The organism is Aromatoleum evansii, from assembly GCF_045689615.1.
GTDB classification, from domain to species: Bacteria; Pseudomonadota; Gammaproteobacteria; order Burkholderiales; family Rhodocyclaceae; genus Aromatoleum; species Aromatoleum evansii.
Genome location: NZ_CP141259.1, coordinates 1,139,386 through 1,197,056, shown reverse-complemented (window position 1 = coordinate 1,197,056; position 57,671 = coordinate 1,139,386). Strand labels below are relative to the sequence as shown.

Sequence of the window (57,671 nt, the reverse complement as noted above, 5' to 3'; positions counted from 1 at the left end):
ACGGCTGCTCGCCCAGACGCACCAGCAGCACCGGCAGGATCGCCAGCGTCAGCGGCAGGCTGATCACGAAGGTCGTGCCCTTGCCGAGTTGCGACTGGATCTCGATGCTGCCGTTGAGCTTCTGGATGTTGGTGCGCACGACGTCCATGCCGACGCCGCGGCCCGACACGTCCGACACCTGCGCCGCCATCGAAAAGCCGGGCAGGAACACCAGGTTGAAGCTCTGGCGCTCGTCCATCGCATTGGACTCTTCGTCGGTGATGAGCCCCTTCTCGACCGCTTTCGCGCGCAGCCGCTCGGCGTTCATGCCGCGGCCGTCGTCGGCGACGAGGATCACGATGTGATCGCCCTCCTGGCGCGCCTCGAGGCGGACGATGGATTTCTCCGGCTTGCCGCTTGCGATCCGCCCCGCCACATCCTCGACGCCGTGATCGACCGCGTTGCGGATCAGGTGGATGATTGGATCGGCGAGATCCTCGATCATCGTCTTGTCGATCTCGGTTTCCTCGCCCGCGAGCACCAGCTCGACGTCCTTGCCCATGTTGCGCGCGAGATCGCGCGCGATGCGCGGGTACTTCTGGAACAGGCGCCCGATCGGCTGCATGCGCGTCTTCATGACCGCGTTCTGCAGGTCCGATACGAGCAGGTCGAGCTGGCTGACCGCGATATCCAGCGAATGCAGCGTCTCGGTGTCGTTGCGACCGGAGAGGATGTCGCTGCGCAGGGCGTTGAGGCGGTTCTTCGTCAGGCCGATCTCGCCCGAGAGGTTGAGCACCTGGTCGAGGCGCGTCGTATCGACGCGGATCGAGTTGTCGCGCTGTTTCTCGCCCTCGCGACGGCCCGTGCTGATCTGCGAACCGGGTTTGTCGCTTGCGCGGCGGCCCACCGCCGCCTTGATGACTTCCTCGGGCGGAAGCGTCGGGGCGGCAGGAACGACCGCCGCCACCGGCCCGGCTTCACGCACCGGCTGCACCACGCGCGCCACGCCGGTCACGACGCCATGCAGCAGCTCCCAGTCGGGCGCGCCGCCAGCGGCCAACGGGCTGGCCACCGCAGCAGGCGCCGGCGCAGCGGGAGCAGCGGCGAGTTCACCCGCGATCGCCTGCCTGAGGCGCGCGATCAGATCCGGATCGGCCGCGGCCGGCTGCATGCCCTGCTCCAGGCTCGCGAACATGTCACGCACCGTCGCCGTCGCGGCGAGGATCACATCCATGATCTCCGGCGTCACGGCAAGCTCGCCGTTGCGCAGGTTGTCGAACAGGTTCTCGGTCAGGTGGCACAGGGTGACCAGTTCCGTCGCGTTGAGGAAGCCGGCACCGCCCTTGATCGTATGGAAGCCGCGGAAGATCTCGTTGAGCAGGCCGCGGTCGTCGGGCGAGCGCTCGAGATCCACGAGCTTGTTGTCGACCCCGGAGAGCAAGTCTCCCGCCTCGATCAGGAAATCCTGAAGAAGGTCTTCCATTCCGGCGAAGTCACTCATCGCATTCTCGCTATCTTTGTTGCGGGCCGGCGGCCCCTTGCATTGATCGGCCCGGTCATCCGGGCTGTCCTGCCCGGCGGCCCCGGGCACCGACCGTTCAGAAGCCCAGGCTGTCGAGCAGGTCGTCCACCTGCTCCTGCGTCGTCACCACGTCGTCGCGGCCCTCGGTGCTCACGACCGGTCCGTTCATCAGCCCGCTGTGCTTCTCGCCGCGCTTTTCCGCCGGCGTCACCTCGAGCAGCACCTGCAGGAGTTCGGTCTCCAGCTTCTGCGCGAGATCGACAACTTTCTTGATCACCTGCCCGGTCAGGTCCTGGAAATCCTGCGCCATCATGATTTCCATCAGCTGCGCGTTGGTCGCGCGGCTCCCCTCCACCACCTCGCCGAGGAAGCTGCGCGTTTCAGCCGACAGCGCCTTGAACTCCTCGACCGACAGCTGGTTCGCGAACAGCCGGTCCCAACGCGAGTGCAGGTCGGAAGCACCCGACTGGATGCGATTCTGGATCGGCTGGGCAATGTCGGTCGCATTAAGCACGCGGCTCGCCGCCTGCTCGGTCATCTGCGCGATGTAGGTCAGGCGCTGGCGTGCATCCGGAATCGCCTGCACGGCATCCTGCAGGCCGTCGTCGGAGCCCAGCTCGCGCAGGGTGTTGTGCACTTGTCGTGTCATCTGTCCGATCCGCGTGAACACCGCGTCGCAACTGTGTTCGGGCTGCACGCTCGACGCAGCCGCTGCATCGGGCGCGGCAGTCTCTGCCTCGGCGCAACCGGCATCGAAGTCCGCCGCGACGGCATCGAACAGGGCCTGCAGTTCGGCATCATCGCCGCCGGAATCGCCCGCCGCAGAGGGGGCGGGAGCAGGCGCTGGCCGCACTGCCGCCGGCGCCGGCTGCGCCTGAGTGTTCGCGATGCTGTCGAACAGGGCCTGGAGTTCGTCCGAATCCCCGACCTCGTCCTGTTTCAGCTTCTTCGCCATTATCGGCCTCCCTGATCGTTTCTTTTCCCGCCCCTCAGGCGGTGGCCTTCTTGCCCATTTTTTCGAAGATCTTTTCCAGCTTTTCCGACATCGTCGCCGCAGTGAAGGGCTTGACGATGTAGCCGCTGGCGCCGGCCTGAGCCGCAGCGATGATGTTTTCCTTCTTCGCCTCGGCAGTGACCATCAGCACCGGCAGGTGGCGCAGATGCGGAGTCTGGCGGATCGTCTGCAGCAGCGTCAGCCCGTCCATGTTGGGCATGTTCCAGTCGGTCACGACGAAGTCGAACGGCGCGCTGTTGAGCTTCTGCAGCGCGACCGCGCCGTCCTCGGCCTCGTCGACGTTGGTGAAGCCCAGCTCCTTGAGCAGGTTGCGCACGATGCGGCGCATGGTCGAGAAATCGTCGACGACGAGGAATTTCATCTTGGGGTCGGACATTCTTGTATCTCCGTAATCTTGCGCACGACCCGGGTCAGCCTTGATGACCCCGGGTCAGCAGCGGACGCAGGGTGTCTGCGAGCGCATCGGCGTCGAATTTTGCCACGTAGGCGTCCACACCGACCCGCTTTCCCATCGCCCGGTTTGCTTCCGACGACAGCGAGGAGTGCATCACGACCGGGATGCCGTCGAAGCGGCTGTCGGCCTTGATGTTGCGCGTCAACACGTACCCGTCCATCTCCGGCATCTCGGCATCGACGAGGATCAGGTCGAGCTCGTCGCTCACCCGGTGGCCGATCTGCTGCGCATGGCTGGCCATGCCCTGCAGGCGCGTCCAGGCCTCCAGGCCATTGACCGCATGCTTGTGCCTGACCCCCAGCTTGTCGAGCACTTCGGCGATCTTGCGTCGCGCGACGCCCGAGTCGTCGACGTAGAAGACCTCATAGTCCTCGCCGTCCGGGATCGGCGCGATGTTGCCGACCACCGCATCGCCGAAGGTCGTCGCCAGCACCGTCTCTACATCGACGATGGACACCAGCTTGCCGTCGGGCAGCTCGGTGATCGCGGTAATGTAGTTGTGCACGTTGCTCGAGACGTTGTCCGGAGCACGCACCTTGTCCCAGTCGACGCGGATGATGCGGTCGACCCCGGCCACGAGGAAACCGAGGGTGCGCTTGCTGTATTCGGTGACCATCATCGAACCGCCGAGCGGTTCGCCCGGCCGCGCGAGGCCGAGGATCTTAGCCAGCGAGAGCACCGGGATGACGTTGCCGCGCAGCGAGATCAGCCCCTCCACGCCCGCCGGCATGTTTGGCGCGCGCGTGATGAAGGGCGTTGCCGATACCTCGCGCACCTTGAACACGTTGATGCCGAAGGTTTCCGTGGTTCCGAGCGAGAACAGCAGGATCTCCATGCGGTTCGAGCCGGCCAGGCTGGTGCGGCCATCGACGACGTTGAGCACGCCGTTTTCTTCGGTCTGGTAACTGGACATGGCGAGGATTCCTCAGGATGCGCGGACTTGCTGCTCGGTGCAGTTGAGCAGGCGGCGCAGCGTCTCGGCGAGACGCTGAGGTTCAAACTTGGGAACGTATTCATCGACACCGACCGACTTGCCGAGCTGCTGGTTCGACATGCCGGACAGCGACGAGTGCATGATCACGGGGATGCCCGCAAAACGCGGGTCGGACTTGATCGACTTGGTCAGGATGTAGCCGTCCATCTCGGGCATCTCGACGTCGGTGAGCACCAGGCTGACCACGTCACTGACCTTGCGCCCGGTGGATTCGGCGAAGCGTGCCGCCTTCTGCAGCTCTTCCCACGCCATGCGGCCGTTGATCGACCCCACGTAGGGCACACCCAGGACATCGAGCGTGCGTTCGATCTGACGGCGCGCCACCGAGGAGTCGTCGGCGAAATACACCGTGTGCGTACTTCCCTCGATCGGCTCGATCCCCTTGAAGAGATACTGGTCGTCCTGGGTCGTCGTCTCGGCGAGGACCTTCTCGACATCCAGCATCATGACCAACTTGTTGTCCTTGAGCTCGGTGACCGCCGTGACCAGCCCGCCCATGTTGGCCGTGAGCATGTCCGGGGGCACGCGCATCTGCGCCCAGTCGAGGCGCAGGATCGTGTCGACTGCCTCGACCAGGAAGCCCTGCGTGTGGCCGTTGTATTCGGTGACGATCATGATGTCGCGCCGGGCGTCAGCCCCGACGCCGACGTAGCGGCCGAGATCGACGACGGGCACCAGCACGCCGCGCAGGCTGACCATCCCTTCGACCGAGGACGGCATCTCCGGTGCCGCGGTGATGGCTGGCGTACGCATCACCTCGCGCACCTTGAACACGTTGATGCCGAAGGTTTCACGACGTCCCGTGCGCTGATCCACGCCGAGCGTGAACAGCAGTATCTCCAGCTTGTTCGTTCCGGCCAGGCGCGTGCGTGCCTCGATATTCTTGAACAGTTCGGACATTTCACTCTCCGCGTTACGCGGCAATATGATCGGAGCGGCGTCCCTGCGCCGTGATTACAATCAAGATAACGTCAGTGACCTGAAATACTTGAGGCGCGGCATCAGAGATTTTCCGCCGCTTTCCTGCCAGTCGCCCATTCTCGCACTATGGTCGCCGTCCCGGTGGCTCGCGTCCGCCCGCAACCCCGATTCACGCCTAGACATCTCGCACACCCCCGGGCATCGTCTGCCGCAGTGCATGATGCGCGATTTCGTCGAGCGGGACGACCTCGCACGCGGCTCCGATCATCGCCGCCTCGCGCGGCATGCCGTACACGACGCAGGTGCCGGCATCCTGGGCGATGGTCCACGCCCCCGCTCGCCGCATCTCGAGCAGGCCCCGCGCGCCGTCCTTGCCCATTCCCGTGAGCAGGACCCCCACCGCCGCCGCCCCCACCTGCGCGGCCGCCGACGAGAACAGCGCATCGACCGAAGGCCGGTGTCGATTCACGGGATCGGCGCGCGACAGCTCACACTGCAGACCGCCTGTCGGCCCGCGCCGCACCAGCAGGTGCGAATGCCCCGGCGCGATGTAGGCCGTACCCGGCAACACCGACTCACCGTGCTCGGCCTCCTTGACCCTCACCGCGCAGAGTCCGTCGAGGCGTCGCGCAAAGGCGCCGGTGAACATTTCGGGCATGTGCTGCACGATAAGGATCGGCGGCGAATTCTGCGGCACGCCGAGCAGGACCTGCTTGATCGCCTCGGTGCCGCCGGTCGACGCCCCGATGAAGATGACGCGGCCGGAGGGCACATGCCCCGCGGACAGCGGTCTAGTTGCCGTCTGCATCGGTGCGCTGATAGACGGTGCGCCCGGTCGAACGGAACAGGTCCGCCGCATGCATGAAGCTCTCGGAATGGCCGGCGAACAGCGCGCCGTCCTTGCGCAGCAAGGGCACGAAACGCTTGAGAATGCCGTACTGGGTCGTCTTGTCGAAGTAGATCATGACGTTGCGACAGAAGATCGCATCCAGCGGCCCCTGCACCGGCCATACCGGATCGAGGAGGTTGATGCGCCTGAAACTCAACAGTCGCTTCAGCTCCGGGCGCACGCGATGCTCGCCGGCCCCTGTCCCCCGTTCGAAATAGCGCCGCAGCATGTCAGGCGCCATGCGCGCCACGCGGTCGTCGCGATAGACGCCGCGCTCGGCATGCGCGAGGACGCTGGTATCGATGTCGCTGGCGAGGATGTGCACCGGCGGATTGAGCGAATTGAACGCCTCGCACGCCGTGATCGCGAGCGAGTACGGCTCCTCGCCGGTGGACGCCGCATTGCACCAGATGCGAATCGTGCGGCGTTCGGCAATGCGCCGCATGCGCTCGGCGAGGATGTCGAAATGGTGCGACTCGCGGAAGAACGAGGTGAGATTGGTCGTCAGTGAATTGACGAAGGTCTCCCATTCGGTGCGATCGCGCTCGAGGCGGCCGATGTACTGGGCAAAGCTGCGGTCGCCGCATGCGCGCAAGCGGCGCGCGAGCCGGCTGTACACCATGTCCAGCTTCGCCGGGGACAGGACGATGCCCGCATGGTCGTAGATCAGTTTGCGGATGCGTTCGAAATCGGCCTGCGTCAGTTCGAATTCGCGCTCGCCGGCCGCCGACAAAGCCGACGCGGCGGCCGCAGCCGCCAGCGCGGCGAGCCCCGGCGCGGACATCGACGCGGACATCGTCGCAGCACTCGGCCGGACCGGACCGTCCGCCGCCGGGCGACCCGCAATGACGGGCGTTGCCGGCTTGCGGCCGAAGGGAGAGTCACCAGCAGGCATCTTCAGATCACCTCGAGGCCCGCTTCGGGGCGGCAGCGCATTGCATGAACCCTCGCATCAGGGCGACTTGACGGGCGGCAAGGGGAGCGGCAACGCACTGCGCCCCCTCGGCGGCGTCGCGGGCGCCTGGCTCCTGCTCTCGATATTCTCGCGCAACTCCGTGCCGTCGAGCGGCGCGGACGAACCGATGTCGAGCGCGCCGGCCTGGTTGCGCACGGCCTCCTCCGTCCTCTTGTTCATCACGATGATGCTTATGCGACGGTTCATTGGATGGAGCAGGTCGTCCTTGAGCAGCGGCACCATGTCTGCGAGCCCCACGACGCGGATCACCTTGCCCGCCTCGAGGCCCCCGGCGACCAGTTCGCGGCGCGAGGCATTGGCGCGGTTGCTCGACAGCTCCCAGTTCGAGAAGCCGCGCTCGCCGCCGGCGTAGCGCGCCGCATCGGTATGCCCCGAAAGGCTCAGACGGTTGGAAACATCGTTGAGCGCGCGCCCGATCGCGCGCAGCAGCTCGCGCGTGTAAGGCAACAGTTCGTCGCTCGCAGTGTTGAACATCGGGCGGTTCTGCGCATCGACGATCTGGATGCGCAGGCCTTCGGACGTGATGTCGAGCAGGATCTGGTTGCGGAAGGGGCGCAGCTTGGGATCGGCCTCGACGAGCGCCTCGATGCGCCCTTTCAGGTCCTCGAGACGGGCCCGTTCGCGCGTCGCTTCCACGCCCTCGTCGTCGCCTTCGACGCGATACACCTCGCGCCCCTTGGCCGCATCGAGGTTGATCGAGCGCCGCCCCTCGACTTCGCCGCGCTTGCGCTGCCCGAGCGAGCGAGTGAGGTCCTCGCCCCCGCCCTGGATGACACTGGAGCTGTCGCCCGCACCGCTGCCGCCCTGCAGCGAGACCTTGAGCGGGTTCATGAAGTGGTCGGCAATGCCCTCGAGGTCGCCCTGGGCCGTGGAGCCGAGCAGCCACATGAGGAGGAAGAAGGCCATCATCGCCGTGACGAAGTCGGCGTAGGCGATCTTCCACGCACCGCCGTGCGCCGCGGCTGCGACCTTGTTGATGCGCCGGACGACGATGGGCTGCTGGGTATCGTCGCTCATGGGCGCCCCATGCCGCGGCGGCAGTCAGCGTTGAACGTAAGCGGGGCGACGGCGATCATCGCGGGTCTCACCCCTTGCGGGCCTTGATGTCCTGCTCGAGCTCGGCAAAGGTCGGTCGCTCGCTGGAATACAGCGCCTTGCGGCCGAACTCGACGGCGACCTGGGGAGCGTAGCCGTTCATGCTGGCGAGCAGCACCAGCTTGATGCATTCGAACATCTTGCCGCTTTCCTCGACGCGCTGCTCGAGCTGGCTCGCAATCGGCTGCACGAAGCCGTACGAGAGCAGGATGCCGAGGAAGGTGCCGACCAGCGCGCCGCCGATCATCTTGCCCAGCACGGCCGGCGGCTGGCCGACCGAGCCCATGACGTTCACGACGCCCATCACCGCGACGACGATGCCGAAGGCCGGCAACGCGTCGCCGAGCTTGGCCATGACGTGCGGGGCGATGTGCGTTTCCTGGTGGTGCGTCTCGATTTCCTTGTCCATCAGGCCCTCGATCTCGAAGGCGTTGAGGTTGCCGCCGACCATCATGCGCAGGTAGTCGGTGAGGAACTCGACCGCATGATGGTGAGCCATGATGGTGGGGTACTTGGTGAAGATCGGGCTCGACTCGGGATTGTCGACGTCGTTCTCGATCGACATCAGGCCTTCCTTGCGCACCTTCGCCAGCACCTCGTACAGCAGGCCGAGCAGGTCGAGATACATGGCCTTGGTGTAGGGCGAGCCCTTGAACACGCCCGGCAGGGCCTTCAAGGTCGCCCTGAAGGCCTTCGGGCCGTTGCTGCCGACGAAGCCGCCGATCATCAGGCCGACGATGGCGAGATATTCCATCGGCACCCACAGCGCCATGAGGCTGCCATGGACGGAATACGTGCCGACCGACGCTGCGAGGATGAGCAGATAACCAATGATGAGGAACACCGGGAAGCCCCCGTGGATTCGACACGCGCGACGACGCCGCCGCACGCCGGAAAAGTTATTGCGATTTTAACGTCACTCGGCGCGCAAACTTGAACCCGGAAATGAAAAGGCCGCCGGCATGTGCGGCGGCCCCTTGCGCGAACGGACGCCGCCGTTCAGTCGGCGGTGGCGAGCGCCTTGGTCTTGGCGACGCGGCGCGTGGCCGTGGCGCGCTTGGTGCCGGTGGCCCGGGCGGCCTCGGCGGCACGCTTGGTCTTGCCGGCGCGCGAGGGCATGTTGCACAGGCCGCACACGAATTCGTGCGTCGGGTCGTAGGCGTGGGCGACGAAGTGGCCGCCGCAGCTGGTGCACGAGGCCATCTGCAGGAGGTCGGCATCGAAGAAGCGCACCAGCGTCCAGGCGCGGGTGAGGCTCAGCGCCGGCTCGATCACTTCAGCCTCGATGTGGTCGAGGTAGAGGTGATAGGCCTTCAGGATCGCGTCCAGCCCCTTGAGGCCGGTGTTGTCCTGGAAGAAGCGGAAGAAATTCATGAACAGCGAGGCATGCACGTTGGGCTGCCAGGTCATGAACCAGTCGGTGGAAAACGGCAGCATGCCCTTCGGAGGCGACATGCCGCGGATTTCCTTGTAGATCTTGAGCAGACGCTCGCGACTGAGCTTGGTTTCGGCTTCCAGCATCTGCATGCGGGCACCGAGGCGGACCATTTCGGCTGCGCGCTGGATGTCCTCAGCCTCTTCGATGATGCTCTTGTTTTTCATCGTGTTCTCCTTGCCGCCCCACCCGGGGGCGCTCCGCCGCGGATCCTGCAGTGGCAGGCGGCATCCCCTGCCGCCCTTGCGTCCTGCACCTCCCGCAGCGCCGTGTCGGCGCCTATCCCGCCAACCGCTTCACCGGCTTGCCCGCGGCGAGGATCGCCGCATGCAGGCTGGAACTCGTCTCGTCGCGCCCCTTGCCCGCGAGCAGCCCGGCAAGCAGCGCGTCGTCGAAGCGGAACAGCAGCATCTGGCTGCTGGCCATCTTCACCAGCTTCGCACTCGAAAGCCCCTCCACCAGATCGGCGACGTCCTTGTCTATGCCCAGGCGGAACATCGCGGTCTCCCGGTCGCTGCGCAGCATCTGCTGGGCCAGCATCAGGTACGCGAGGTTCAGTTCCTTGATTTCCGCCTGAAAATCAGGACGTTTCATTTCCGCTCCCTTTCAGGGACAAGCGCCATAAAGTTAAAGTGAATTGTGAGCAATTGCAAGAAAATAGCCCTATTGGCATGTTGCAGATAAGCCACAGGTGATATCCACAGTACGCCCAATAGATTGTATTGAAAGGGAAATACGGAAGTAACGCAGCGCCTTCGGAGATCCGGGGTTCAGTCGGCAGCGGCGTCGACGCCGCCCGCATCGCCGGTCTTCTGGACCGTCGCGACACGGTTGCGCCCCTTCTGTTTGGCAAGATAGGCGCCGAGGTCGGCCTGCTTCATCAGCGCATCGACGTCGGGCATCCAGTGTTCGCGCATTGCGACGCCGATGCTGGCGCTGATCGCCACGCGCGTATCGCCGGCCTGCAGCGACAGCTTGTCGAGCGCGTTGCGCAGGCGCTCGGCGCAGCTCAGGGCATGCGGCAGATCGGTTTCCGGGCAGATTGCGAGGAACTCGTCGCCGCCCGTGCGGCAGACGACGTCCTGGCCCCGCAGTGCGCCCCTCAGCGCGTCGGCCGCGCTGCGCAGGACTTCGTCGCCGACGTCGTGGCCGTGGGTGTCGTTGATCTGCTTGAAGTTGTCGAGATCGATGATCATGCACGACAAGGGGCGCCCCCAGCGCTGCGCGGCGGACCATTCCTGCTGGATGCGGTCGATGGCGTAACGGCGGTTGGGGAAGCCCGTCAGTGCATCGGTGAGGGCCGCCTCGTGCAGGCGGCGGTTGGTGACCGCCAGCTGCGACGCGAAATGGCGGATTTCCTCGTGCTCGCGCTCGACTTCCTGCTGCAGGCGCACGACACGCTGGCCGGCCCTGAGGCGCGCGGCGAGCACGCGCGGACGCAAGGGCTTGGCGATGAAGTCGTCGGCCCCGGCCTCGAAGGCGGCGACCAGGTGTTCGTCGTCATCGCTGCGGGTGAGCAGGATCATGTAGATCGCCTGGCCGATGCGTGTCTGGCGCAGCGCCCGGACGAGGTCCGGGCCGTCGAGTTCGGGCAGCTTCCAGTCGAGGATCATGATCTGGGGTTGCAACTCGAGGGCGAGCTCCATGCCCTCGCGGCCATCACCCGCCTCATGCACTTCGTAGTGCACCTGCTCGAGCACGGCGCGCAATCCCGCGCGGGTGCGCGGCTCGTCGTCGACGATCAGCGCGCGTTGGGGATGCGCGCCCCCTTCGCCCGACGCGGCCTCTGCCTGACTGGGCGCCACCGGCAACTGTACCGGATTGCGCGGGCGCACCGCCGGAGCGGCGCGCGCTCCTGCCGCCGCAGCGCTTCCCGGACCGGCCTCGACCTGCTCGAACAGTTCGGCGAAGCGCGGGGCGCGCGGCTGCTGCAGCTGGAGCATGCCGCCCCATTCAACCCACAGGGAGCTGATGCGTTCGCAGTCGGCGACGATGCACTCGCGCTCGATCCCCAGGCGCGGAGCGTCGGCGAAGAGCCTGGCCGCAAGCATGGTCCGCGCAGCCTTGTCGTCGGAAACGCAGATTTCCGCCACGCCCCGCGCCGCGGCGAGAACCTGGAGGATCCTTCGCGCCCGTGATCCCTCGGCCAGATGGGTTCCTTCCGGATCGCGGGCCTGTGCGACGGCATCGATGAAGATCCGCGGCAGGCCCCAGTCCTCGAGCATCGCGCCGGTCAGCTCGCATTGGTCCATCGCGAACCGTTCCTGCTCCATTTCGAGCAGCGATGCGGCGCCGGGCTTGCTTGCCGCCTCGAGCACCGCAGCGTAATCGGCGGGATAGAGCGTCGCGAGCGCAAGCTCGCCGACGCTGCCGAGCAGGCCGACGGCGAAGAGCTCATCGGCCGGGGCGGCGCGGGTGCGTTCGGCAAAGACCTGGGCGGCAAGCGCGCGGGCGAGCGAGCTGCTCCAGAAGCGGTTGTAGTCGAACGCCTGGCAGGCTCCGCGCCGGTAATGCGACAGCAGCGAGAAGCCGAGCACCATGGTGCGCACGGCAGGCAGGCCGAGGACCATGAGCGCCTCGTGCACCGAGGCGACCGGGCGCCGGTTGAAGGCGACGAGGCCGTTGGCCGCCTTGATGAGCCGGCCGACGAAGGCCGGGTCGGCACCGATCACCCGCGCGAGTTCGGCGGTGGACACGTCCTGCTGGCGCGTCAGGCGGATCACCGCGAGCGCGGTTCCCTTCGGCGAGGGGAGATCGCCGGATGCGCGGATCTGTTCGAAGCGGGTCGAATCCAACGGGGGGGACATCGGTGGCGGTATGCGGGAGGCTGGATTGTCGCCGCGGCGCAGCCTCGCTGCGGACGGCGTTCGGGTCGGGCGAACTGTACCGTGCCGGACAGGCGGCTGTCACGAAGGACGATCGGCGAGACATCGCCGGGAGGCTTCGCAGGCGGGTTAGGGGCTAGAATTTGTCCGAACGAACAGGTCGGCGAACACGATGAAATATTGCTCAGATTGCGGCGCAAGCGTCACGCTGCGCATCCCTCCCGGAGACACCCTGCCGCGCCACGTGTGTGCGAGCTGCGGGACGATCCATTACCAGAATCCGAAGATCGTCGTCGGCGCGATTCCCGAGTGGGGCGAGCGCATCCTGCTGTGCCGCCGTGCGATCGAGCCGCGCCATGGCTTCTGGACGCTCCCGGCGGGGTTCATGGAGAACGCCGAGAGCACGGCAGAGGCCGCAGCGCGCGAGACGCTCGAGGAGGCGTGCGCGCGCATCGAGGTCGGCGACTTATTCACGCTGATCAGCGTGCCGCACATCAACCAGGTGCATATCGTGTATCGCGCAACCCTGCTGGACCTCGACTTCGGGCCGGGCGAGGAGTCGCTGGAGGTGGCACTGTTCGAGGAGAAGGACATCCCCTGGGACGACATCGCCTTCCGCACGATCGCGCTGACGCTGCGCCACTATTTCGAGGACCGGCGCCGCGGCAGCTTCGGCACGCACAACGCGAGCATCGCGCTGCCGCCGGCGGCAACTGTTCCCTGAGGAGAGGCCCATGCGAGCGGTCCGCGGCGAGATCCTGCACTTCACCAGCGATCCGGCTGTTGGGGGTACGGAGGCGCTGCGGCATTTCGCGGACGGCTTGCTGATCGTGCGCGAGGGGCTGGTCGCGGAAGCCGGGCCGGCGGATGCGCTGCTCGCGAAGCTGCCCGCAGACGCCCGCGTCGAGGACCGGCGCGGACGGATGATCGTGCCGGGATTCATCGACACGCACATCCACTTCGCCCAGACGGACATCATCGCCAGCCCGGGCGGGCAGCTGCTCGAATGGCTCGAACGCTACACCTGGCCGGTCGAGCAGGCCTTCGCCGACCCCGCCCATGCCGCCACCGTGGCGGAATTCTTTTGCGACGAGCTGCTGCGGAACGGCACGACAAGCGCAGCGGTGTTCCCGACGGTGCACCGCGCCTCCGTCGACGCGCTGTTCGAGGCCGCCCTGCGGCGACGCATGCGCATCATCTCGGGCAAGGTGCTGATGGATCGCAACTGCCCCGAATTCCTGTGTGAAGGCTGCGAGGGCGGCTACGTCGCATCGAAGGAGCTGATCGAGCGCTGGCACGGGCGCGGGCGACTGCTGTATGCGGTCACGCCCCGTTTCGCGGCGACTTCGACGCCGCAGCAGATGCGGCTCGCGGGCCGCCTGTTCGCCGAGCATCCGGGCGTCTATCTGCAGTCGCATCTTGCGGAGAATCGCGCGGAGGTCGCGTGGATCCATGAGCTGTATCCGGAAGCGCGCAGTTATCTGGACGTCTATGAGCGCTTCGGGCAACTCGGGCCGCGCAGCGTGTTCGCGCACTGCGTGTGGCTGGACGATGCGGACCGCGCGCGCATGGCGGCGACCGGGGCGGCGATCAGTTTCTGCCCGACCTCGAACCTGTTCCTGGGGTCGGGGCTGTTCGACCTCGCCAAGGCGGACGCCGCGGGGCTGCGGGTGGGCATCGGCACCGACGTGGGCGCCGGGACGAGCTTCTCGATGCTGCAGACGCTGGGCGAAGCGTACAAGGTGCTGCAGCTGAACGGGCAGTCGCTGTCGCCGGAACGGGCCTTCTATCTGGCGACCTTGGGCGGGGCGCGCAGCCTGTATCTCGACGATCGGATCGGAAGTTTCGCGCCAGGATGCGAGGGGGATTTCGTCGTGCTGGATCCGGCGGCGACGCCCCTGCTCGCGCGGCGCAGCGCGGCGTGCACGACGCTCGCGGAGCGGCTCTTCGTGTTGATGATGCTGGGCGACGACCGGGCTGTGGCCGAGACCTGGGTGATGGGGGAGCCGGCTTGGCGCCGGCCGTGAAGCGCGGCTCCCGGGCAAACGGGGCATATGGTGGAAGCCCTCGCGGGCGATGGGTGGCTCGCGCGGCCGGATGCGCTCCGCATGCCGGCCCCTGCCTGCAGTGGGAGCGGCTTCAGCCGCGAATGGGCGCCGATTCGCGGCTGAAGCCGCTCCCACTCACCAGATCCCACTCACCAGATCCCACTCATCCGCCCCCGCGCTCCGCGGCCGTGGGGCGGCGTACTCGTCAGCCTGCGAGCTCCGGGCGGTTGTCGAACTGGGCGAGCGCTTCCGGGTTCGCCAGCGCCTCGATGTTCTTCACCGCGCGGTGATGCACGACGTTGCGTACCGCGAGCTCGACCAGCTTGCCGCTCTTGGTGCGCGGCACGTCGTTGACCTGGACGATCTTCGCGGGCACGTGGCGCGGCGTGGCGTTGTCGCGGATTGCCTGCTTGATCCGCGCGACGAGTGGGTCATCGAGCACGAGGCCTTCGCGCAGGCGCACGAAGAGCACGACGCGCACGTCGGTCGGGTCCTGCGGCGGCCAGTCCTGGCCGATCACGATGGATTCGAGGATCTCGGGCAGCTTCTCGACCTGGCGGTAGATCTCGGCAGTGCCAATACGCACGCCACCAGGGTTGAGCGTCGCGTCCGAGCGGCCGTGGATGACGAGCCCCCCGTGCGCGGTGACCTCGCAGAAGTCGCCGTGGCACCACACGTTGTCGAAGCGCTCGAAGTAGGCCGCGCGGTACTTCGCGCCGTCCGGGTCGTTCCAGAAGCCGATCGGCATCGACGGGAACGGTTTGGTGCACACGAGCTCGCCCTTCTCGCCGGCCACCGGACGGCCTTCGTCGTCCCATACCTCGACCGCCATGCCGAGGCCGCGACACTGGATCTCGCCGCGCCACACCGGCAGGGTCGGGCTGCCGAGGACGAAGCAGGAGACGATGTCGGTGCCGCCGGAGATCGACGCGAGCTGCACGTCGCGCTTGATCGAATCGTAGACGAAGTCGAAGCCCTGCGGCGCGAGCGGGCTGCCGGTGGACAGCACGACGCGCAGCGCAGAGAGGTCGTACGATTCGGCCGGGCGCAGCGCGCTCTTGCCGAGGGTCTCGATGTACTTCGCGGAGGTGCCGAAGTGGGTGATGCGCTCCTGCTCGGCGTAGTCCCACAGGACCGCGCCCTCGGTTCCGTTAACTGCCACGAAGGGATTGCCGTCGTAGAGCATCAGCGTCGCACCGGCGGCGAGGCCGGACACGAGCCAGTTCCACATCATCCAGCCGCAGGTGGTGAAGTAGAACAGGCGGTCGCCTTCGCGCACATCGGCGTGCAGCTTGTGTTCCTTGAGGTGCTGCAGCAGCGTGCCGCCCGCGCCGTGCACGATGCACTTGGGCACACCGGTGGTGCCGGACGAGTACATCACGTAGAGCGGGTGGTTGAACGGCAGGCGCTCGTATTGCGGTTCGGTTGCCGTCGAGTGCGGTGCGAGGAAGTCGGCGTAGGTCACAGCTCCCGGTACGGACGAGAGCTCAGGCATCACCTCACCTGCGAGGTAGGGCACGACCACCACCCGATGCGCGGACGGCAGCTGGCGCACGATGTCGCCGAGCTTGCCGAGGACGTCGATGGGCTTGCCGTTGTACCAGTAGCCGTCGCAGGCGATCAGCACCTTGGGCTCGGTCTGGCCGAAGCGGTCGAGCACGCCCTGCACCCCGAAGTCGGGCGAAGCGGACGTGAAGGTGGCGCCGAGGCTCGCCGTCGCGAGCATCGCGACCAGCGTTTCGGGCAGATTCGGCATGTAGGCCGCGACGCGGTCATGCGGGCGCACGCCGGCTTCGCGCAGTGCGTCGGCGAAGCGCGCGACTTCGGCGCGGAGCTCCGCACGGGTCATCGTGCGCTTGACCTTGTCTTCGCCCCAGAACACCAGCGCCTTTTCGTTGCTGCTATCGCGCAGCAGGTTCTCGGCGAAGTTCAAACGTGCATCCGGAAACCATTGCGCCCCCGGCATGCGCGAGCCGTCGATCAGCTCACGCGCGCCGCGCTCGCCGATCACGCCGCCGAAATCCCAGATTTCACGCCAGAAATCGGTCGAATGACGCACCGACCAGTCGTGCAAGGCGTCGTAGTCGGCAAGCTGCAGGCCCGAGGCGCTGCGGATGCGTTGGGTGAAGGCGGCCATGCCGGTCGCGGCGATCTGTTCGGGCCGCGGGGTCCACAGGGGGCGAGCGTCGAATTCCTTGTTCGTCATTTCTTGTGTGTCTCCTCGTTCAGAACGGGCCGGTCGCAAAGGCGACCGAGTGCGGCGGCACGCCCTGCTCCACCGCGGCGCGCTGTTGCGCCGCAAGCGCCCGTTGATAACCTTCACGTTGCTGCAGGCGCTGCCAGTAGGCGAGCACCGCCGGCTTGAAGCGTTCCTTGACTCCGATGTCGTCGGCCAGCATCAGCGCGTAGCCGACCGACACGTCGGCGGCCGTGAAACGCCCGGCGCAGATGAAGTCCTGCTTTTCCAGCAGCGCTTCGAGGGTACGCAGGCGCGACAGGAACCAGCGCGCGTAGTCCTCGGCGACCTGGGGCTGGCGCCGCTCGGCCGGCTCGAAGCGCGAATAGCGCAGGACCAGCGTCTGCGGGAAGGTCAGCGTCGCCTCGCCGAAGTGCAGGAAGTTGAGGTAGGCGCCGAAATCGGGCTCATCGGTCTCGACATTGAGCGTGCGGGGCGAGTGCCGGGCGGCAAGGTAGTGGCAGATCGCCGCGGACTCGGTCATGCGCGTCGCGCCGTCGTGGAACGCGGGGATCGTGCCGAGGGGATTGATCTCCAGGTACTGCGGCGCGTCGAGGCGCGGCGGGAACGGCAGCACTTTCAGCGCGTAGGGCAGACCGAGCTCCTCAAGCATCCACAGCGGCCGGAACGAGCGCGCGTTGACGCAGTGGTACAGGGTGATCATGTCCCCTCCCCGCGCTCAGGCGGTCTTCGCTTCGGCCAGCCCCAGTTCACGCTTCATCTGCTCGCGGATCTGGAATTTCTGGATCTTGCCGGTGACGGTCATCGGGAAGCTGTCGACGAAGCGGATGTAGCGCGGCACCTTGTAGTGGGCGATCTGGCCCTGGCAGAAGTCGCGCACCTCGGCTTCGGTGAGCGTCTGGCCTTCGCGCACGATGACCCACGCGCACAGTTCCTCGCCGTATTTCTGGTCGGGCACACCGACGACCTGCACGTCGAGGATCTTCGGGTGGCGGTAGAGGAATTCCTCGATCTCGCGCGGGTAGAGGTTCTCGCCGCCGCGGATGACCATGTCCTTGATACGGCCGACGATATTGCAGAAGCCTTCGTCGTCGATCGTCGCGAGGTCGCCGGTGTGCATCCAGCCGCCGGCGTCGATCGCTTCGCGCGTCTTCGCTTCGTCTTGCCAGTAGCCAAGCATCACGGAGTAGCCGCGCGTGCACAGTTCGCCCGGCGTGCCGCGCGGGACGATGCGGCCTTCGTTGTCGACGATCTTCACTTCGAGATGCGGCTGGACGCGCCCGACGGTGGAGACGCGGCGGTCGAGCGGGTCGTCGGTGCCGCTCTGGAAGCTCACCGGCGAGGTCTCGGTCATGCCGTAGGCGATGGTGACTTCGCGCATGTTCATCTTGTCGATGACGCGCTTCATCACTTCGATCGGGCACGGGCTGCCGGCCATGATGCCGGTGCGCAGGCGCGATAGGTCGAATTCGGCGAAGCGCGGATGGTCGAGCATCGCGATGAACATCGTCGGCACGCCGTAGTTCGCGGTGCAGCGTTCTTCGGCGAGGGTTTCGAGCACGGCGAGCGGTTCGAAGGCTTCGGCCGGGTAGATCATCGTCGCGCCGTGCGTGAGGCAGCCGAGGTTGCCCATCACCATGCCGAAGCAGTGATAGAGCGGCACCGGGATGCACAGGCGGTCGCCTTCGACGAGGCGGATCGCTTCGCCGACGAAGAAGCCGTTGTTGAGGATGTTGTGGTGCGACAGCGTCGCGCCTTTCGGCTGGCCGGTGGTGCCGGAGGTGAACTGGATGTTGATCGGGTCGTCGAACTGGAGCTCGTCGCCGAGGGCGTCGAGCGCGTCGAGTTCATCCACCGTGGGGGCATGCAACAGGTCGTCGAAATTGAGCATGCCGTGGGTCCTGTCGGCGCCCATGCGGATGACGATTTCGAGCGACGGGAGCTTGGCGGATTTCAGTTGGCCGGCCTCGGAGTGCGCGAGTTCGGGTGCGAGATCGCCGAGCATTTCAAGGTAATTGCTGGTCTTGAAGGCCGGCGACAGGACCAGCGCGCGGCAGCCGACCTTGTTCAGCGCGTATTCGAGCTCGGCGCGGCGGTAGGCGGGGTTGATGTTCACCAGCACGAGGCCGGCCTTGGCGGTCGCGAACTGGGTCAGCGCCCATTCGGTGTTGTTCTGCGACCAGATGCCGACGCGCTCGCCGCGTTTCAGGCCGAGGCGCATCAGGCTGCACGCCAGCGCATCGACGCGCTGCTTGAGCGCGGCGTAGGTCAGGCGCACGTTCTGGTGACGCACGACGAGGGCTTCACGCGCGGCGTGGCGGGCGCAGGCCTCGTCGAAGAAGCGGCCGATGGTCTGGCCGATGAGGCGCTTTTCGGACGCGCCGTGGACGTAGCTCAACTGGGTCATGTGTCTCTCTCCAATGTCCCCGGTTTCGGATGTTTTTTTGAGGCGATCTGTAGGGCGGGAGGAGCGAAGCGCATCCCGCCACGCGGCGATCGCGATGGCGCAACGACTGGATTGGCGGGATACGCCTTCGGCTCCTCCCGCCCTACGATGACGCGCACGGGCGGGAAGGCGGGACGCGCATCCCGCCGCTCCTCACTTCTTCGCCGGCTCGAACTCGACGAGTTCAGCGCCGTCGCCCACCTGGTCGCCGACCGCGAACCGGAAGGCCTTGAGCAGGCCCGACGCCGGCGCGGTGATGGTGTGCTCCATCTTCATCGCTTCGAGGATCAGCAGCGGCGCACCCTTCTCGACCGTAGTGCCGGCCTCGGCAAGCAGCGCGATGACCTTGCCCGGCATCGGCGCGAGGAGCCCGCCCTCGGCGCCGCCGCCTTCGCCCGCGTGGTGCAGCGGGTCGACGTTGGCGAGCTGCCAGGTGCGGCCGTCGAGGAAGACGTGGCGCTTCTCGCCGGCTACGATCACGGTCGCGCCCATGCGCCGGCCGTCGAACTCGACGCGCAGGCCGCCGCGATCATCGAGCTTGCCGCGCGCCTCGGTGCTATGCCCGTCGACGGTCAGGGTGTAGAGATCGCGTCCGCGGTACGCGACCGTAACCGCCTTTTGCGATTCACCGAAGCGGAAGATCAGTTCGCGCTTCGCGGTCGCATTGAGGCGCCAGCCGTCGCGCGCATGCCACGGCGAACCGGGGTCGGTGCCACGCTCCGCCTCATCCTCGGCGCGCGCGGCTTCGCGCAGCAGTTCGCCGAGGGCCGCGACGAGGTAAACCTCGGCGGGAGGCTGCTCGCCTTCGGGGAAGAGGTAGGCTTTTTCGCGCTCGATGAGGCCGGTATCGAGATCGGCGTTCGAGAAGGCCGGGCAGTTCGTCAGGCGCGACAGGAACTCGATGTTGTTCGCCACACCCACCACGCGGTAGTCCGCCAGCGCCTGCAGCATGCGGGCGAGCGCCTGGTCGCGGTTCTCGTCCCACACGATCAGCTTCGCGATCATCGGGTCGTAGAAGGGGCTGATCTCATCGCCCTCCTCGACGCCAGTGTCGACGCGCACATGCAGGCCTTCGGCCGGCGGCGCGAGGTGCAGCAGCTTCCCGGTCGAGGGCAGGAAGCCCTTCGCGGGATCTTCGGCGTAGATGCGCGCTTCGAGCGCGTGGCCGCGGATCTGGAGCTGTTCCTGCGCGAGCGGCAGCGGTTCGCCCGAAGCGACGCGCAGTTGCCACTCGACGAGATCCAGCCCGGTGATCATCTCGGTGACCGGATGCTCGACCTGCAGGCGCGTGTTCATCTCCATGAAGTAGAAGGAACCGTCCTGGTTCGCGATGAACTCGACGGTGCCGGCGCCGACATAGCCGACGGCCTTCGCGGCCTCGACCGCGGCCTTGCCCATCGCAGCGCGGCGCTCGGGCGTCATGCCGGGCGCGGGCGCTTCTTCCAGCACCTTCTGGTGGCGGCGCTGCACCGAGCAATCGCGTTCGAAGAGGTACACGCAGTTGCCGTGCGTGTCGCCGAAGACCTGGATCTCGATGTGGCGCGGGCGGGTGATGTATTTCTCGACCAGCACGTGCTCGTCGCCGAAGGACGACGCCGCTTCGCGCTTGCAGGAGGCGAGCGACGCGATGAAGTCGTCGGACTTCTCGACCAGGCGCATGCCCTTGCCGCCGCCGCCGGCCGCGGCCTTGATCAGCACGGGGTAGCCAATCTGATCGGCCTGCTGGTGGAGGTAATCCGGCTCCTGGTTGTCGCCGTGGTAGCCGGGGGTGAGCGGCACGCGGGCCGCTTCCATCAGCTTCTTCGCCTCGGACTTCGAGCCCATCGCACGGATTGCCGACACCGGAGGTCCGATGAAGACGATGCCTTCGCGCTCGCAGGCGTCGCAGAAGTCCTCGTTCTCGGACAGGAAGCCGTAGCCGGGGTGGATCGCCTGCGCCCCGGTCTGCTTGGCGGCGGCGATGATGCGCTCGATGACGAGGTAGCTTTCCTTGACGGCCGCCGGGCCGATCAGCACGGCTTCGTCGGCGAGGCGCACGTGGCGGGCGCTGGCGTCGGCCTCGGAGTAGACGGCGACGGTCTTGATGCCCATGCGGCGCGCGGTCTTGATCACCCGACACGCGATCTCGCCTCTATTGGCGATCAGGATCTTTTCGAACATTCTTGTCTCCCCCTTACATCCGGAACAGGCCGAACTTCGTCTGCGGAATCGGCGCGTTGAGCGTCGCGGACAGCGACAGCCCGAGCACGCGGCGGCTCTGCGCCGGGTCGATCACGCCGTCGTCCCACAGACGCGCCGTGGCGTAGTAGGGGTGGCCCTGCACTTCGTATTGTTCGCGGATCGGCGCCTTGAACGCCTCCTCGTCTTCCTTGCTCCACGTGCCGCCCTTGGCTTCGATACCGTCGCGGCGCACGGTCGACAGCACGCTCGCGGCCTGCTCGCCGCCCATCACGGAGACGCGCGCGTTGGGCCACATCCACAGGAAACGGGGCGAGTAGGCGCGGCCACACATGCCGTAGTTGCCGGCGCCGAAGGAGCCGCCCATGATCATCGTCAGCTTGGGCACCTGGGCGGTGGCGACGGCCGTCACCATCTTCGCGCCGTCCTTGGCGATGCCGCCGTTCTCATACTTGCGCCCGACCATGAAGCCGGTGATGTTCTGCAGGAACAGCAGCGGGATGCCGCGCTGCGCGCACAGCTCGACGAAGTGCGCGCCCTTCTGCGCCGATTCGCCGAACAGGATGCCGTTGTTCGCGACGATGCCGACCGGGTAGCCGTAGAGCTGGGCGAAGCCGGTGACGAGCGTCGTGCCGTAGCGCGGCTTGAACTCGTCGAAACGCGAGCCGTCGACGATGCGGGCGATGACTTCGCGCACGTCGTAGGGTTTGCGCGGGTCGGCGGGGATGATGCCGTAGATCTCCTCGGGGTCGTACAGCGGCTCCTCGCCGGCGCCGACCTTCAGCGACACCGGCTTCTGGCGATTGAGGTTCGATACGATGCGGCGCGCGATGTAGAGCGCGTGCGCGTCGTTCTCGGCGAGGTGGTCGGCGACGCCGGAGATGCGCGTGTGCACGTCGCCGCCGCCGAGGTCCTCGGCGCTGACGACTTCGCCGGTCGCGGCTTTCACCAGCGGGGGGCCGCCGAGGAAGATCGTGCCCTGGTTCTTGACGATCACCGCCTCGTCGCTCATCGCCGGCACGTACGCACCGCCAGCGGTGCAGGAGCCCATCACGACCGCGATCTGCGGGATGCCCTGCGCGCTCATGTTGGCCTGGTTGAAGAAGATGCGGCCGAAGTGATCGCGATCGGGGAAGACCTCGTCCTGCGTCGGCAGGTTCGCACCGCCCGAATCGACGAGGTAGACGCAGGTGAGGTTGTTCATCTGCGCGATTTCCTGCGCGCGCAGGTGCTTCTTCACCGTCATCGGGAAGTAGCTGCCGCCCTTCACCGTCGCGTCGTTGGCGACGATCATGCACTCGACGCCCTTCACGCGGCCGATGCCGGCGATCACGCCGGCCGACGGCGCGTCGCCGTCATACATGCCGTACGCGGCCATCTGGCCCACTTCGAGGAAGGGCGTACCCGGGTCAAGCAGATGATTGACGCGGTCACGCGGCAGCAGCTTGCCGCGCGCCGTGTGCTTCTGCCGCGCCGACTCGCCGCCGCCGAGGGCGACTTCCGCTGCCTTGTCGCGCAGGTCGCTGACGAGCTTGCGCATCGCCTCGGCGTTGCCCGCGAAGTCCGGGCTGCGCGTGTTGATAGAGGATTTGATGACGCTCATCACATCGTCTCCGCGAAGAGTTCGCGACCGATCAGCATGCGGCGGATCTCGCTCGTGCCGGCGCCGATCTCATAGAGTTTCGCGTCGCGCCACAGGCGGCCGGTCGCGTATTCATTGGTGTAGCCGACGCCGCCCAGGGTCTGGATCGACTCGCCCGCCATCCAGGTCGCCTTCTCGGCCGAGTACAGGATCGCGCCGGCGGCGTCCTTGCGCAGCGTGCGGGCGTGGTCTGCGCGGTCGCAGGCCTGGCCGACGGCATACACGTAGGCGCGCGTCGCGCTCCAGACCGAGTACATGTCGGCGACCTTGCCCTGCATCAGCTGGAATTCGCCGATCGACTGGCCGAACTGCTTGCGCTCGTGCAGGTAGGGCACGACGACGTCCATGCACGCCGCCATGATGCCCAGCGGGCCGCCGCACAACACGGTGCGCTCGTAGTCGAGGCCGCTCATCAGCACCTTCACGCCGCCGCCGACCTGGCCCAGCACGTTCTCTTCCGGCACCTCGACGTCGTCGAAGAACAGCGGGAAGGTGTTCGAGCCGCGCATGCCGAGCTTGTCGAGGTGGGTGCCGTGCGAAAAGCCCTTCATGCCCTTCTCGATGATGAAGGCGGTGATGCCTTTCGGGCCGGCGTTGGTGTCGGTCTTCGCGTAGACGACCAGCGTGTCGGCGTCGCCGCCGTTGGTGATCCACATCTTCGAGCCGTTGAGCACATAGCGGTCGCCCTTCTTGTCGGCGCGCAGCTTCATCGACACGACGTCCGAACCCGCATTCGGCTCGCTCATCGCCAGCGCGCCGACGTGCTCGCCCGAGATCAACTTGGGCAGGTACTTGTCCTTCTGCGCGGCGTTGCCGTTGCGGCGAATCTGGTTCACGCACAGGTTCGAGTGCGCGCCGTAGGAGAGGCCCACCGAGGCGGACGCGCGCGAGATCTCTTCCATAGCGATGATGTGCGCGAGGTAGCCCATGCCGGTGCCGCCGTATTCCTCCTCGACGGTCATCCCCAGCAGGCCCATGTCGCCGAACTTCTTCCACAGGTCGGCGGGGAATTCGTTCTCGCGGTCGATCTCGGCTGCACGCGGTGCAATTTCGGCCTCGGCGAACTGGCGCACTGCGTCGCGCAGCGCGTCGATGGTTTCGCCGTGATTGAAGTTCAGGCTGGGAATGTTCATGTGGGTCTCCTCGCTTCGTGGATCGCGTTGGTATTCGGGACATGTACCGATGAAGCTTAGACGCGCATCGGCAATACGTCGTGGCCGCATAAGAGTAGGCCCGCGTGCGACGCTTCGGGCGCCAAGGTGGTTGCAAATCCTGCCAATGGTTTTATGATTTGACGATGAGCACCGTGATCCCCTCGGTCGGCGATCCCACGCGCGGCCCGGCTGCCACGCCTATCGCCTTCATCCGAACGATCGTCGCAGCGTATCGTCGTTATGGAATCAATCCTGCCAACGCGCTGCGCGAGGCACAGATCCCGCCAGCGACGCTGGACGACATGGATGCACGCGTCACCGCCGGCCAGATGGAGATCATGTCGGCGGTGGCGATGCAGGAGCTCGACGACGAGGCGCTGGGCTGGTTTTCGCGCCGACTGCCGTGGGGCAGCTACGGCATGCTGTGCCGCGCATCGATCACCTCGCCCGACCTCGGCGTCGCATTGAAGCGCTGGTGCCGCCACCACCGCCTGCTCACCGACGACATCCTGCTGCACCTGGAAGAGCGCGGCGCGGTCGCGACGCTGCGCATCGAGGTGCGCCGCTACCTCGGCGAGATGCACGAGTTCTGCCTCGTGACGCTGCTGCGCTACGTGCTGGGCTACGCGTGCTGGGCGATCGACTCGCGCATCCCGCTGCTCGCGGCGCGCTTTCCCTTCCCCGCGCCGCCGCACCAGAGTGTCTATCCGCTACTCTTCCAGGGGCCGGTGCAGTTCGATGCAGACCAGGCCGAGATCCGCTTCGACGCGCAATACCTGCGCCTGCCGCTGCGGCGCGACGAGGCGGCGCTGCAGCAGATGCTACGCCGTGCGCTGCCGCTCACCGTGCTGCAATACCGCCGCGACCGGCTGCTGGTGCAGCGAGTACGCCACCTGCTGCGCGATCGGCTCGACGAAGGGGCGACCGCCGAAACGCTGGCCGAACGCCTGCACCTGTCGCCGCGCACGCTGCACCGCCAGCTCGACGAGGAAGGCGCGTCCCTTCAGCAGTTGAAGGACGAGGCACGGCGCGAGCGGGCGATCGAGCTGCTGCGACGGACCAACCGCACCGTGAAGCAGATCGCGTTGTCTGTCGGGTTCCGCAACGAGAAGAGTTTTGCCCGGGCCTTCCGGCAGTGGACCGGGGAGCCGCCCAGTGCGTTTCGGGAGCGGTCCGTCGCAATGGCGCCGGGTTCCCCCCGAACGCATGACGAAGCACGAAGCTAGAGCGGGAGGAGCCAAAGGCGTATCCCGCGATGCGGTGGTCGGGTGGCTCTCTGCGCTTCGAATGGCGGGATGCGCTGCGCTCCTCCCGCCCTGCGATATAGACCGACATCCCTCCCCGGCGTCGATGCTATCTCACCGCAGCGGCCCGCTGCTCACCGAGTCGGTGCAACTTCCCATGCAGCCGCCGCGTGCCGAACCACGTCGCCGCGCACACCAGCGGTAGCGCCAGACCGATCGCCTGATCCACCGGCACCTCCACGCCCCAGCCCTTCAGCGCCTTCAGCGCATAGGCCGCGAGCCCGATGCCGTAATAGGAAATTGCGACCACCGACAAGCCTTCCACCGCCTGCTGCAGCTTCAGCTGCAGGCGCGCGCTGCGGCTCAGGCTCTCCAGGACGCTTTGGTTCTGCCGCTCCTGCGCAAGATTGACGCGCGTGCGCAGCATGTCGTTGGCGCGACTCACCTTGTGCGCGAGCGCGTCCTGGCGCTCGGCCACCGAAACGCAGGTGTCCATTGCCGGCGCAAGACGCCGCTCCATGAACTCGCCTATCGTCGGCACACCCTCGATCCGCTGTTCGCGCAATTCGCCGATGCGCGCCTGCACGATGCGGTAGTAGGCCTGGGCAGCGCTGAAGCGGTAACCGGTGGCATGCGACATCGCGCGCATGCGCGCGTCCAGGCGCGAGATCTCGCGCAGCAGCTGCTCGGCGTCGCCGTCGATCTCGAGTTCGCACAGCCGGGTGCCGACATCGCTCAGATCCTCCTCGATGCGATCGAGGCGCAAGATGCCCTCGCGCGCGAGCGGCAGCGCGAGCAGCGCCATCATCAGGTAGGTCTCGATCTCGCAGATGCGCTGCACGAGCCGGCCCATCTGTGCCTCGCGCAGGCCAGTGTCGCGCACCAGATAGCGCGAGAAGCCGTCGGGGCCGACCTGGAAGTCAGTCCAAATCTCGCCGCCCGAGAGCACGCGGCTGCCGACCCGCGGCGGCATCGGGAACAGCGCGTGCAGCCGTTCGTCGGCGAGGTCCAGCGGCTCGCCCTGCTCGGCGTGGATGTGTGAGGCGACGACGACCGAGGCGCCGAGCGATTCGAGCCAGTCCATCGGCACGTGGCGCATCGCAGTCTGTGCGAAGTCCGCGCCGCCGCGCCCGGGCTCGACGAAAGTGTAGGTGGCGAATTCGGTGTGCCGCTCCCACTTGATGCGGAAGTGGCCGAAGTCGTGAAAGAAATGCTGCGCGCCGGCCTTCGGTCCGGAGACGCCGAAGCGTGCGCACAGGGCCTGCAGCGTGCGTTCGTGCCAATCGCCACTCAGGCCGCCCTCGCCGCCCCCGTTGCCGTCCTCGCAATGGATCGCGAGGTGCGACACGCGCGCCGGCGCGGCGATGACCATGAAGGGCCGGGAGTGGATCTCGCTCGCGAGCGCGAGGCGCTGCGGGTGATTCAGACTGCGGGGAAGATTCATCGCGGAATGCCGCGGCGGGCGCGCTGGGCGTGGTCCCGCGCAGAGCCCAAGGGACCGATGAACTCCGCGCGCCCGCCTGCCGGTCAGTTGTAGCCGAGCACGACCACCGCGGCGAGGTCGCGGCGCTCCGCCTCGACCTGGGTGTCGTAGTCCTCGCAGCGCGGATCGACGCGGCGCTTCAGGCGGCTCGCGAGCTCGCTGCCGACCTTCGCACCGGCCTTGCCGGCGATCAATCCGAATTCCTTGATGGATGCCTGTTGCTGGGGAATCATTTCTTGCTGTCTCCAATTAGAGCGTATTGAAAAGAAGGAAAACAATCGGCTTTCCCGGAGCGATGCTCCGCCTTCCCTGCACGCACGCTGGCGTCGTCTGTCGTTATTGGGGTGCCGACTTGCCGAGGCGAATTCTTGTTCAAGCGCCGGGCGCGCTCAAACGAAATAAACTACGAAGATCGTGACTCGGAGGAAGTATCCATGCGCCGGCGCATTCCCAGCATCGAGGCGCTCGTAGCATTCGAGGCGGCCGCGCGCCACCTGAGTTTCACGCGCGCCGCCGACGCGCTGTCGCTCACGCAGAGCGCCGTGTGCAAGCAGATCGCCTCGCTGGAGGATTACCTCGGCGTGCCACTGTTCAACCGCATCAAGAAGCGCATTTCGCTGACCGAGGCCGGCGCGATCTACGCGAAGCGCGTCGCGGAAGATCTCGACCGGCTGGAGCGCCACACGGTCTCGCTGATGTCGCACCGCGGCGAGCGCAATGTGCTGGAACTGGCGGTGATCCCGACCTTCGGTTCGCGCTGGCTGATCCCGCGGCTCGCACAGTTCCACGCGGCGAATCCCGGGATCACGGTGAATCTGAGGACATACTCCGACCCCTTCGTGTTCACCGAAACGTCGTTCGACGCGGCGATCCATTTCGGCTCGCCGGCATGGGCGGGCGCAATCTCGCATCCGCTGTTCGGCGAGGAGATGGTGCCGGTGTGCAGCCCCCAGCTGCTGCGCGAGCAGCCCTGCCGCGAACCGCGCGACCTCGCGAGCCTGCCGCTGCTCCATCAGGTGAATCGCCACGCCGCGTGGCAACGCTGGTTCGAGGCGGCGGGCGTGAAGGACGTGGACGCGATGGGCGGTCCGCGCTTCGACCTGTTCTCGATGCTCGTGGAAGCCGCCTGCGCGGGACTGGGCGTGGCGCTCGTGCCGCGCTTCCTGGCACTCAGCGAACTGGAGTCGGGGCAGCTGGCCATTCCCTTCGACCTGCCGCTGCGCTCCGAGATGGGCTACCACCTCGTCTACCCCGACCCGCCGAGCACCAACCCGGCACTGAAGCGCTTTACCGAATGGCTGCTGGCCGAAGCCGCGGCCTACCGCGACGCCTCGAGGCCCGCCGCGGAGCGGGCGGCGTAGGGGCGGAGAAGCGTTCGCGCCGACGATGTTTCGTCGGCCGGGACCAGACCCGCACACGCCCGCAGCGGAGGCGGGCGCGGGATTGCCGGGCCCGCCGCAAACGGCGGACCCGGTACGGCTCAGGCCGCCTGCAACTCGCGCACCGCAGCACGCGGGGCGGCGCTCACCGGCACCGAACCGAACAGGTTCTTCGGGTCGGCGAGATCGGGGATCAGCGAGATCTCTTCGTCGACACCCAGCTCGATCGCGAGATCGCGCATGAAGCGCAGCGCCGAGAAGTCCTCCAGCGCGAAGCCGACCGAGTCGAACACCGTCACTTCGTCGGCCGCCTGACGGCCCGGCGCCTTGCCGGCGAGCACGCTCCACAGTTCCGTCACCGCGAAGTCGGCCGGCATCTGCTGCATGTCGCCCTCGACGCGCGACTGCGGCTCGAACTCGCAGAACACGCGCCCCATTCGCAGTACATCGGCGTGCAGCTCGGTCTTGCCCGGGCAGTCGCCGCCGACGCCGTTGATGTGCATGCCCGGCTCGATCATGTCGGGGGTCAGGATCGTCGCGTTGGTCTTGTCGGCCGTCACGGTGGTGACGATGTCGCAGCCCTTCACGGCTTCCCGCGTGCTGCTGAAGCGCTTGGCCGTGAGGCCCATGCGGTCGAGGTTGCGCATCAGCTTGTCGGTTGCCGCGGAATCCACGTCGTACAGGTGGAACTCGGTGATGCCCAGCAGGTGATGGAAGGCCAGCGCCTGAAACTCGCTCTGCGCGCCGTTTCCGATCAGCGCCATGCGCTTGCTGTCCGGACGGGCCAACGCACGGGCAGCCACCGCGGAAGTCGCGGCAGTGCGCAGTGCGGTGGTCAGCGTCAGCTCGCTGACCAGGGTCGGCGCGCCGGTATCGACGTCCGCGAGCACACCGAAGGCCATCACCGTGCTCAGGCCGAAGCGATGGTTCTTCGGGTGGCCATTCACGTACTTGAACGAGTACAGCGAGTCGTCCGAGATCGGCATCAGCTCGATCACGCCGTCGTCGGAATGATTGGCGACGCGGGCGGTCTTCTCGAAGTCGTTCCAGCGCAGAAAGTCCTGGCGGATGTACTCGGCCATGCCCGCGAGGCAGTGCGCGAAGCCTTTCCCGGCAACCAGTTCGGCGGCGCGCTCGGCGCTCAGGAAACGGGTGGGGATACGGTTGCTGGTTTTCATGGTCTCGCTCCTCGTTGTGTCTTGCGATTCAGTGAGGACATGATCGACGAGTTCCGCGTCAATAAAAATGACACCAACTGTGCTATTTTGATAAAAAATTGATCAATTAGATAACCATTACTGACAGTTCGACAAAATGGACAGCCTGGACCAGCAACTGATCAGCCTCCTGCGCAACGACGCGCGGATGAGCGTCGCGCATCTCGCACACAAGTTGAAGGTGTCGCGCGGCACCGTCACGAACCGCATCACCAAGCTCGAGAACGACGGGATCATCGTCGGCTACACGGTGAAGCTGCGGCCCGACTCGCAGCCCAACGAGATCCGCGCGTGGATGAGCATCGTCGTCGCCGGCAACGAGACGCGCTCGGTGATCGCCAGCCTGCTCGGCGAGCCGGGCGTCGCGTCGCTGCACGACACCAACGGTCGCTGGGACCTGCTCGCGGAGCTGCGCGCTGAAAACCTCACCGAGCTGTCGAACGTGCTCGAACGCATCCGGCTGATCCGCAGCATCCAGCACACCGAGACCAGCATCCACCTCGCCAGCTACCGTGGCGAAAGCTCCTGACGGCGCAGCGCCGCTCAGAGCGAAGGCGGGAGGAAGAACGCGGCGCGGATGTCCGCGATCAGCCTCTGCACCGCCGTCATCGCGAGCACGCAGTCCGTGCGCTGCGCCATAACTCGACAACGAGCAACGAAGCGGCGCCGGAGGGTGCGAGCAGCACGGCGAGCGGCGCCGCGCCCTCGACCTGCAGCGCGTCGTCGGCCTCCAGTACACACGCCCCATGCCCCTCGGCGCGCACGATCAGACGACCCGAAGCGCAGTAGAGCAAGGCTACATCAGCGTCGAACTGCAGCTCACGGGCGGCATCGAGGCGCATGCGCGTCAGCCGATGCGTCCAGCGGCCGCGACGGCTCATCACGTTGAAGTCCGTCACCGGCCCCACCGGCAGTTCCGCCCGGGCCGCGGCGCCCCCGTCGAAGGCGAACACCGGCCCGTCCTGCGCGAGGGCTGTGCTACGCCTGCCCACGACGAGATCCATCCCCGCGCCGCCGAGTAGCGCCAGGCTGCGATCGACCCCGGGAAAGTTGGAGAACGGCCCCGCCACTTCGACGTGTGCGCTGCTGACGCGCCAGTCGAAGTCATCGAGCCCTGCGCCGGCAGGTGCGACAGCGATCTCCAGCGTCACGCCCCCACCGTTCTTCCACGGCATCCGGCGATACGCCTCGGCCGCCAATTTCACCATCCTCATGCCTCTCCCTGCGATCGGTTGGTCGATAGCGGCACTTTCAGCCGCCCGACTATCTGTATATACATTACATCCTGGAGCTCGGATCCGACAAACATCCGCACGCACGAGCCGCCGCTCCGGCCAGCTCCCATCCGGAGCACGCGGCACTCAAGCCTGCTCCGTACCTGCAGAATTCGGGGAGACGAAGCCGACGCGCGCATCGGCCGGACGCGCCGGAATCGCGATCGCCCGATCGGAAAGAAATCCCTTGACGCCTCACCGCGGCGACTCTATTGTATATACAACACAACCAACACGGAGATACCGCGATGCCCGCCCCCCACCCCCGCCTCCTCTGGCGGGACGTCACAATCTTCGACGGCGAACGGGAACTGCCCGTCCCGATGGCGGTGCTGGTCGAAGGCGGTCGCATCGCGAAGCTGTGCCCGAGCGAGGCCCTGCCCGCAACCGATCCAGCCAGCGTTCGCGACATGGGCCGCGGCGGCGTGATGACCCCAGGCCTCGTCGACTGCCACACCCACCTCGTGTTCGGCGGCAACCGCGCCGACGAGTTCGCGCGGCGCCTCGAAGGCGCGAGCTACGCGGAGATCGCGCAGGCTGGCGGCGGCATCCTCAGCACCGTGCGCGCGACCCGCGCCGCAAGCGAAGATGAACTCCTCGCCGCCGCACTGCCCCGCCTCGCCGCGCTCGTCGCCGACGGCGTCACCACGGTCGAGATCAAATCCGGCTACGGCCTCACGCTCGCCGACGAACTGAAGATGCTGCGTGTCGCGCGCCGCCTCGGCGAACGCCTTCCCGTACGCACCGTCACGACACTGCTCGGCGCGCATGCCCTGCCCCCCGAATACAAGGACGACCAGGACGGCTACATCCGCCTCGTGTGCGAGGAGATGATCCCCGCCGCCGCGGCCGCCGGGCTCGCCGACGCGGTGGACGTCTTCTGCGAAGGCATCGCCTTCAGCCCCGCGCAATGCGAACGCGTGTTCGCCGCCGCCGCCCACCACGGCCTACGCGTGAAGGCGCACGCCGAGCAGCTCTCCAACCTGGGCGGCGCGGCACTTGCGGCACGCCACGGCGCATTGTCGGCCGATCACATCGAATACCTCGACGAGACCGGCGTGCGCGCGCTGGCCGAAGCCGGCACCGTCGCGACCCTGCTGCCCGGCGCCTTCCTCACCCTGCGCGAGACACAGTTGCCGCCCGTCGACGCCCTGCGCCGCCAAGGCGTGCCGATGGCGATCGCGACCGACGCCAACCCCGGCAGCTCGCCGCTCTTCATGCCGACGCTGATGCTTAACCTCGCCTGCACCCTGTTCCGCCTGACCCCGCGCGAGGCGCTCGCCGGCATGACCGCGAACGGCGCCCGCGCGCTCGACCTCGCCGACACCGGACGCATCGCCGAGGGCCTGCGCGCCGACCTGTGCGTGTGGGACGCCGGCAGCGCCACGGAACTCGCCTACGCGGTGCAGCCCGGGCGGCTGCGCCAGCGCGTGTTCAACGGCGAGATCACACATAACCGCAGCCAGGAGGCACGATGAACGCCGACCGCATGAACATGGGCGTCTGGACCGGACGCATCGATCCGGAGCCCGACAGCCTGCGCTGGCACCAGGTCATCCGCCCGCTCGACGCCGCCGATTCGCCCGGTGTCGCCCTCATCGGCTTCGCCTGTGACGAAGGCGTGCGGCACAACCAGGGCCGTCCCGGCGCAGTCACCGCACCCGCCGCAATCCGCAAGGCTTTGGCGAGCCTCGCCTGGCACCGCGAAAGCCCAGCCTACGATGCCGGCGACGTCGCCTGCGACAACGGCGACCTCGACGCCGCTCAGGCACGACTTGCCGCAGATGTCGCCGTCCTGCTCGCCGCGGGCCACTTCCCGGTCGTGCTCGGCGGCGGGCACGAAGTCGCCTACGGCAGCTGGCAGGGACTCGCCGCATACCTTGCCGGCACAACCGCAGACATCCCGCGCATCGGCATCATCAATTTCGACGCCCACTTCGATCTGCGCGACCCGACGCACGTACACTCGTCCGGCACCCCCTTCGCGCAGATCGCCCACGCCTGCGCCGACCGCGGCTGGCCATTCCGCTACGCCTGCCTCGGCGTCAGCCGCGCCGCAAACACCCGCGCCCTGTTCCGCCGCGCGGCCGACCTCGACGTGCTGGTGCGCGAAGACCGCGACATCACGCCCCTGAGCCTCGAGCGCATCGGCGAGGACCTCGACGCCTTCATCGCCACCTGCGACCACGTCTACCTAACCATCGATCTCGACGTCCTGCCCGCCGGCGAGGCCCCCGGCGTCAGCGCCCCGGCCCCGCACGGCGTGCCGCTCGCGCTGCTCGAGCCACTGATCGAGCGCGTACGGAAGAGCGGCAAGCTCAGGCTCGCCGACCTCGCCGAGCACAACCCCGAATTCGATATCGACAACCGGACCGCCCGCGTCGCAGCGCGCCTGATCCATCTGTTGACCCTGAACGGCTGAAGCCAAGGCCGTCTTTCGATAGAAGCAGAGACGAGGAGACCCGCATGAACCGCCCCCATCGACACACCCCGCCGTCGCCGGACTGCAGCATTCGCACCACTACGTCGAGCGAGCCGACGCCCCCGGCCCAGGGAGCGCGGTGATGGCCGAACAGATCTCGCTGAGCGTCGCGCCCGTGCGCACCCATACGCTTGCCCGCCTGCTGGGCTACAGCCTGATCGGGCTGGTGCTGTTCTTCCTGCCCGTCGACATCTCCGGCCGCTCGACGATCCTTCTCGACCATGCCGCAAGCTTCCTGCTCAAGGAGGCACGCCCGCTCGTGATCGGCCTCGCGCTCGTGCTCATGGCCTACGGCGCGATCCATCCCTGGGTGAGCGGCGCGTGGCGCCACAACGCGGTCACGCTGGCGTTCTCGGTATTGAAGGTACTGGGACTCGCGATCGGTATCGCCTTCCTCTTCAGGTTCGGCCCGGAAGCGGCGTACGCCCCCGGCATGCTGCCCTTCCTGTTCGACAAGCTGGTGCTGCCGCTCTCCCTGATCGTACCGCTAGGCTCGCTCGCGCTGGTATTCCTGATCGGCTTCGGCCTGCTGGAGCTGATCGGCGTGCTGATGCAGCCGGTGATGCGGCCGATCTGGCGCACGCCGGGCAAGTCCGCGATCGACGCCGTGGCGTCCTTCGTCGGCAGCTATTCGGTGGGCCTGCTCATCACCTCCCGCATGTACTCCCAAGGCCACTACACGCTGCGCGAAGCCGCCATCATCGCCACCGGCTTCTCGACCGTATCGGCCCCCTTCATGGTCATCGTCGCCAAGACCCTCGACCTGATGCCGGCGTGGAACCTGTACTTCTGGGGCAGCATGGCCGTCACCTTCGCCGTCACCGCGGCAAGCGCGCGCCTCTATCCGCTGTCGCGCCTGCCGAGCGAAGGCCAACCGGATCCGCAACTGCCGCCCGGCCAGAGCCGCATTCAGGCAGCATGGCACGCCGGCCTCACCCAGGCGCAGAGCGCCCCGGCGCTTTCCGCCGCGCTGCGCGAAACCTTCGCCGACGGCGTGCGCATGACCGCCGCGATCCTGCCGAGCATCCTCGCCGTCGGCCTGCTCGGCCTGCTCGCAGCGAAGTACACGCCGCTCTTCGACGTCATCGGCCTGCTCCTCTACCCTGTCACCTGGGCCTTCGGCCTTGCCGAACCGATGACGGTCGCCCGCGCGATCGCTGCCGGCCTCGCCGAGATGTTCCTGCCGGCGATGCTGCTCAAGGACGCCGACGTGGTCGTCCGCTTCGTCGCCGCCACGGTGTCAGTGAGCAGCGTGCTCTTCCTCTCGGCCTCGATTCCCTGCGTCCTCGCCACGCGAATTCCCATGCGCCTGCGCGACCTGCTGCTGGTCTGGCTGCAGCGCACCCTTTTGAGCCTGGTGCTCGCCATCCCGATGGCCCAGCTCGCACACCACCTCGGCTGGCTCTAAGCGCCATCCCAATCAGACGAAACAAGGAGACCCCCATGAGCAAATTCCGTGATATCGAAATCCGCGCCCCGCGCGGCAACGAACTCAGCGCCAAGAGCTGGCTCACCGAAGCCCCGCTGCGCATGCTGATGAACAACCTCGATCCCGAGGTCGCCGAGAACCCGAAGGAGCTCGTCGTCTACGGCGGCATCGGCCGCGCCGCGCGCGACTGGGCCTGCTTCGACAAGATCGTCGAAGTCCTGCGCCGCCTGGAGGACAACCAGACCCTGCTGATCCAGTCCGGCAAGCCGGTCGGCGTGTTCGAGACCCACCGCGACGCCCCGCGCGTCCTGCTCGCCAACTCCAACCTCGTCCCCGCCTGGGCGAACTGGGAGCACTTCAACGAGCTCGACCGCAAGGGCCTGATGATGTATGGCCAGATGACCGCTGGCTCGTGGATCTACATCGGCTCGCAAGGCATCGTGCAGGGCACCTACGAGACCTTCGTCGAGGCCGGACGCCAGCACTACGGCGGCAGCCTCACCGGCCGCTGGGTGCTCACCGCCGGCCTCGGCGGCATGGGCGGCGCGCAGCCGCTTGCGGCCACGCTCGCCGGCGCGTGCTCGCTGAACATCGAATGCCAGCAGTCGCGCATCGACTTCCGCCTGCGCACCCGCTACGTCGACGAACAGGCCACGGACCTCGACGACGCACTGGCCCGCATCGCGCGCTACACGCAGCGCGGCGTCACCAAGTCGATCGCCCTGTGCGGCAACGCCGCCGACATCCTGCCCGAACTCGTGCGTCGCGGCGTGCGCCCCGACATGGTCACCGACCAGACCAGCGCCCACGACCCGCTGCACGGCTACCTCCCCTCCGGCTGGACCTGGGACGAATACGTCGCGCGCGGCAAGACCGAGCCCGAAGCCGTCGTCGCCGCCGCGAAGCGCTCGATGGCGCAACACGTGCGCGCGATGCTCGCATTCCAGCAGATCGGCGTGCCGACCTTCGATTACGGCAACAACATCCGCCAGATGGCCCTCGAGGAAGGCGTCACCAACGCCTTCGATTTTCCCGGCTTCGTGCCCGCCTACATCCGCCCCCTGTTCTGCCAGGGCATCGGCCCCTTCCGCTGGGTCGCGCTCTCGGGTGACCCCGAGGACATCTACAAGACCGATGCCAAGGTCAAGGAGCTGATCCCGGACAACCCGCACCTGCATCACTGGCTCGACATGGCGCGCGAGCGCATCAGCTTCCAGGGCCTGCCCGCACGCATCTGCTGGGTCGGCCTGAAGGACCGCGCCCGCCTCGGCCAGGCCTTCAACGAGATGGTCGCCAAGGGCGAACTGAAGGCCCCGATCGTGATCGGTCGCGACCACCTCGACTCCGGCTCGGTCGCGAGCCCCAACCGCGAGACCGAGAGCATGATGGACGGCTCGGACGCCGTGTCCGACTGGCCGCTCCTCAACGCGCTCCTCAATACCGCGGGCGGCGCGACCTGGGTGTCGCTGCACCACGGCGGCGGCGTCGGCATGGGCTACTCTCAACATGCGGGCGTCGTGATCGTCGCCGACGGCACGCCCGAAGCCCACGCCCGCCTCGGCCGCGTGCTGCGCAACGACCCGGGCACCGGCGTGATGCGTCACGCCGACGCCGGCTACGATATCGCCCGCGACTGCGCGCGCGACAACGGGCTCGACCTGCCGATGCTCGACGCCGTGAAAGGAGCCTGAGGTGACAGAAATGACTTTCGACCCGAGCATTGAATTAACCCTCATCCCCGGTGAACTGACGCTGGCCCAGTTGCGCCAGGCTTACGAGCACCCGATCCGCGTGACCCTGCCCGAGAGCGCTTCAGGCGCCATCGAGCGCAGCGTCGCCTGCGTGCGCCGCGTGATCGACGAGGACCGTGTCGCCTACGGCATCAACACCGGCTTCGGCCTGCTCGCGCAGACCCGCATCGCGCACGAGGACCTCGAAACCCTGCAGCGCTCGCTGGTGCTGTCGCACGCCTGCGGCGTCGGCGAAGCCCTCGACGACGCGACCGTGCGCCTGATCATGCTGCTCAAGGTGAACAGCCTCGCGCGCGGCTTCTCCGGCATCCGCCGCCGCGTAATCGACGCGCTGATCGCGCTCCTCAACGTGGGCGTCTATCCCGAGATCCCGGCCAAGGGCTCGGTCGGCGCCTCGGGCGACCTCGCGCCGCTCGCCCACCTGTCGCTTACCCTGCTCGGCGAGGGCCGCGCACGCCACCAGGGCAAATGGCTGCACGCCGTCGAGGCGCTCGCCGTGGCCGGACTCGAACCGCTGACCCTCGCGGCCAAGGAAGGCCTCGCGCTCCTCAACGGCACGCAGGTCTCCACCGCTTACGCGCTGCGCGGCCTCTTCGACGCCGAAGACCTGTTCGCCGCCTCCACCGTCTGCGGCAGCCTCACCGTCGAAGCCGCGCTCGGCTCGCGCGTGCCTTTCGACGCCCGCATCCACGCCGCACGCGGCCAGCGCGGCCAGATCGACACGGCGGCGGCCTACCGCCACCTGCTGGAGGACACCAGCGAGATCGCACAGTCGCACGTCGCCTGCGGCAAGGTGCAGGACCCCTACTCGCTGCGCTGCCAGCCGCAGGTCATGGGCGCCTGCCTCACGCAGATCCGCCAAGCGGCCGAAGTGCTCGCGGCCGAAGCCAACGCGGTGTCGGACAACCCGCTGGTGTTCGCGGACGAGGACGACATCCTCTCCGGCGGCAACTTCCACGCCGAACCGGTCGCGATGGCCGCCGACAACCTCGCGCTCGCCATTGCCGAAATCGGCGCGCTGGCCGAGCGGCGCATCTCGCTGATGATGGACAAGAACATGTCCCAGCTGCCGGCCTTCCTCGTCGCCAACGGCGGCGTGAACTCCGGCTTCATGATCGCGCAGGTCACTGCCGCCGCCCTCGCCAGCGACAACAAGGCGCTCGCGCACCCGGCCAGCGTCGACAGCCTGCCGACCTCGGCGAACCAGGAAGACCACGTCTCGATGGCCCCCAATGCCGGCCGCCGCCTGTGGGCGATGGCCGACAACGTGCGCGGCATCCTCGCCATCGAATGGCTCGCGGCATGCCAGGGCCTCGACTTCCGCGACGGACACAAGAGTTCGCAGAAGTTGGAGGATGCCCGCACGGCGCTGCGCGCGAAGGTGCCCTTCTACGAGGTCGACCGCTACTTCGCGCCCGACATCGCCGCAGCGACGACACTGCTCGAGACACGCATCCTTTCCGCAATGATGCCCGCCGGACTGCTGCCCTCGCTCGCCTAACACAAGCTCTACAACCAACCGGGCCCCGGCACACACGGGGCCCGCACTTCACTCATTCTGCATGCTGAAAGAGGTCGCCGGCTGTATCATGGCAGCATCGCATCAGCCGCAAAAGGAACGGCCGTGGCCAGCCCTGTCCCCCGCTACCGCCAGATCGAGGAATTCCTGCTCGAGAAAATCCGCAGCGGCGCCTATCCGGTCAATCACCAGATCCCGCCGGAAGAGCAGCTCGCCCGGGATTTCCACGTCAGCCGCATGACCGCCAACAAGGCGATCCGCGATCTCGTCCAGGGCGGGTACCTCGTACGCCAGGCAGGCCTCGGTACCTTCGTCACCGACCGCAAGGCCGAGTCCTCCCTGCACGAAGTACTCAACATCGCCGCAGAAGTCCGCGGTCGCGGCAATACATACAGCAATACCGTACTGTCCTGCGAAGCCATCGACGCCGACGACGAAGTCGCCCTGCGGCTGGGCGTACGCCTTGGCACCCGCGTCTTCCACACGGTCATCGTACATCGTGAAAACGATGTGCCAATCCAACTCGAGGAACGCTTCGTCAATCCAAAGTGGGTGCCCGACTACCTCGACACCGATTTCTCGCGCCACACGCCGAACGAAGTCCTTGTCGCCGCCTGCCCGATCTCGGATGTGGAGCACGTCGTCGAGGCAGTCCTCCCGACACCGCAGACCGCAACCGCGCTCGGCATCGGCACTGCCACCCCCTGCCTGTTGATGATCCGGCGCACCTGGTCCGACGAACACCTGATCAGCTATGCACGCCTGACTCACCCGGGAGACCGGTACAAATTGCGCTCCACGATGCGCACCTGAGCTTGACGGGGGCCGGGCGAACTCCCCGATAGCCCCACAGGAAGAACGTGCGCACAGCGCGCGCTCATGCGCACGCTATCGTGGCTATTCCTCGGGCATCGCCATCACCATCCATGACACGCCGAAGCGGTCCGTAAGCATTCCGAAACACGGCGACCAGAAGGTCTTCTCGCGCGCCATCTGAACCTGCCCTCCCGCGGCCAGCGCCGCAAAAGCACACTCTGCACCAGCCACATCCGGCGAGCTCGCGGTCAATGAAAAACCACGAAAACCCGGCCCAGCCGCACAGGGACCATCCGACAGCATCACCTCCGTGTCCCCGAAGCGCAGATTCGCGTGCATCACCTTGTCCTCGAAGTCTGCCGGCAATGCTCCTGCCAAACCGGAGACGATGAACCGCCGACCGCTTCTGCTGACGCTTCTTACAACACGCCCCGGGACACGATCGCATTGACATACGGGCACACCCCTCAAAGTATTGGGAGCGAGCGATCCGAACGCGTTAACGCAAAAAACCCGCTGACGTTAGGTCAGCGGGTTTTTGGTATGGGTAGTCTGACGATGACCTACTTTCGCACTCACGAAGAGCACTATCATCGGCGCGGTCCTGTTTCACTGTCCTGTTCGGGATGGGAAGGAGTGGTTCCGGGACGCTATGGTCGTCAGACTGTAAGGGGTGACAAAGGGGGAGAAGTGAAGTGTGTGGGGGTGTGATTGTTTAGCGTGTCGTTCGCTGTGATCCAGGGTTATAGGATCAAGCCTCACGGGCAATTAGTATCGGTTAGCTTAACGCATTACTGCGCTTCCACACCCGACCTATCAACGTTGTGGTCTTCAACGACCCTTCAGGGGGCTCGAGGCCCCGGGGAAGTCTCATCTTGAGGCGAGTTTCCCGCTTAGATGCTTTCAGCGGTTATCTCTTCCGTACTTAGCTACCCGGCGATGCGACTGGCGTCACAACCGGTACACCAGGGGTACGTCCACTCCGGTCCTCTCGTACTAGGAGCAGGTCCTCTCAAACTTCCAGCGCCCACGGCAGATAGGGACCAAACTGTCTCACGACGTTTTAAACCCAGCTCACGTACCACTTTAAATGGCGAACAGCCATACCCTTGGGACCGGCTACAGCCCCAGGATGTGATGAGCCGACATCGAGGTGCCAAACTCCGCCGTCGATGTGAACTCTTGGGCGGAATCAGCCTGTTATCCCCAGAGTACCTTTTATCCGTTGAGCGATGGCCCTTCCATACAGAACCACCGGATCACTATGACCTGCTTTCGCACCTGCTCGACTTGTCGGTCTCGCAGTCAAGCCGCCTTTTGCCATTGCACTATCAGTACGATGTCCGACCGTACCTAGGCGACCTTCGTACTCCTCCGTTACCTTTTAGGAGGAGACCGCCCCAGTCAAACTGCCTGCCATGCACGGTCCCCGACCCGGATTCACGGGCCCAGGTTAGAACCTCAACGACACCAGGGTGGTATTTCAAGGTTGGCTCCACGGCAACTGGCGTCACCGCTTCAAAGCCTCCCACCTATCCTACACAAGTCCCGTCAAAGTCCAATGCAAAGCTACAGTAAAGGTTCATGGGGTCTTTCCGTCTAGCCGCGGGTAGATTGCATCTTCACAAACATTTCAACTTCGCTGAGTCTCAGGAGGAGACAGTGTGGCCATCGTTACGCCATTCGTGCAGGTCGGAACTTACCCGACAAGGAATTTCGCTACCTTAGGACCGTTATAGTTACGGCCGCCGTTTACCGGGGCTTCGATCAAGAGCTTGCACCCCATCACTTAACCTTCCGGCACCGGGCAGGCGTCACACCCTATACGTCCACTTTCGTGTTTGCAGAGTGCTGTGTTTTTAATAAACAGTCGCAGCCACCGATTCTCTGCGGCCCCTTCGCCCTTCGGATGTACTCCTACAAGCTAGTGGGGCATACCTTCTCCCGAAGTTACGGTATCAATTTGCCGAGTTCCTTCTCCTGAGTTCTCTCAAGCGCCTTAGAATTTTCTTCCTGCCCACCTGTGTCGGTTTGCGGTACGGTCGATTTTAGACTGAAGCTTAGAGGCTTTTCCTGGAAGCATGGTATCAATCACTTCGGGCTCAAAGAGCCCTCGTCATCACGCCTTGGCTCAGCCCCGCGGATTTGCCTACGGGGCACGCCTACACGCTTAAACCGGGACGTCCAACACCCGGCTGACCTAACCTTCTCCGTCCCCCCATCGCATCTAAAACCGGTACGGGAATATTGACCCGTTTCCCATCGACTACGCATTTCTGCCTCGCCTTAGGGGCCGACTCACCCTGCGTCGATGAACGTTGCGCAGGAAACCTTGGGCTTTCGGCGAGGGTGCTTTTCACACCCTTTATCGCTACTCATGTCAGCATTCGCACTTCCGATACCTCCAGCATCCCTCTCGAGACACCTTCGCAGGCTTACGGAACGCTCCCCTACCATCTCTTTCGAGATCCGCAGCTTCGGTTCATGGCTTGAGCCCCGTTACATCTTCCGCGCAGGACGACTCGACTAGTGAGCTATTACGCTTTCTTTAAAGGGTGGCTGCTTCTAAGCCAACCTCCTAGCTGTCTATGCCTTCCCACTTCGTTTCCCACTTAGCCATGTATTTGGGACCTTAGCTGGCGGTCTGGGTTGTTTCCCTCTTGTCCCAGGACGTTAGCACCCCAGGACTGTCTGCCGTATATCACTTTGCGGTATTCGGAGTTTGCTATCGCGGGGTAGATCGCAGTGACCCCCCCAACGATTACAGTGCTCTACCCCCGCAAGTGTCCGTACGACGCACTACCTAAATAGTTTTCGGGGAGAACCAGCTATTTCCGGATTTGTTTAGCCTTTCACCCCTATCCACAGCTCATCCCCTAATTTTTCAACATTAGTGGGTTCGGACCTCCAGTACCTGTTACGGCACCTTCATCCTGGCCATGGATAGATCATCCGGTTTCGGGTCTACGCCCAGCAACTATGTCGCCCTTATCAGACTCGGTTTCCCTACGCCTCCCCTATTCGGTTAAGCTCGCTACTGAACGTAAGTCGCTGACCCATTATACAAAAGGTACGCAGTCACCCCACAAGGAGGCTCCCACTGTTTGTATGCATGCGGTTTCAGGATCTATTTCACTCCCCTCCCGGGGTTCTTTTCGCCTTTCCCTCACGGTACTGGTTCACTATCGGTCGATCACGAGTATTTAGCCTTGGAGGATGGTCCCCCCATCTTCAGACAGGATTTCTCGTGTCCCGCCCTACTTGTCGCACGCTCAGACCCGCCACCTACTTTTCGCATACGGGACTATCACCCTGTATCGTCGGACTTTCCAGACCGTTCTGCTAAGTAAATGGTTTAGTCGTGCAGGCTACTCCCCGTTCGCTCGCCACTACTTGGGGAATCTCGGTTGATTTCTGTTCCTGCGGCTACTTAGATGTTTCAGTTCGCCGCGTTCGCCTCCTCTGGCCTATGTATTCAGCCAGGGATACTCCATAAGGAGTGGGTTTCCCCATTCGGACATCGGGGGATCAAAGCTCCATTGCCAGCTCCCCCCCGCTTTTCGCAGGCTTGCACGTCCTTCATCGCCTGTGATCGCCAAGGCATCCACCACATGCACTTAGTCGCTTGATCCTATAACCCTGGACCCTGTCGCCAGGGACCCAGTCATAGGCGAACTCACGCTTGTGCGCAACCGCCTGCTGCTGGTTCAAAGCGCAGACGATTGCAATGCAATCACACAACCCATGTTCGATCTTCGTCTTCACGCGCCGCTGACACAGCGCAACGAAGATCGCACACTTTACTTCTTCCACTTTGTTAAAGAACACTGGCACTAGGCCTAAGCCCTGCACACCAAACGTGCGCACGGCTTAGCCCTACTCTCGAGCCCACCTGAACATGTGGTGGAGGATGACGGGATCGAACCGACGACCCCCTGCTTGCAAAGCAGGTGCTCTCCCAGCTGAGCTAATCCCCCTCATGATGCGGTGGTGGGTCTGGTTGGGTTCGAACCAACGACCCCCGCCTTATCAAGACGGTGCTCTAACCAGCTGAGCTACAGACCCTCTCGTCCATCTCGAGGCTCTTGCCTGAACAACCGATAAGTTGTGAGTACTCGGACAGCGGACCTGTCTCTTGAAAGGAGGTGATCCAGCCGCACCTTCCGATACGGCTACCTTGTTACGACTTCACCCCAGTCATGAATCTCACCGTGGTAAGCGCCCTCCCGAAGGTTAAGCTACCTACTTCTGGTGAAACCCACTCCCATGGTGTGACGGGCGGTGTGTACAAGACCCGGGAACGTATTCACCGCAGCATGCTGATCTGCGATTACTAGCGATTCCGACTTCACGTAGTCGAGTTGCAGACTACGATCCGGACTACGATCGGCTTTAAGGGATTGGCTCCAGCTCGCGCTTTGGCAGCCCTCTGTACCGACCATTGTATGACGTGTGAAGCCCTACCCATAAGGGCCATGAGGACTTGACGTCATCCCCACCTTCCTCCGGTTTGTCACCGGCAGTCTCGCTAAAGTGCCCAACCAAATGATGGCAATTAGCGACAAGGGTTGCGCTCGTTGCGGGACTTAACCCAACATCTCACGACACGAGCTGACGACAGCCATGCAGCACCTGTGTCCTGGCTCCCGAAGGCACTCCCTGATCTCTCAAGGATTCCAGGCATGTCAAGGGTAGGTAAGGTTTTTCGCGTTGCATCGAATTAATCCACATCATCCACCGCTTGTGCGGGTCCCCGTCAATTCCTTTGAGTTTTAACCTTGCGGCCGTACTCCCCAGGCGGTCGACTTCACGCGTTAGCTGCGTCACTCAGTGAGTTACCTCTCCGAACGACTAGTCGACATCGTTTAGGGCGTGGACTACCAGGGTATCTAATCCTGTTTGCTCCCCACGCTTTCGTGCATGAGCGTCAGTATCGGCCCAGGGGGCTGCCTTCGCCATCGGTGTTCCTCCACATATCTACGCATTTCACTGCTACACGTGGAATTCCACCCCCCTCTGCCGTACTCTAGCCGTGCAGTCACAAGCGCAGTTCCCAGGTTAAGCCCGGGGATTTCACACCTGTCTTACACAACCGCCTGCGCACGCTTTACGCCCAGTAATTCCGATTAACGCTCGCACCCTACGTATTACCGCGGCTGCTGGCACGTAGTTAGCCGGTGCTTCTTCTGACAGTACCGTCATCCACCTCCCGTATTAGGGGAAGCGTTTTCTTTCCGTCTGAAAGAGCTTTACAACCCGAAGGCCTTCTTCACTCACGCGGCATGGCTGGATCAGGGTTGCCCCCATTGTCCAAAATTCCCCACTGCTGCCTCCCGTAGGAGTCTGGGCCGTGTCTCAGTCCCAGTGTGGCGGATCATCCTCTCAGACCCGCTACGGATCGTCGCCTTGGTAGGCCTTTACCCCACCAACTAGCTAATCCGACATCGGCCGCTCCAATCACGCGAGGTCTTGCGATCCCCCGCTTTCCCCCTCAGGGCGTATGCGGTATTAGCTACGCTTTCGCGTAGTTATCCCCCATGACTGGGTACGTTCCGATGCATTACTCACCCGTTCGCCACTCGCCGGCAGGCCGAAGCCCCCGCTGCCGTTCGACTTGCATGTGTAAAGCATGCCGCCAGCGTTCAATCTGAGCCAGGATCAAACTCTTAAGTTCAATCCAACAAAGCACTCAAAGAAATCATTACTGACTTACAGTTGAGCACTCAATCTTTGCAACATTAAAACTGCCGAAGCAGTCTCGGTCGCGCCAACCAAGCACTCACACTTATCGGTTGTCCAATTTTTTAAAGAACCGCCGCCGAAGCAGCGAGAAAGAGATTCTGACAAACTTACTTCACTTCGTCAAGCACCGCAGCGATTTATTTTTTAACCGCTACCGCACCACCCTCTCTTTCCTGCTCCCCACCGCTGCCTCGAAACCGCTGCAGCGCTGAAGAGGCGCGAATTATATAGAGCCTGGATGCGGCGTCAACCCGTCTTTAAAAACATTTTCCCGGCGGCGGTACACAATGCGCCATTCCGTCATGGCTTTGGCGCTTGAGCGGACGGCCCGGTACCCGCCCCGTGCCGAAGAACGAAGCTGCGGAAATCGTCCGCAGGCAAAGGCGCGCTGATCAGGTAGCCCTGAAGGAAGTCGCACTGCCGCGCGCCAAGGAAGTCGCGCTGAGCTTCGGTTTCAACACCTTCCGCAGTGACCTTGAGTCCGAGGCTGTGTGCCATGTTGATGATTGCCTCGACCAGGAGGGCGTCGTTGACGTCCTCGAGGCAGTCACTGACAAAGCTGCGATCGATCTTCACGTGATCCACAGGAAAGCGCTTCAGGTACGAAAGCGACGAGTAGCCGGTACCGAAGTCATCGAGGGAATAATTGACGCCGAGCTGGCGGATCTCGCGCATCAGAACTTCAGTGGCATCGCTGCTTTGCATGAGCACGGACTCGGTGATCTCGAGGACAAGCTGAATGCGCTCGAATCCGGGCTTGCGCGCGGCCTGCGCGATGAGTTCGAACAAGCCCTGCTCGCGAAACTGGACACCAGAGACATTGACGGCGAGCCGAAGCATCGGCAGCCCCTGTGCGAGCCATTCGGTCGCCTGACGCAAGGCTTCGTCGAGCACCCACGCACCTATCGGGAGGATCATCCCGGTATCTTCGGCGATGGCGATGAATTCGTCGGGGCTGACGAGGCCACGCAATGGATGCTGCCAGCGCACGAGGGCCTCGGCGCCGCTCACGCGGCCACTGCCGACATCGATGATGGGCTGATAGTAGAGCACGAACTCCCGGCGCTCGATCGCCACACGCAGCTCTGCCTCCAGCTGGACTCGCCGGCGAGCGGCCTCCTGCATGTCCTGCGAATAGAACTGGCAGCGGTTTTTCCCCAGCTGCTTGGACTGGTACATCGCAATATCGGCATTGCGCAGCAGCGTCTGCACGTTGTCGCCATCGTCGGGAAACACGGTAATACCTAGGCTGCCCGAGACGTAACGGTTCGCGCCGGCAAGCTGGAAGGGCTCGCGAATGACCCGCAAGACCTTGTCGCCAACGGTCTGCAAGTCCTCGACACCGTCGATGTCGTCGACAACAAGGGTGAATTCATCCCCACCAAGGCGCGCGACGGTATCCTGCTGGCGGACGCAGTCCTTTAGCCTTGCGGCGACCTCGACGAGCATCTCATCGCCGAGGTCGTGACCCAGGGTGTCGTTGATCCACTTGAAGCCGTCGAGATCGAGGAACACCAGACCTGCTTTCTTGCCCGTGCGGCGGCTGTGCGCGAGCGCGCGCTCGAGTCGGTCGTTCAGCAGGTTGCGATTGGCGAGGCCGGTCAGGGCATCGAAGTTCGCCTGTCGCCAGATGACCTCTTCGCGTTGCTTGCGCCGCGTCATGTCGCTGAAGACCGACACGTACTTGATCAGCCTGCCGGTCTCGTCGCGCACCGCGGAGATCGTCAGCCACTGCGGGTAGACGTCGCCCGCCTTTCGCCGATTCCAGACCTCGCCCTCCCAGCGCCCGGTCGTCTCCAGCGTCGTCCACATATTCTTGTAGAAGCCCGCATCATGGCGCCCGGACTTGAACATCGCCGGCGTATGCCCGACCACCTCATCCGCCGAGTAGCCCGTAATGGAACAGAAGGCGGGATTGACCGAGGCAATCACACCTGCTGCATCTGCAGTCATAATTCCCTGGCTGGAGGCCTCGAAGACCACCATCGCCTCGCGCATCTTCTCCTCGGCAAGCTTGCGGTCCGACACGTCCCGCACGAGTGCGATGAATCCGGCCGGCGCTCCGTCGCTGCGCGACAGCTGGCTCATCGACGCACTGAACTGCCGGGGCCCGCCGGGCAGTTCCAGCGCGTACTCGAATTCGTGTCGCTGTCCATCCTTCCGTATGGCCGCGAGTGCTTCAGCAACGGCGCGCGCAACCGGTTTCGGGAAGACGTCACCATAAGTCCGGCCCGGCAACTCGCTTGGCGCCAGCGGGAGAAGCGCCGGATCGGGAGAATGGACCTCGACGATCCGCCCCGGCTCGTCGAGCACGAACAATTGATCGGGCAGCGAACTGATCAGGGCTCCCAGCTTCGACTCGCGTGCCGCAAGCGCGGAGGTGCGCTCGTCCACCAGGGTCTGCAGCAAGTGCCGGTGACGCCTCAGCTCCCCCATCTGCTTCGCAAGCCATCCCAGCAGTGCGCTGAACACGAATCCGAGAAACAACTTCAACGCCAGCGCCGGCTTGTGCGTCCAGCCATGGACCGGCGCGACACTGAGCGTCCACGTACCATTGGGCATCATGACGGCACGGTCCACCGGATCAATGAGCGGTTCGTCCGAAGATGCTGCTATGACCTGTTTGAGCCCAGTATCGGGATGCACGCGCCAGAGCTGGTAGTGGAGCCCGCGCTTGACGAGTTGGGGCAACTGCGCCTTGGCAATAACCTGGGGAAACCGGATCAGGACCGTCGTAAATCCCCAGAATCGCGGCCGGCCGTTCTCGTCGTCGAGGAACACCGGCAGGCGGCCAACCGCACCGATACCGCCCTGCATCAGTTCGAAAGGCCCGGCAAGGGTGAGCTCGCCGGTGTCGCGCGCACGGAACGCTTCCTTGTTGCGGGCGGGATCCGCGAGCAGATCATGTCCAATCGCACGCGCGTTCTCGGCAAGCGGGACGATCTGCCTGATGACCCCGCCGGGAGCGAGCTGCAGGGAGTCTGCGCCGGGGTAATAGCGCAGCATCTCCGTTGCCACGGCATCGAAGTCAGGAACCACGCCCTTGCCCTGACGCACAAGCGCGGCCAGGGCGTAGGTTGCGGTGAGACCGTGGCGAACCGCACTTTCGATCTCGTGCGCCTTGTCGCCGCTCTGATCGGCGACCTCCGCACGCCGGATGCGCAGGCTCTCGCGCTCGGACTCGGCCACAAAGAGCCCCGCCCCCCCAAGGGCAAGCACAAAAACGATCGCACCCAGGACGCCGGGGCGCAGGCTGGCGCCGATGCCGAACAATGACCGGACCTTCATGGTCGCGAAACCTGCCTTCAAGAGGGGCGCAATAAAGCGCGCACCGCAAGCCGATGGTGCGCGAGCAACGAGCCGGACAGGGTCGGGTACCACCGCCCGGATCAGAACACATTTACATCATTTTACACATGACGTTTGCGAAGGCGCGACCAAGCCGACGTGGCACGTTGGAGAAGGGTAGCCGCCGGTCACCCCAGATGCACGGTCGCGAACTTGCGCTTGCCCACCTGCAGCACCACGCTCGTCCCGGCGCGCAGCACGAGGCCCTTGTCCTCGACACGCTCCCCATCGAGACGCACCGCCCCCTGCTCGATCATGCGCATCGCCTCGGATGTCGTTCCGGTCAGGCCGGCCTGCCTGATCACCTGGAAGACGGGCATGCCCTCGGCGCCTGCCATGACATTCACCTCGGGCATGTCCTCGGGAAGGACTCCGCGCTGGAAGCGTGCCTCGAATTCGGCACGAGCCTCCTCGGCCGCCCCTGCGTCGTGAAAACGGGTGACCAGCTCCATCGCGAGCATGACCTTGATGTCGCGCGGATTGCGCCCCGTCTCGGCGTCTCGGCGCAATGCGGCAATCTCGCTCGTGGAGCGGAAGGACAGGAGCTCGTAATACCGCCACATGAGGTCGTCCGAGATCGACATCAACTTGCCGAAGATGTCGCGCGGACCTTCGGCGATACCGATGTAGTTGCCCAGCGACTTGGACATCTTGTTCACACCGTCCAACCCCTCGAGGAGCGGCATCATCAGGACGCACTGCGGTACCTGCCCCTCATGCTTCTGCAGCTCTCGCCCCATCAGCAGATTGAACTTCTGGTCGGTGCCGCCGAGTTCGATGTCCGATCGCATCGCAACCGAGTCATAGCCCTGACACAGGGGGTACAGGAATTCGTGAATGGAGATAGGCTGGGTGGCAGCGTAGCGCTTGGCGAAGTCGTCGCGCTCGAGCATGCGCGCAACGGTGCTGCGAGAAGCCAGCCGGATCATCCCGGCCGAGCCGAGGGATTCCATCCATGCGGAGTTGAAGCAGATCTCGGTCTTTTCCGGGTCCAGGATCTTGAACACCTGATCCTGGTAGGTGCGCGCGTTTTCCATGATCTGTTCGCGCGACAGCGGCGGACGAGTCGCGTTCTTGCCCGACGGATCGCCGATCATGCCGGTGAAGTCGCCGATCAGGAACATCACCTGATGCCCCAGATCCTGGAAGTGTCGCAGCTTGTTGATGAGGACCGTATGGCCGAGGTGCAGGTCGGGCGCGGTGGGATCGAAACCCGCCTTCACCCTGAGGGGGCGGCCGGACTTGAGCTTTTCGACCAGCTCGGCCTCTATCAGCAACTCGTCGGCACCCCGCTTGATCAGTTCGAGGGCTCCCTGTACATCAGTCATGCAACTCTCCATTCAACGGGGCGACAAGAAACTTTGCTAAACTCGCGGAAGTTTTTTGTCCGAAAATCCCATGCAGGCACGAAAAGTCAGGATTCTAGCCGATCTGAACGGCCTCCTCCCCACCGGGCGCAAGCGGTGGGCCGTCGGCGCACTGGTCGGCACCTCGCTGCTGGGCGTTGTCGCCGCCACTGCTGTCCCTCCCGGAACCCCCGCAACATCCATCGCTACCGAGTCGGTCGTGGAACGGCTCGGGCCGATCGCACCTCAGCCGTCCGACGCGCCGGACCTGCCATTCGTGTTCGACGAACGCGTGCGTCCCGGCGACACGATACAGGCAATCTTTCGCCGTATCGGCGCGAACGATCAGCAAGTCATCGACTACCTGAATCAGCCGGCGGGGCTGCAAGCCCAGAGACAGCTGCGGGCGGGCCGGTCAGTTCTCGCGACCGTTTACACGGACGGCAGGATCGCCTTGCTGAGCCTGCCGATCGCCGGCGGCGACGAGCGCTACACCGTGGAGCGGACGGCTGCCGGCCTGGAATCGCGCACGGGCACCCCCGCGACGCTCGCCACGAACGTCGAGATGCGCTCCGGGACGATCCGCCAGACCCTGTTCGGTGCAACCGACGCAGCGGGCATCCCGGACAGCGTGGCGACGAAACTGGCGGAAATTTTCGGCACCGAAATCGACTTCAGCAGTGACTTGCGTCGTGGCGACCGCTTCAGCGTGGTGTACGAATCCCTGCACGACCAGGGCATGCCGGCAGGGGCTGGCCGCATTCTCGCAGCCGAATTCGTGAACGACGGCAAACGCCACACGGTCGTGCTCCATCGTGACGAAGACGGCGCCGATACGTACTTCACCCCCGAGGGGCGCGGGCTGAGCCAGGCATTCCTGCGCTATCCGCTCGAATTTTCGCGCATTTCGTCCAACTTCGGCGGGCGCATGCATCCGATCCACAAGCGCTGGAAGGCGCACAAGGGCACGGACTTCTCCGCACCGACGGGAACGCCGGTGAAGGCCGCCTCGAACGGCATCGTCGAGTTCGCGGGTGGCCAGGGCGGCTACGGGAACATAGTGGTGATACAGCACCGCGACGGCTATGAAAGCGCCTACGCACACCTCAACGGTTTCGCGAAGGGGCTGCGCAAGGGGCAGCGCGTTCGCCAAGGGGACGTGATCGGCTACGTCGGTTCCACCGGATGGTCGACAGGCGCGCACCTGCATTTCGAGATCCGCGTAAACGGAGTGGCGCGCGATCCGATGAAGATCGCGCTGCCGACGACCCAGCCACTCGGAGGCAACGCACTGGCAAGCTTCCGTCGCGAGACCGCGCCGTTGCTCGAGCGCTTGGCGCTACTCGATCGCACTGCGGTGGCGCGCGCGGACTGAGCCGGGAGGACGGAGTCCAAAAAAAACGGGAGGCCGAGGCCTCCCGTTTTTTCTTCGTAACGTCCGCGTCAGGCCGAGAAGGACGAGCCGCAGCCGCAGGTGCTCGTGGCGTTCGGATTGCGGATCACGAACTGCGATCCTTCGAGCCCTTCCGTATAGTCGATCTCGGCGCCGACGAGATACTGGTAGCTCATCGAGTCGATCAGGAGCGTGACGCCGTTCTTCTCGAACGCCGTGTCGTCCTCGTTCACTTCCTCATCGAAAGTGAAGCCGTACTGGAAGCCGGAGCAGCCACCACCGCTGACGAAGACGCGCAGTTTGAGTTCGGGGTTGCCCTCTTCCTCGATCAGTTCCTTGACCTTGCCCGCCGCGCTGTCGGTAAAGACGAGCAGTTCGGGCGTTTCGACTGCAGTACTCATGTTATCTCCTGAAGGGGTGTGCACTTTCAAATAATGCGTCACCCGACGCGTTTCGTCAAAATGAGAGTGGCTATCGCCCCGATTGGTTCCGTCACGGGCTGACGGGGACGATATCGAGCCCCAGGGTTTCGTTCAGACCGAACATGATGTTCATGTTCTGCACTGCCTGACCGGCGGCCCCCTTGACGAGGTTGTCGATGACCGACAGGACGACGACGATGTCACCGCCCTGGGGGCGATGGACCGCGATGCGGCACATGTTGCTTGCGCGCACCGAGCGGGTTTCCGGATGGCTGCCGGCCGGCATCACATCGACGAACGGCTCGCCGCGATAGCGGGCTTCGAACAGGCCTTGCACGTCCACGTCCTGCGTCAGCCGGACATACAGGGTGGCGTGAATGCCGCGGATCATCGGCGTGAGATGCGGCACGAAGGTCAGGCCGACAGCCTTGCCCGCCATGCCGGCCAGACCCTGACGGATCTCGGGAAGATGACGATGCCCCGGCACACCGTAGGCCTTGAAGGTATCTGCAGACTCGGCAAACAACGTGTGCACCTCGGCCTTGCGTCCGGCGCCCGAGACCCCCGACTTGGCATCCGCGACCAGGTGCGAAAGATCCGCCACTCCGGCCTCGATCAGCGGCAGGAATCCGAGCTGCACTGCGGTCGGATAGCAACCCGGGTTGGCGAGCACGCGCGCGGAACGGATCTGCTCGCGGTTGCGTTCGGGTAGACCGTACACCGCTTCGGCCACGAGTTCGGGCGCGGCGTGGGTCATGCCGTACCACTTCTGCCATTCGGCAACGTCGCGGATACGGAAGTCCGCCGCGAGATCGATGACGCGAACGCCCTTGTCGACGAGTTCCCGCGCCTGCTGCATGGCAATGCCGTTGGGCGTGGCGAAGAACACCACGTCGCAACGATCGAGTTCGGCGTCGGCGGGGGTGACGAAGCGCAGGTCCACGCGTCCGCGGAGGCTCGGGAACATCTCGGCCACTGCCATGCCGGCGTCGCCACGCGAGGTGATGGCCTGCAATTGAACGCCGGGGTGACGCGCAAGCAACCTGAGCAGTTCGACACCCGTATAACCCGTACCGCCGACGACACCTACCTTGATCATGCTTTCTCCTTGGCGGGGCAATCCCCGATGCAGTTTTTGATTATCTCATTCCTGGCCCGTGCGTTTTGCAGGCACAAAAGCAAAAAGCCGCCCAGCGGGCGGCTTCTTGTCCAGCGGATACCGGGAAAGGTATCAGCGCTTGGAGAACTGCTTGCGGCGACGGGCCTTGCGGAAACCGACCTTCTTCCGCTCGACTTCGCGCGCGTCGCGGGTCACGAAACCAGCCTTGCGCAGCACCGACTTCAGCTCGGCATCGTATTCGATCAGCGCACGGGTGATGCCGTGACGAACGGCACCCGCCTGACCCGACTCGCCACCACCGGTGACGTTCACCATGATGTCGAAGCGGTTTTCGTTCTCGGTCAGCGTGAGGGGCTGGCGCACGATCATGCGGCCGGTTTCACGCGAGAAGAACTCGTCCAGCGGCTTGCCGTTGACGACGATGTTGCCGGAGCCCGGCTTGATGAAAACACGGGCAACCGCGGTCTTGCGGCGGCCAGTGCCGTAGTTGTAAGTCACAGCCATTGATCGGCTCCTGTCAGATCTCGAGAACTTTGGGCTGCTGAGCGGCGTGCGGATGCTCGGCACCCGCGTAGCACTTCAGCTTCTTCAGCATGGCGTAACCCAGCGGCCCCTTCGGCAGCATGCCCTTCACCGCCTTTTCGAGCACACGTTCCGGGAAGCGCTGCTGCAGCTTGGTGAAGTTGGTTTCGTAGATTCCGCCCGGGAAACCGGTGTGGCGATAGTACTTCTTGTCTTGCGCCTTGTTACCGGTGACACGCAGCTTCTCGACGTTGACCACGACGATGAAGTCACCGGTGTCGACGTGCGGCGTGTAAATGGGTTTGTGCTTGCCACGCAGACGGCGAGCCACCTCGGCGGCGACCCGGCCAAGCACCTTGTCCGCAGCGTCGACAACAAACCAGTCGCGCTTGACTTCGTGCGGCTTGGCAGAAAACGTTTTCATTCGAATCCTCGATCTTGTCCGGCCTGGGGCAGAGGCCAATAAACGGAAAGCTCGTGATGGTAATAGGAAGCACACCTGAAAGTCAAATCAGGATGTGTGATGATCGCCAGAAGGGTGATGATACAGGAAGACTGGATCCGCCATCGACACGGACAAAGTCGCCGACTTTTGTGTCAGGTCAAAGCCGCAGCGGATCTCGCATGAATAATAGTGCACTTTTGACCGAAGAAAGTGGAGGAGCAAGGGTATGGCGGAAGTGAAGTTCTTTGGCGGAGAGAGCGTCCCGCTGGAAATGCACAAGGTCCGGATCGTCCAGAAGCTGGCGCTGCCGCCCATCGAGCGCCGATTGGCGGCGATCACGGAGGCCGGGAACAACACCTTCCTGCTGCGCAACTCGGATGTCTTCATGGACATGCTCACCGACAGCGGCGTGAATGCGATGAGCGACCAGCAGCAGGCAGCGATGCTCGTGGCCGATGACAGCTATGCGGGAAGCGCCACATATACCCGACTGGAGAGCAAGCTGCAGGAAATCTTCGGCATGCCCTACTTCCTCCCTGCCCACCAGGGCCGCGCATGCGAGAACATCCTGTCGCAGGTGCTGGTGTCGAAGGGATCCGTGGTACCGATGAACTATCACTTCACCACCACCAAGGCGCACATCACGCTCAACGGCGGCACGGTGGAAGAACTGGTCGCCGACTCGGGGCTCGAAGTCGTCAGCGTGCATCCGTTCAAGGGCAACATGGACACGGGCAAGCTGCGCGATGTGATCGGCCTGCACGGCGCGGACAAGATCGCCTTCGTGCGCATGGAAGCGGGCACCAACCTGATCGGCGGACAGCCGTTCTCGCTGCAGAACCTTGTCGACATCCGGAAGATCTGCAACGAGCACGGTTTGCTGCTGGTGCTGGATGCGAGCCTGCTTGCGGACAACCTGCATTTCATCAAGCAGCGCGAAGCCGACTGCAAGGCGCTCGGCATCCGCGAGATCACGCGCCGGATCGCGGACCAGTGCGACATCATTTATTTCTCGGCACGCAAGCTCGGATGCGCCCGCGGCGGCGGCATCTGCATCCGCAGCGAGGAACTTTATCGCCGGATGCGCGGGCTGGTGCCGCTGTACGAAGGCTTCCTCACCTACGGCGGCATGTCGGTGCGCGAGATGGAGGCACTCACCGTCGGACTCGAGGAGACGATGGACGAGGAGGTGATCAACCAGGGGCCGCAATTCATCGCCTATATGGTCGACGAGTTGCAGAAGCGCGATATCCCGGTGATCACGCCGGCAGGCGGATTGGGGTGCCACATCAATGCAATGAAGTTCGTGGACCACATCCCGCAGGCAGAGTACCCGGCCGGCGCGCTCGCTTCCGCGCTGTATATCGCCGGCGGCATTCGCGGGATGGAGCGCGGGACGCTGTCGGAGCAGCGAGAACCCGACGGCCGCGAGATCTTCGCCAACATGGAACTCGTTCGCCTGGCATTGCCGCGCCGGGTCTTCACGCTGTCGCAGGTCAAATATGCAATCGACCGCCTGGAGTGGCTGTACGCCAACCGTCGGCTCATCGGCGGCCTCGCGTTCACGGAGGAGCCGGAAATCCTGCGCTTCTTCTATGGTCGCCTGAAGCCCGTATCGGACTGGCAGGAGAAGCTCGTGACGAAGTTCCGCGCGGATCTGGGCGACAGCCTCTGATCTCGACCTGCCCGGCCGCCACTTCCGCCAGGAAGGCGCGGCCGCAGACGAGCACGCCGGAGCTTCACGCATCGACAGGCATGAAGCCCGCTTCGGGCACACCAAAAAAAACGCAGTCCTAATAGGACTGCGTTAAATCCACACCAAAGGAGGAGGGTGGAGGAGACACCGGCTTGGATCACGAAACTTGATTGATCCGACTGGTTTCGATTATCCGCAGCCGAACTTCTCGTGGCAAGGTTTTTTTGTGCATCGCACTATAAATGTTTTAATCGAAAGATAAGCATCGCTTATAAAATCCCAACTTATTGACGCATATCAATTTAGCGAACCACTCCCGCGTATCTCCCGTATGCCGTCAGAACTTGCCGGAGAGTTATCCACCCCATTCTTCCGCACTGCAGCATTCTCACCTGACGAAGCCGGCGGGCGCGTCCGGCGTTCCGGTAGAATCGCCATCCGGTCGACCGATGGCGACCCCAATCCAGCCGACAACGGAGTCAAAGATGGAATGCACGATCAAATGGGTCGACGGGATGACCTTTCTTGCCGAAACCGGCACAGGTCACGTCGTCGCAATGGACGGAGCCCCCGATGCGGGCGGGCGCAACCTCGCGCCGCGTCCGATGGAGATGATGCTGGCGGGCGCAGGCGGGTGCACGGCGTTCGACGTGGTGCTGATCCTGCAGCGCGGTCGTCACGACGTGCGCAACTGCGAGGTGAAGCTGGTGGCGGAACGGGCGGAAACCGATCCAAAGGTATTTACGCGCATCACCTTCCACTTCACCGTGACGGGCAAGGGGCTGAAGCGCGAAGTGGTCGAGCGGGCGGTGCATCTGTCGGCGGAGAAATACTGCTCCGCGTCGATCATGCTGGCGAAGACGGCCGAGATGGTCCACGAAGTGACGATCGTGGACGTGGAATAAGCAGGCTCGGGCCGAGACGCACCCGGGCGGGGGCGACCGCCCCCTGCCCCAGCGCACCGATCAGACGCGGTACGCGGCGGTCGTCATCACTCGCGCCATGAACTTCATCGCGACCTTCACCGGCGCGGGCAGCTCTTGCGCCCCCAGACCGACCGCGGTGTCGGCGTGGCGGGCCTCGTCCACTTTCATCTGCTCGATGATTTCGCGCGTTTTCTGATCCTCGGCCGGCAGCTGGTCGAGATGCCCGCGCAGGTGAGCCTCCACCTGGCGCTCGGTTTCGGCGAGGAACCCGAGGTTCCAGCGGTCGCCGAGGCGCCCCGCCAGCATTCCCAAGGCAAGCGACCCGCCGTACCAGAGGGGGTTCAGCAGGCTCTTGCGCCCGCCGAGTTCGGCGATGCGCTGTTCGGTCCAGGCGAGATGCTCGGTCTCTTCGTTCGAGGCCTGCTCCAGTTCGCGCCGCACGCTGGCATCGCGGGACATGATGGCCTGCCCCTGATAGAGGGCCTGGGCGCAGATCTCGCCGCAGTGATTGACGCGCATGAGGCCGGCAACGTGATCGCGTTGGGCGTCGCTGAGCACGGTATCGGGCATGTCGCCACCGGGGACGGGGCGCACCGAGCGCGCGGGGGCGAACAGGGTGCGCAGGGCCTTGTCGAATTCGACGATGAGCTGATCCATTGTTTTTTCCTCGGTCCGCAGGCTTATTTTCCCGATTTCATGAAGGTGCTGGCTTCGCCGCGCAGCCGCTTCAGGACTTCGTCGCGGTTGCGCGGCGGCACCGGGCCGTCGCAGATGTGGTCTTCGGACAGCGCCGCACGCGGGCGGTTGTAGGCGTTGTCGATGATCGGCTTCCATTCCTCGTCGCGCGCCGCGGTCCATTGGCCGTTGGCGCGGCCGGTGGCGTACAGGCGCCAGGTACCGCCGGCGCAGCGGATGCCTTCGTGGGTGACGTTCGTCGCACCGCCCGCGGTACGGATCACCAGCGTGTAGCGAACGACGCCGTCTTCCGCGACGACGAGGCTGTCTTCATCGATGTAGAAGTGGTTGGGCGATGCGCTGCTGACGAAGAACTCGCGCAGGGCGGCGTCGCGCGGCGGCGCGGGCAGCGTGTGCTCGCCCTCCTTCCACTCGGGATCGGGGTCGGTGAGTAGCCCGGCGACTGCCGGGGCCGAAAAACAGACGAGGGCCAGGAGGCCCCCGCGGACGATGGGATGCAGCAGCGTCAAGCTCGCAGGTCTCCACACAAGGATTGCCGGATCGCGTCGGGTACGGGTTCCACGACCGCCGTGAGGGCGGGATGATCGACGCCAACCGCGAGCGCGGCGCCTGCATGCAGGGCGCGGATCTGCGCGGGCGGCAGTTCGAAGCGGAGGAAGTGCACCGCGGACGTCTTTTCGCCATTGTCGCGTTCCAGGTCCTCGTCCGCAATCGCGAAGATAGGTTCGCCATCTCCGACGCGCACCCAGACATGGCGTTCGACCCCGATCAGGCGCGCTAGCCACTGTCGCCGCTGATCCTCGGTGGGGAATTCGATCATCATCGTCGCCTTCCAGTTGTTGCCGTCGGGAACGAGCGGGTTATAGGCGTCGAGCTCGTCCCGGATTCCGACCTCCTCGGAGGTGCGTTCGATGCGCAGCATTTCCTGGATCTGGTAGCGGATCGTGAGTTCGTCCTCGAAGATCAGCGTGATGTGCTCGCCAAGATGCAGCGTGCGCGCCTTCTTGTGCGCGATGACGCGGCTGCGGAAGTCCGCCCGCTCGCGCGCGTAAGCTTCGAGGCTGAGGAGGCTATCGCGGGAAATGGCGTTCATCGGGTCGATTCCTCACAGTCCGTAGGCCCTGCGCAGCAGGGTCAGGGGGTGGGCCTTCTCGGCCTCGAGTTCGTTGCCGCCGTCGCGGATGCCCTGCCGGATGTGGCGGGCGGCGATGGGGCAGTCGGAGCTGATGTAATCCGGCGCTCCTTGCGCCATCTGGCGGAACACCGGGCGACCGATCTTCATGGACTGCTCGAAGTACTCTTCCTTGACCCCCCAGGTGCCGTCGTGACCGGCGCAGCGCTCGACGGTGGTGACCTCGGTGCCCGGGACGAGTTGCAGGGTCTCGCGCGTCTTCTGTCCGATGTTCTGCACGCGGCTGTGGCAGGGGATGTGATAGGACACCTTGCCGAGCGGCTGCTTGAAGTCGGTTTTCAGCAGGCCGTCGCGGTGGCGGAGCATGAAGTACTCGAAGGGATCGAACATCGCGTCCGCGACGGCGACGATATCGGCGTCGCCCGGGAAGAGCAGCGGGAGCTCCTGCTTGAACATCAGCGCACACGAAGGCACCGCGGCGAGGATCGCGTAGCCGTCGCGCGCGAGCGCCGCCAGTTG

Annotated in this window: 47 protein-coding genes, 2 tRNA genes and 3 rRNA genes (2 of these 52 only partly in view); 14 read left to right on the top strand and 38 right to left on the bottom strand. The window is 65.0% G+C overall.

Annotation, left to right across the window (positions count from 1 at the left end; translation table 11 throughout):
* From U5817_RS05375 to U5817_RS05320, 12 genes are all read right to left on the bottom strand, one after another.
* Positions 1-1,480, bottom strand: partial view of a chemotaxis protein CheA gene (locus U5817_RS05375; protein ID WP_407279947.1) — the 5' portion only. It extends 404 nt beyond the left edge of the window; the window shows 1,480 of its 1,884 coding nt (coding positions 1-1,480); it begins with the start codon at positions 1,478-1,480; its stop codon lies beyond the left edge, outside the window.
* 97 nt (positions 1,481-1,577) lie between these two features.
* Positions 1,578-2,456: a protein phosphatase CheZ gene (gene cheZ, locus U5817_RS05370; protein WP_169125024.1), complete on the bottom strand. Its 879-nt coding sequence runs from the start codon at positions 2,454-2,456 to the stop codon at positions 1,578-1,580.
* A 34-nt stretch (positions 2,457-2,490) separates the two neighbouring features.
* Positions 2,491-2,892, bottom strand: coding sequence for a chemotaxis response regulator CheY (cheY, locus tag U5817_RS05365; RefSeq protein WP_018991156.1), 402 nt, complete (start codon positions 2,890-2,892; stop codon positions 2,491-2,493).
* Between the two features lie 34 nt (positions 2,893-2,926).
* Positions 2,927-3,883 (bottom strand): chemotaxis protein, encoded by a 957-nt coding sequence (locus U5817_RS05360; RefSeq protein WP_169125023.1) that lies wholly within the window; start codon positions 3,881-3,883, stop codon positions 2,927-2,929.
* A 12-nt stretch (positions 3,884-3,895) separates the two neighbouring features.
* Entirely contained in the window at positions 3,896-4,864 is a 969-nt protein-coding gene (locus U5817_RS05355) for a chemotaxis protein (protein ID WP_169125022.1), read from the bottom strand.
* Between the two features lie 196 nt (positions 4,865-5,060).
* Positions 5,061-5,693 (bottom strand): chemotaxis protein CheB, encoded by a 633-nt coding sequence (locus tag U5817_RS05350; RefSeq protein WP_211166881.1) that lies wholly within the window; start codon positions 5,691-5,693, stop codon positions 5,061-5,063.
* The gene (locus U5817_RS05345) at positions 5,677-6,570 is read right to left on the bottom strand and encodes a CheR family methyltransferase (RefSeq protein WP_407279946.1); all 894 of its coding nucleotides are present in this window, start codon (positions 6,568-6,570) and stop codon (positions 5,677-5,679) included. The genes U5817_RS05350 and U5817_RS05345 overlap by 17 nt, the downstream gene beginning before the upstream one ends.
* A 156-nt stretch (positions 6,571-6,726) precedes the next feature.
* Positions 6,727-7,767, bottom strand: a complete 1,041-nt coding sequence (motB, locus tag U5817_RS05340; RefSeq protein ID WP_407279944.1) for a flagellar motor protein MotB — start codon at positions 7,765-7,767, stop codon at positions 6,727-6,729.
* 67 nt (positions 7,768-7,834) lie between these two features.
* Positions 7,835-8,689 (bottom strand): flagellar motor stator protein MotA, encoded by an 855-nt coding sequence (motA, locus tag U5817_RS05335; protein WP_169125020.1) that lies wholly within the window; start codon positions 8,687-8,689, stop codon positions 7,835-7,837.
* 155 nt (positions 8,690-8,844) lie between these two features.
* A complete protein-coding gene (gene flhC / locus U5817_RS05330) occupies positions 8,845-9,447 on the bottom strand; it encodes a flagellar transcriptional regulator FlhC (RefSeq protein ID WP_169125019.1) in 603 nt (200 codons plus the stop codon).
* 112 nt (positions 9,448-9,559) lie between these two features.
* Positions 9,560-9,874 carry a flagellar transcriptional regulator FlhD gene (gene flhD, locus U5817_RS05325; RefSeq protein ID WP_076603648.1) on the bottom strand — a complete coding sequence of 105 codons (315 nt, stop codon included), beginning with the start codon at positions 9,872-9,874 and terminating at the stop codon, positions 9,560-9,562.
* 176 nt (positions 9,875-10,050) lie between these two features.
* Positions 10,051-12,087: a diguanylate cyclase gene (locus tag U5817_RS05320; protein WP_407279943.1), complete on the bottom strand. Its 2,037-nt coding sequence runs from the start codon at positions 12,085-12,087 to the stop codon at positions 10,051-10,053.
* 190 nt (positions 12,088-12,277) lie between these two features.
* Between U5817_RS05320 and U5817_RS05315 the strand changes: the two genes are divergently transcribed.
* Both U5817_RS05315 and guaD read left to right on the top strand, forming a co-directional pair.
* On the top strand, positions 12,278-12,829 hold the full coding sequence (locus U5817_RS05315) for an NUDIX hydrolase (protein WP_169125017.1): 552 nt from the start codon (positions 12,278-12,280) through the stop codon (positions 12,827-12,829).
* A 10-nt stretch (positions 12,830-12,839) separates the two neighbouring features.
* A complete protein-coding gene (gene guaD / locus U5817_RS05310) occupies positions 12,840-14,132 on the top strand; it encodes a guanine deaminase (RefSeq protein ID WP_407279942.1) in 1,293 nt (430 codons plus the stop codon).
* A gap of 226 nt (positions 14,133-14,358) precedes the next feature.
* Here the strand turns inward: guaD and U5817_RS05305 are convergent, their stop codons facing one another.
* The 6 genes from U5817_RS05305 to U5817_RS05280 form a co-directional block, all read right to left on the bottom strand.
* Positions 14,359-16,359 carry an acetoacetate--CoA ligase gene (locus tag U5817_RS05305; RefSeq protein ID WP_407279941.1) on the bottom strand — a complete coding sequence of 667 codons (2,001 nt, stop codon included), beginning with the start codon at positions 16,357-16,359 and terminating at the stop codon, positions 14,359-14,361.
* 19 nt (positions 16,360-16,378) lie between these two features.
* Entirely contained in the window at positions 16,379-17,053 is a 675-nt protein-coding gene (locus tag U5817_RS05300) for a glutathione S-transferase family protein (protein ID WP_407279940.1), read from the bottom strand.
* A 15-nt stretch (positions 17,054-17,068) separates the two neighbouring features.
* A complete protein-coding gene (locus U5817_RS05295; protein ID WP_407279939.1) occupies positions 17,069-18,757 on the bottom strand; it encodes an AMP-binding protein in 1,689 nt (562 codons plus the stop codon).
* A 192-nt stretch (positions 18,758-18,949) separates the two neighbouring features.
* Positions 18,950-20,956 carry an acetyl/propionyl/methylcrotonyl-CoA carboxylase subunit alpha gene (locus U5817_RS05290; protein WP_407279938.1) on the bottom strand — a complete coding sequence of 669 codons (2,007 nt, stop codon included), beginning with the start codon at positions 20,954-20,956 and terminating at the stop codon, positions 18,950-18,952.
* A gap of 13 nt (positions 20,957-20,969) precedes the next feature.
* Entirely contained in the window at positions 20,970-22,577 is a 1,608-nt protein-coding gene (locus U5817_RS05285) for a carboxyl transferase domain-containing protein (RefSeq protein ID WP_407279937.1), read from the bottom strand.
* Positions 22,577-23,749 carry an isovaleryl-CoA dehydrogenase gene (locus U5817_RS05280; RefSeq protein ID WP_407279936.1) on the bottom strand — a complete coding sequence of 391 codons (1,173 nt, stop codon included), beginning with the start codon at positions 23,747-23,749 and terminating at the stop codon, positions 22,577-22,579. The genes U5817_RS05285 and U5817_RS05280 overlap by 1 nt, the downstream gene beginning before the upstream one ends.
* 164 nt (positions 23,750-23,913) lie before the next feature.
* Here U5817_RS05280 and U5817_RS05275 point away from each other — a divergent pair, with 164 nt between their 5' ends.
* Positions 23,914-24,996, top strand: a complete 1,083-nt coding sequence (locus tag U5817_RS05275; protein ID WP_407279935.1) for an AraC family transcriptional regulator — start codon at positions 23,914-23,916, stop codon at positions 24,994-24,996.
* Positions 24,997-25,123: 127 nt separating this feature from the next.
* Here U5817_RS05275 and U5817_RS05270 read toward each other — a convergent pair whose 3' ends face one another.
* Together U5817_RS05270 and U5817_RS05265 are read right to left on the bottom strand one after the other, a co-directional pair.
* Positions 25,124-26,458: a DUF3422 family protein gene (locus U5817_RS05270; RefSeq protein ID WP_169125008.1), complete on the bottom strand. Its 1,335-nt coding sequence runs from the start codon at positions 26,456-26,458 to the stop codon at positions 25,124-25,126.
* Positions 26,459-26,541: 83 nt separating this feature from the next.
* Positions 26,542-26,730 (bottom strand): hypothetical protein, encoded by a 189-nt coding sequence (locus tag U5817_RS05265; protein WP_407279934.1) that lies wholly within the window; start codon positions 26,728-26,730, stop codon positions 26,542-26,544.
* A gap of 201 nt (positions 26,731-26,931) precedes the next feature.
* Between U5817_RS05265 and gcvA the strand changes: the two genes are divergently transcribed.
* The gene (gene gcvA / locus U5817_RS05260) at positions 26,932-27,858 is read left to right on the top strand and encodes a transcriptional regulator GcvA (protein ID WP_169125006.1); all 927 of its coding nucleotides are present in this window, start codon (positions 26,932-26,934) and stop codon (positions 27,856-27,858) included.
* A gap of 119 nt (positions 27,859-27,977) precedes the next feature.
* On the opposite strand, the gene U5817_RS05255 is transcribed toward gcvA, so the two are convergent.
* Positions 27,978-29,054, bottom strand: coding sequence for an ornithine cyclodeaminase (locus U5817_RS05255; RefSeq protein WP_169125005.1), 1,077 nt, complete (start codon positions 29,052-29,054; stop codon positions 27,978-27,980).
* A 136-nt stretch (positions 29,055-29,190) separates the two neighbouring features.
* Here U5817_RS05255 and U5817_RS05250 point away from each other — a divergent pair, with 136 nt between their 5' ends.
* Positions 29,191-29,622 carry an Lrp/AsnC family transcriptional regulator gene (locus tag U5817_RS05250; protein WP_169125004.1) on the top strand — a complete coding sequence of 144 codons (432 nt, stop codon included), beginning with the start codon at positions 29,191-29,193 and terminating at the stop codon, positions 29,620-29,622.
* 76 nt (positions 29,623-29,698) lie between these two features.
* On the opposite strand, the gene U5817_RS05245 is transcribed toward U5817_RS05250, so the two are convergent.
* A complete protein-coding gene (locus tag U5817_RS05245) occupies positions 29,699-30,307 on the bottom strand; it encodes a HutD family protein (protein WP_169125003.1) in 609 nt (202 codons plus the stop codon).
* Positions 30,308-30,615: 308 nt separating this feature from the next.
* On the opposite strand from U5817_RS05245, the gene hutI reads away from it, so the two are divergent.
* From hutI to hutC, 6 genes are all read left to right on the top strand, one after another.
* The gene (gene hutI, locus U5817_RS05240; protein ID WP_407279933.1) at positions 30,616-31,845 is read left to right on the top strand and encodes an imidazolonepropionase; all 1,230 of its coding nucleotides are present in this window, start codon (positions 30,616-30,618) and stop codon (positions 31,843-31,845) included.
* Positions 31,842-32,789 carry a formimidoylglutamase gene (gene hutG, locus U5817_RS05235; protein WP_407279932.1) on the top strand — a complete coding sequence of 316 codons (948 nt, stop codon included), beginning with the start codon at positions 31,842-31,844 and terminating at the stop codon, positions 32,787-32,789. The genes hutI and hutG overlap by 4 nt, the downstream gene beginning before the upstream one ends.
* Before the next feature lie 142 nt (positions 32,790-32,931).
* Entirely contained in the window at positions 32,932-34,257 is a 1,326-nt protein-coding gene (locus U5817_RS05230; RefSeq protein ID WP_407279931.1) for a YjiH family protein, read from the top strand.
* A 35-nt stretch (positions 34,258-34,292) separates the two neighbouring features.
* Positions 34,293-35,969: a urocanate hydratase gene (gene hutU / locus U5817_RS05225; RefSeq protein ID WP_407279930.1), complete on the top strand. Its 1,677-nt coding sequence runs from the start codon at positions 34,293-34,295 to the stop codon at positions 35,967-35,969.
* A 10-nt stretch (positions 35,970-35,979) separates the two neighbouring features.
* Positions 35,980-37,530, top strand: a complete 1,551-nt coding sequence (hutH, locus tag U5817_RS05220; protein ID WP_407281024.1) for a histidine ammonia-lyase — start codon at positions 35,980-35,982, stop codon at positions 37,528-37,530.
* 123 nt (positions 37,531-37,653) lie between these two features.
* Positions 37,654-38,361 (top strand): histidine utilization repressor, encoded by a 708-nt coding sequence (gene hutC / locus U5817_RS05215; RefSeq protein WP_407279929.1) that lies wholly within the window; start codon positions 37,654-37,656, stop codon positions 38,359-38,361.
* 84 nt (positions 38,362-38,445) lie between these two features.
* Here the strand turns inward: hutC and U5817_RS05210 are convergent, their stop codons facing one another.
* The 8 genes from U5817_RS05210 to tyrS form a co-directional block, all read right to left on the bottom strand.
* Positions 38,446-38,703, bottom strand: a complete 258-nt coding sequence (locus tag U5817_RS05210; protein WP_407279928.1) for a hypothetical protein — start codon at positions 38,701-38,703, stop codon at positions 38,446-38,448.
* A gap of 211 nt (positions 38,704-38,914) precedes the next feature.
* Positions 38,915-39,028: ribosomal RNA gene (gene rrf, locus U5817_RS05205) — 5S ribosomal RNA — on the bottom strand.
* Positions 39,029-39,111: 83 nt separating this feature from the next.
* Positions 39,112-41,995, bottom strand: a 23S ribosomal RNA gene (locus U5817_RS05200).
* A gap of 270 nt (positions 41,996-42,265) precedes the next feature.
* A tRNA-Ala gene (locus tag U5817_RS05195) sits at positions 42,266-42,341 on the bottom strand.
* Between the two features lie 11 nt (positions 42,342-42,352).
* Positions 42,353-42,429, bottom strand: a tRNA-Ile gene (locus tag U5817_RS05190).
* Between the two features lie 73 nt (positions 42,430-42,502).
* Positions 42,503-44,038 (bottom strand): 16S ribosomal RNA (locus tag U5817_RS05185).
* Together the 16S, 23S and 5S rRNA genes with 2 tRNA genes alongside form the textbook arrangement of a ribosomal RNA operon.
* A 368-nt stretch (positions 44,039-44,406) precedes the next feature.
* Positions 44,407-47,394 (bottom strand): EAL domain-containing protein, encoded by a 2,988-nt coding sequence (locus tag U5817_RS05180; protein ID WP_407279927.1) that lies wholly within the window; start codon positions 47,392-47,394, stop codon positions 44,407-44,409.
* A 188-nt stretch (positions 47,395-47,582) separates the two neighbouring features.
* Positions 47,583-48,782: a tyrosine--tRNA ligase gene (tyrS, locus tag U5817_RS05175; RefSeq protein ID WP_407279926.1), complete on the bottom strand. Its 1,200-nt coding sequence runs from the start codon at positions 48,780-48,782 to the stop codon at positions 47,583-47,585.
* A 70-nt stretch (positions 48,783-48,852) separates the two neighbouring features.
* Here tyrS and U5817_RS05170 point away from each other — a divergent pair, with 70 nt between their 5' ends.
* A complete protein-coding gene (locus U5817_RS05170) occupies positions 48,853-50,175 on the top strand; it encodes a M23 family metallopeptidase (protein ID WP_407279925.1) in 1,323 nt (440 codons plus the stop codon).
* A gap of 68 nt (positions 50,176-50,243) precedes the next feature.
* On the opposite strand, the gene erpA is transcribed toward U5817_RS05170, so the two are convergent.
* The 4 genes from erpA to rplM all read right to left on the bottom strand — a co-directional run bounded on the left by erpA (position 50,244) and on the right by rplM (position 52,681).
* Entirely contained in the window at positions 50,244-50,594 is a 351-nt protein-coding gene (gene erpA / locus U5817_RS05165) for an iron-sulfur cluster insertion protein ErpA (protein WP_018988795.1), read from the bottom strand.
* 91 nt (positions 50,595-50,685) lie between these two features.
* Positions 50,686-51,714, bottom strand: coding sequence for an N-acetyl-gamma-glutamyl-phosphate reductase (gene argC / locus U5817_RS05160; RefSeq protein ID WP_407279924.1), 1,029 nt, complete (start codon positions 51,712-51,714; stop codon positions 50,686-50,688).
* A 132-nt stretch (positions 51,715-51,846) separates the two neighbouring features.
* Complete coding sequence (gene rpsI, locus U5817_RS05155) at positions 51,847-52,239, bottom strand: 30S ribosomal protein S9 (protein WP_169128440.1); 393 nt, start codon at positions 52,237-52,239, stop codon at positions 51,847-51,849.
* 13 nt (positions 52,240-52,252) lie between these two features.
* Positions 52,253-52,681: a 50S ribosomal protein L13 gene (gene rplM, locus U5817_RS05150; protein WP_076601387.1), complete on the bottom strand. Its 429-nt coding sequence runs from the start codon at positions 52,679-52,681 to the stop codon at positions 52,253-52,255.
* Positions 52,682-52,928: 247 nt separating this feature from the next.
* On the opposite strand from rplM, the gene U5817_RS05145 reads away from it, so the two are divergent.
* Positions 52,929-54,377, top strand: a complete 1,449-nt coding sequence (locus U5817_RS05145) for a tryptophanase (protein WP_407279923.1) — start codon at positions 52,929-52,931, stop codon at positions 54,375-54,377.
* Between the two features lie 506 nt (positions 54,378-54,883).
* Entirely contained in the window at positions 54,884-55,303 is a 420-nt protein-coding gene (locus tag U5817_RS05140; RefSeq protein ID WP_407279922.1) for an OsmC family protein, read from the top strand.
* A 60-nt stretch (positions 55,304-55,363) separates the two neighbouring features.
* Here U5817_RS05140 and coq7 read toward each other — a convergent pair whose 3' ends face one another.
* The 4 genes in view from coq7 to U5817_RS05120 are tightly spaced (at most 23 nt apart) and all read right to left on the bottom strand, a layout consistent with a single transcriptional unit that may run on beyond the window.
* The gene (coq7, locus tag U5817_RS05135) at positions 55,364-55,981 is read right to left on the bottom strand and encodes a 2-polyprenyl-3-methyl-6-methoxy-1,4-benzoquinone monooxygenase (protein ID WP_407279921.1); all 618 of its coding nucleotides are present in this window, start codon (positions 55,979-55,981) and stop codon (positions 55,364-55,366) included.
* Between the two features lie 23 nt (positions 55,982-56,004).
* A complete protein-coding gene (locus U5817_RS05130) occupies positions 56,005-56,529 on the bottom strand; it encodes a CNP1-like family protein (RefSeq protein WP_169128446.1) in 525 nt (174 codons plus the stop codon).
* Entirely contained in the window at positions 56,526-57,113 is a 588-nt protein-coding gene (locus tag U5817_RS05125; RefSeq protein ID WP_407279920.1) for a DUF3501 family protein, read from the bottom strand. The genes U5817_RS05130 and U5817_RS05125 overlap by 4 nt, the downstream gene beginning before the upstream one ends.
* 12 nt (positions 57,114-57,125) lie before the next feature.
* A protein-coding gene (locus U5817_RS05120) for a heterodisulfide reductase-related iron-sulfur binding cluster (protein WP_407279919.1) crosses the window boundary here: on the bottom strand, positions 57,126-57,671 show its 3' portion. The gene runs 795 nt beyond the window's last position; 546 of the gene's 1,341 nt are visible here — the last part of the coding sequence; the start codon falls outside the window, past its right edge; it ends in the stop codon at positions 57,126-57,128.

Coding starts and splice junctions, on each gene's coding strand:
- U5817_RS05245 (WP_169125003.1), bottom strand. CDS start 30,307: ATGAGGATGGTGAAATTGGCGGCCGAGGCGTATCGCCGGATGCCGTGG.
- motB (WP_407279944.1), bottom strand. CDS start 7,767: ATGAGCGACGATACCCAGCAGCCCATCGTCGTCCGGCGCATCAACAAG.
- U5817_RS05295 (WP_407279939.1), bottom strand. CDS start 18,757: ATGACCCAGTTGAGCTACGTCCACGGCGCGTCCGAAAAGCGCCTCATC.
- argC (WP_407279924.1), bottom strand. CDS start 51,714: ATGATCAAGGTAGGTGTCGTCGGCGGTACGGGTTATACGGGTGTCGAA.
- U5817_RS05350 (WP_211166881.1), bottom strand. CDS start 5,693: ATGCAGACGGCAACTAGACCGCTGTCCGCGGGGCATGTGCCCTCCGGC.
- U5817_RS05360 (WP_169125023.1), bottom strand. CDS start 3,883: ATGTCCAGTTACCAGACCGAAGAAAACGGCGTGCTCAACGTCGTCGAT.
- U5817_RS05125 (WP_407279920.1), bottom strand. CDS start 57,113: ATGAACGCCATTTCCCGCGATAGCCTCCTCAGCCTCGAAGCTTACGCG.
- U5817_RS05250 (WP_169125004.1), top strand. CDS start 29,191: ATGGACAGCCTGGACCAGCAACTGATCAGCCTCCTGCGCAACGACGCG.
- U5817_RS05315 (WP_169125017.1), top strand. CDS start 12,278: ATGAAATATTGCTCAGATTGCGGCGCAAGCGTCACGCTGCGCATCCCT.
- U5817_RS05320 (WP_407279943.1), bottom strand. CDS start 12,087: ATGTCCCCCCCGTTGGATTCGACCCGCTTCGAACAGATCCGCGCATCC.
- tyrS (WP_407279926.1), bottom strand. CDS start 48,782: ATGACTGATGTACAGGGAGCCCTCGAACTGATCAAGCGGGGTGCCGAC.
- U5817_RS05180 (WP_407279927.1), bottom strand. CDS start 47,394: ATGAAGGTCCGGTCATTGTTCGGCATCGGCGCCAGCCTGCGCCCCGGC.
- U5817_RS05280 (WP_407279936.1), bottom strand. CDS start 23,749: ATGAACATTCCCAGCCTGAACTTCAATCACGGCGAAACCATCGACGCG.
- coq7 (WP_407279921.1), bottom strand. CDS start 55,981: ATGGATCAGCTCATCGTCGAATTCGACAAGGCCCTGCGCACCCTGTTC.
- guaD (WP_407279942.1), top strand. CDS start 12,840: ATGCGAGCGGTCCGCGGCGAGATCCTGCACTTCACCAGCGATCCGGCT.
- U5817_RS05305 (WP_407279941.1), bottom strand. CDS start 16,359: ATGACGAACAAGGAATTCGACGCTCGCCCCCTGTGGACCCCGCGGCCC.
- U5817_RS05290 (WP_407279938.1), bottom strand. CDS start 20,956: ATGTTCGAAAAGATCCTGATCGCCAATAGAGGCGAGATCGCGTGTCGG.
- U5817_RS05345 (WP_407279946.1), bottom strand. CDS start 6,570: ATGTCCGCGTCGATGTCCGCGCCGGGGCTCGCCGCGCTGGCGGCTGCG.
- hutH (WP_407281024.1), top strand. CDS start 35,980: ATGACTTTCGACCCGAGCATTGAATTAACCCTCATCCCCGGTGAACTG.
- U5817_RS05270 (WP_169125008.1), bottom strand. CDS start 26,458: ATGAATCTTCCCCGCAGTCTGAATCACCCGCAGCGCCTCGCGCTCGCG.
- erpA (WP_018988795.1), bottom strand. CDS start 50,594: ATGAGTACTGCAGTCGAAACGCCCGAACTGCTCGTCTTTACCGACAGC.
- U5817_RS05300 (WP_407279940.1), bottom strand. CDS start 17,053: ATGATCACCCTGTACCACTGCGTCAACGCGCGCTCGTTCCGGCCGCTG.
- U5817_RS05265 (WP_407279934.1), bottom strand. CDS start 26,730: ATGATTCCCCAGCAACAGGCATCCATCAAGGAATTCGGATTGATCGCC.
- flhD (WP_076603648.1), bottom strand. CDS start 9,874: ATGAAACGTCCTGATTTTCAGGCGGAAATCAAGGAACTGAACCTCGCG.
- cheZ (WP_169125024.1), bottom strand. CDS start 2,456: ATGGCGAAGAAGCTGAAACAGGACGAGGTCGGGGATTCGGACGAACTC.
- hutU (WP_407279930.1), top strand. CDS start 34,293: ATGAGCAAATTCCGTGATATCGAAATCCGCGCCCCGCGCGGCAACGAA.
- rpsI (WP_169128440.1), bottom strand. CDS start 52,239: ATGGCTGTGACTTACAACTACGGCACTGGCCGCCGCAAGACCGCGGTT.
- gcvA (WP_169125006.1), top strand. CDS start 26,932: ATGCGCCGGCGCATTCCCAGCATCGAGGCGCTCGTAGCATTCGAGGCG.
- U5817_RS05355 (WP_169125022.1), bottom strand. CDS start 4,864: ATGTCCGAACTGTTCAAGAATATCGAGGCACGCACGCGCCTGGCCGGA.
- cheY (WP_018991156.1), bottom strand. CDS start 2,892: ATGTCCGACCCCAAGATGAAATTCCTCGTCGTCGACGATTTCTCGACC.
- U5817_RS05210 (WP_407279928.1), bottom strand. CDS start 38,703: ATGCACGCGAATCTGCGCTTCGGGGACACGGAGGTGATGCTGTCGGAT.
- U5817_RS05275 (WP_407279935.1), top strand. CDS start 23,914: ATGAGCACCGTGATCCCCTCGGTCGGCGATCCCACGCGCGGCCCGGCT.
- U5817_RS05285 (WP_407279937.1), bottom strand. CDS start 22,577: ATGAGCGTCATCAAATCCTCTATCAACACGCGCAGCCCGGACTTCGCG.
- U5817_RS05255 (WP_169125005.1), bottom strand. CDS start 29,054: ATGAAAACCAGCAACCGTATCCCCACCCGTTTCCTGAGCGCCGAGCGC.
- rplM (WP_076601387.1), bottom strand. CDS start 52,681: ATGAAAACGTTTTCTGCCAAGCCGCACGAAGTCAAGCGCGACTGGTTT.
- flhC (WP_169125019.1), bottom strand. CDS start 9,447: ATGAAAAACAAGAGCATCATCGAAGAGGCTGAGGACATCCAGCGCGCA.
- hutI (WP_407279933.1), top strand. CDS start 30,616: ATGCCCGCCCCCCACCCCCGCCTCCTCTGGCGGGACGTCACAATCTTC.
- U5817_RS05145 (WP_407279923.1), top strand. CDS start 52,929: ATGGCGGAAGTGAAGTTCTTTGGCGGAGAGAGCGTCCCGCTGGAAATG.
- U5817_RS05140 (WP_407279922.1), top strand. CDS start 54,884: ATGGAATGCACGATCAAATGGGTCGACGGGATGACCTTTCTTGCCGAA.
- U5817_RS05230 (WP_407279931.1), top strand. CDS start 32,932: ATGGCCGAACAGATCTCGCTGAGCGTCGCGCCCGTGCGCACCCATACG.
- hutG (WP_407279932.1), top strand. CDS start 31,842: ATGAACGCCGACCGCATGAACATGGGCGTCTGGACCGGACGCATCGAT.
- U5817_RS05170 (WP_407279925.1), top strand. CDS start 48,853: ATGCAGGCACGAAAAGTCAGGATTCTAGCCGATCTGAACGGCCTCCTC.